General features: G+C 53.3%; 49 protein-coding genes (1 of these 49 cut by a window edge). 24 read left to right on the top strand and 25 right to left on the bottom strand.

Features of this window, described 5'->3' with window-relative positions; translation table 11 throughout:
- The 3 genes from ACIPUG_RS12875 to prlC all read right to left on the bottom strand — a co-directional run.
- Positions 1-679, bottom strand: the 5' portion of a protein-coding gene (locus tag ACIPUG_RS12875; protein WP_039516172.1) for a bifunctional UDP-sugar hydrolase/5'-nucleotidase. It extends 1,217 nt beyond the left edge of the window; only the first 679 of its 1,896 coding nucleotides appear in the window; it begins with the start codon at positions 677-679; the stop codon falls past the left edge of the window.
- Between the two features lie 152 nt (positions 680-831).
- Positions 832-1,578: a 16S rRNA (guanine(1516)-N(2))-methyltransferase RsmJ gene (gene rsmJ / locus ACIPUG_RS12870; protein WP_094370796.1), complete on the bottom strand. Its 747-nt coding sequence runs from the start codon at positions 1,576-1,578 to the stop codon at positions 832-834.
- Positions 1,575-3,617 carry an oligopeptidase A gene (gene prlC, locus ACIPUG_RS12865; protein ID WP_039284904.1) on the bottom strand — a complete coding sequence of 681 codons (2,043 nt, stop codon included), beginning with the start codon at positions 3,615-3,617 and terminating at the stop codon, positions 1,575-1,577. The genes rsmJ and prlC overlap by 4 nt, the downstream gene beginning before the upstream one ends.
- Positions 3,618-3,938: 321 nt before the next feature.
- Between prlC and ACIPUG_RS12860 the strand changes: the two genes are divergently transcribed.
- From ACIPUG_RS12860 to ACIPUG_RS12845, 4 genes are all read left to right on the top strand, one after another.
- Entirely contained in the window at positions 3,939-6,488 is a 2,550-nt protein-coding gene (locus ACIPUG_RS12860; RefSeq protein WP_400338659.1) for a TonB-dependent hemoglobin/transferrin/lactoferrin family receptor, read from the top strand.
- Positions 6,489-6,667: 179 nt separating this feature from the next.
- Entirely contained in the window at positions 6,668-7,180 is a 513-nt protein-coding gene (locus ACIPUG_RS12855; RefSeq protein WP_010296516.1) for a sigma-70 family RNA polymerase sigma factor, read from the top strand.
- Positions 7,177-8,166 carry a FecR domain-containing protein gene (locus ACIPUG_RS12850; RefSeq protein ID WP_400338657.1) on the top strand — a complete coding sequence of 330 codons (990 nt, stop codon included), beginning with the start codon at positions 7,177-7,179 and terminating at the stop codon, positions 8,164-8,166. The genes ACIPUG_RS12855 and ACIPUG_RS12850 overlap by 4 nt, the downstream gene beginning before the upstream one ends.
- Positions 8,167-8,359: 193 nt before the next feature.
- Positions 8,360-9,181 carry a TonB family protein gene (locus tag ACIPUG_RS12845; protein WP_400338655.1) on the top strand — a complete coding sequence of 274 codons (822 nt, stop codon included), beginning with the start codon at positions 8,360-8,362 and terminating at the stop codon, positions 9,179-9,181.
- Between the two features lie 10 nt (positions 9,182-9,191).
- Here ACIPUG_RS12845 and ACIPUG_RS12840 read toward each other — a convergent pair whose 3' ends face one another.
- Complete coding sequence (locus tag ACIPUG_RS12840) at positions 9,192-9,485, bottom strand: DUF2623 family protein (RefSeq protein ID WP_400338653.1); 294 nt, start codon at positions 9,483-9,485, stop codon at positions 9,192-9,194.
- A 220-nt stretch (positions 9,486-9,705) separates the two neighbouring features.
- On the opposite strand from ACIPUG_RS12840, the gene ACIPUG_RS12835 reads away from it, so the two are divergent.
- A complete protein-coding gene (locus tag ACIPUG_RS12835) occupies positions 9,706-11,397 on the top strand; it encodes an Hsp70 family protein (protein ID WP_400338651.1) in 1,692 nt (563 codons plus the stop codon).
- A 44-nt stretch (positions 11,398-11,441) separates the two neighbouring features.
- Here ACIPUG_RS12835 and ACIPUG_RS12830 read toward each other — a convergent pair whose 3' ends face one another.
- A complete protein-coding gene (locus tag ACIPUG_RS12830) occupies positions 11,442-14,159 on the bottom strand; it encodes a J domain-containing protein (RefSeq protein ID WP_400338649.1) in 2,718 nt (905 codons plus the stop codon).
- Entirely contained in the window at positions 14,159-14,887 is a 729-nt protein-coding gene (locus ACIPUG_RS12825; RefSeq protein ID WP_400338647.1) for a DUF1266 domain-containing protein, read from the bottom strand. The genes ACIPUG_RS12830 and ACIPUG_RS12825 overlap by 1 nt, the downstream gene beginning before the upstream one ends.
- Positions 14,888-15,105: 218 nt before the next feature.
- Between ACIPUG_RS12825 and ACIPUG_RS12820 the strand changes: the two genes are divergently transcribed.
- From ACIPUG_RS12820 to qatD, 6 genes are all read left to right on the top strand, one after another.
- Entirely contained in the window at positions 15,106-15,948 is an 843-nt protein-coding gene (locus ACIPUG_RS12820; protein WP_039498363.1) for a 23S rRNA (adenine(2030)-N(6))-methyltransferase RlmJ, read from the top strand.
- Positions 15,949-16,076: 128 nt separating this feature from the next.
- Positions 16,077-17,429: a glutathione-disulfide reductase gene (gene gorA / locus ACIPUG_RS12815; RefSeq protein ID WP_400338645.1), complete on the top strand. Its 1,353-nt coding sequence runs from the start codon at positions 16,077-16,079 to the stop codon at positions 17,427-17,429.
- 243 nt (positions 17,430-17,672) lie between these two features.
- Entirely contained in the window at positions 17,673-19,433 is a 1,761-nt protein-coding gene (locus tag ACIPUG_RS12810; RefSeq protein ID WP_400338643.1) for a P-loop NTPase fold protein, read from the top strand.
- Positions 19,433-20,320: a hypothetical protein gene (locus tag ACIPUG_RS12805; RefSeq protein WP_400338641.1), complete on the top strand. Its 888-nt coding sequence runs from the start codon at positions 19,433-19,435 to the stop codon at positions 20,318-20,320. The genes ACIPUG_RS12810 and ACIPUG_RS12805 overlap by 1 nt, the downstream gene beginning before the upstream one ends.
- On the top strand, positions 20,313-21,647 hold the full coding sequence (qatC, locus tag ACIPUG_RS12800) for a Qat anti-phage system QueC-like protein QatC (RefSeq protein WP_400338639.1): 1,335 nt from the start codon (positions 20,313-20,315) through the stop codon (positions 21,645-21,647). The genes ACIPUG_RS12805 and qatC overlap by 8 nt, the downstream gene beginning before the upstream one ends.
- On the top strand, positions 21,644-22,381 hold the full coding sequence (qatD, locus tag ACIPUG_RS12795) for a Qat anti-phage system TatD family nuclease QatD (protein WP_400338637.1): 738 nt from the start codon (positions 21,644-21,646) through the stop codon (positions 22,379-22,381). Before qatC ends, qatD begins: the two co-directional genes overlap by 4 nt.
- A gap of 652 nt (positions 22,382-23,033) precedes the next feature.
- On the opposite strand, the gene ACIPUG_RS12790 is transcribed toward qatD, so the two are convergent.
- Positions 23,034-23,321, bottom strand: a complete 288-nt coding sequence (locus ACIPUG_RS12790) for a type II toxin-antitoxin system RelE/ParE family toxin (protein WP_015842269.1) — start codon at positions 23,319-23,321, stop codon at positions 23,034-23,036.
- Positions 23,318-23,569 carry a type II toxin-antitoxin system Phd/YefM family antitoxin gene (locus ACIPUG_RS12785; RefSeq protein ID WP_010281712.1) on the bottom strand — a complete coding sequence of 84 codons (252 nt, stop codon included), beginning with the start codon at positions 23,567-23,569 and terminating at the stop codon, positions 23,318-23,320. Before ACIPUG_RS12785 ends, ACIPUG_RS12790 begins: the two co-directional genes overlap by 4 nt.
- A 253-nt stretch (positions 23,570-23,822) precedes the next feature.
- Here ACIPUG_RS12785 and ACIPUG_RS12780 point away from each other — a divergent pair, with 253 nt between their 5' ends.
- Positions 23,823-24,728: a siderophore-interacting protein gene (locus ACIPUG_RS12780; protein WP_400338635.1), complete on the top strand. Its 906-nt coding sequence runs from the start codon at positions 23,823-23,825 to the stop codon at positions 24,726-24,728.
- 33 nt (positions 24,729-24,761) lie between these two features.
- Here the strand turns inward: ACIPUG_RS12780 and dsbG are convergent, their stop codons facing one another.
- Positions 24,762-25,517: a thiol:disulfide interchange protein DsbG gene (dsbG, locus tag ACIPUG_RS12775; RefSeq protein WP_400338633.1), complete on the bottom strand. Its 756-nt coding sequence runs from the start codon at positions 25,515-25,517 to the stop codon at positions 24,762-24,764.
- A gap of 267 nt (positions 25,518-25,784) precedes the next feature.
- Here dsbG and ACIPUG_RS12770 point away from each other — a divergent pair, with 267 nt between their 5' ends.
- Complete coding sequence (locus ACIPUG_RS12770) at positions 25,785-26,408, top strand: LysE family translocator (RefSeq protein WP_094431975.1); 624 nt, start codon at positions 25,785-25,787, stop codon at positions 26,406-26,408.
- Between the two features lie 59 nt (positions 26,409-26,467).
- Here the strand turns inward: ACIPUG_RS12770 and ACIPUG_RS12765 are convergent, their stop codons facing one another.
- The 4 genes from ACIPUG_RS12765 to ACIPUG_RS12750 form a co-directional block, all read right to left on the bottom strand.
- Positions 26,468-27,508, bottom strand: a complete 1,041-nt coding sequence (locus ACIPUG_RS12765; protein WP_400338631.1) for a type II toxin-antitoxin system HipA family toxin — start codon at positions 27,506-27,508, stop codon at positions 26,468-26,470.
- Positions 27,505-27,819: a HipA N-terminal domain-containing protein gene (locus ACIPUG_RS12760; protein WP_180789193.1), complete on the bottom strand. Its 315-nt coding sequence runs from the start codon at positions 27,817-27,819 to the stop codon at positions 27,505-27,507. Before ACIPUG_RS12760 ends, ACIPUG_RS12765 begins: the two co-directional genes overlap by 4 nt.
- On the bottom strand, positions 27,804-28,130 hold the full coding sequence (locus ACIPUG_RS12755; protein ID WP_039510297.1) for a helix-turn-helix domain-containing protein: 327 nt from the start codon (positions 28,128-28,130) through the stop codon (positions 27,804-27,806). The genes ACIPUG_RS12760 and ACIPUG_RS12755 overlap by 16 nt, the downstream gene beginning before the upstream one ends.
- A gap of 162 nt (positions 28,131-28,292) precedes the next feature.
- Positions 28,293-29,165: a LysR family transcriptional regulator gene (locus ACIPUG_RS12750; protein WP_400338629.1), complete on the bottom strand. Its 873-nt coding sequence runs from the start codon at positions 29,163-29,165 to the stop codon at positions 28,293-28,295.
- A 102-nt stretch (positions 29,166-29,267) separates the two neighbouring features.
- On the opposite strand from ACIPUG_RS12750, the gene ACIPUG_RS12745 reads away from it, so the two are divergent.
- The gene (locus ACIPUG_RS12745; protein WP_039284938.1) at positions 29,268-29,777 is read left to right on the top strand and encodes a phenolic acid decarboxylase; all 510 of its coding nucleotides are present in this window, start codon (positions 29,268-29,270) and stop codon (positions 29,775-29,777) included.
- Between the two features lie 56 nt (positions 29,778-29,833).
- Here the strand turns inward: ACIPUG_RS12745 and ACIPUG_RS12740 are convergent, their stop codons facing one another.
- The 7 genes from ACIPUG_RS12740 to ghrB all read right to left on the bottom strand — a co-directional run bounded on the left by ACIPUG_RS12740 (position 29,834) and on the right by ghrB (position 38,422).
- Positions 29,834-30,967: an alkylhydroperoxidase domain protein gene (locus tag ACIPUG_RS12740; protein ID WP_400338627.1), complete on the bottom strand. Its 1,134-nt coding sequence runs from the start codon at positions 30,965-30,967 to the stop codon at positions 29,834-29,836.
- The gene (locus ACIPUG_RS12735) at positions 30,964-31,998 is read right to left on the bottom strand and encodes a putative FMN-dependent luciferase-like monooxygenase (RefSeq protein WP_268197951.1); all 1,035 of its coding nucleotides are present in this window, start codon (positions 31,996-31,998) and stop codon (positions 30,964-30,966) included. The genes ACIPUG_RS12740 and ACIPUG_RS12735 overlap by 4 nt, the downstream gene beginning before the upstream one ends.
- A 15-nt stretch (positions 31,999-32,013) precedes the next feature.
- On the bottom strand, positions 32,014-33,693 hold the full coding sequence (locus tag ACIPUG_RS12730) for an ABC transporter ATP-binding protein (protein ID WP_094370782.1): 1,680 nt from the start codon (positions 33,691-33,693) through the stop codon (positions 32,014-32,016).
- The gene (locus tag ACIPUG_RS12725) at positions 33,690-34,550 is read right to left on the bottom strand and encodes an ABC transporter permease (protein ID WP_400338625.1); all 861 of its coding nucleotides are present in this window, start codon (positions 34,548-34,550) and stop codon (positions 33,690-33,692) included. The genes ACIPUG_RS12730 and ACIPUG_RS12725 overlap by 4 nt, the downstream gene beginning before the upstream one ends.
- A complete protein-coding gene (locus tag ACIPUG_RS12720) occupies positions 34,547-35,491 on the bottom strand; it encodes an ABC transporter permease (RefSeq protein WP_094370780.1) in 945 nt (314 codons plus the stop codon). The genes ACIPUG_RS12725 and ACIPUG_RS12720 overlap by 4 nt, the downstream gene beginning before the upstream one ends.
- 27 nt (positions 35,492-35,518) lie before the next feature.
- On the bottom strand, positions 35,519-37,156 hold the full coding sequence (locus ACIPUG_RS12715; RefSeq protein ID WP_400338623.1) for a TIGR04028 family ABC transporter substrate-binding protein: 1,638 nt from the start codon (positions 37,154-37,156) through the stop codon (positions 35,519-35,521).
- Positions 37,157-37,459: 303 nt separating this feature from the next.
- Complete coding sequence (gene ghrB / locus ACIPUG_RS12710) at positions 37,460-38,422, bottom strand: glyoxylate/hydroxypyruvate reductase GhrB (RefSeq protein WP_040043992.1); 963 nt, start codon at positions 38,420-38,422, stop codon at positions 37,460-37,462.
- A gap of 340 nt (positions 38,423-38,762) precedes the next feature.
- Between ghrB and ACIPUG_RS12705 the strand changes: the two genes are divergently transcribed.
- Positions 38,763-40,724, top strand: coding sequence for a methyl-accepting chemotaxis protein (locus ACIPUG_RS12705; protein WP_400338621.1), 1,962 nt, complete (start codon positions 38,763-38,765; stop codon positions 40,722-40,724).
- Between the two features lie 20 nt (positions 40,725-40,744).
- On the opposite strand, the gene ACIPUG_RS12700 is transcribed toward ACIPUG_RS12705, so the two are convergent.
- Positions 40,745-41,218, bottom strand: a complete 474-nt coding sequence (locus ACIPUG_RS12700; protein ID WP_039284958.1) for an N-acetyltransferase — start codon at positions 41,216-41,218, stop codon at positions 40,745-40,747.
- The gene (locus ACIPUG_RS12695; RefSeq protein ID WP_014913686.1) at positions 41,215-41,778 is read right to left on the bottom strand and encodes a DNA-3-methyladenine glycosylase I; all 564 of its coding nucleotides are present in this window, start codon (positions 41,776-41,778) and stop codon (positions 41,215-41,217) included. Before ACIPUG_RS12695 ends, ACIPUG_RS12700 begins: the two co-directional genes overlap by 4 nt.
- A 268-nt stretch (positions 41,779-42,046) precedes the next feature.
- Between ACIPUG_RS12695 and ACIPUG_RS12690 the strand changes: the two genes are divergently transcribed.
- The 8 genes from ACIPUG_RS12690 to ACIPUG_RS12655 all read left to right on the top strand — a co-directional run bounded on the left by ACIPUG_RS12690 (position 42,047) and on the right by ACIPUG_RS12655 (position 51,754).
- Positions 42,047-42,853, top strand: a complete 807-nt coding sequence (locus tag ACIPUG_RS12690) for a sulfite exporter TauE/SafE family protein (RefSeq protein WP_268197945.1) — start codon at positions 42,047-42,049, stop codon at positions 42,851-42,853.
- A gap of 127 nt (positions 42,854-42,980) precedes the next feature.
- The gene (gene glyQ, locus ACIPUG_RS12685) at positions 42,981-43,895 is read left to right on the top strand and encodes a glycine--tRNA ligase subunit alpha (protein WP_010286428.1); all 915 of its coding nucleotides are present in this window, start codon (positions 42,981-42,983) and stop codon (positions 43,893-43,895) included.
- A 9-nt stretch (positions 43,896-43,904) separates the two neighbouring features.
- Positions 43,905-45,974 carry a glycine--tRNA ligase subunit beta gene (gene glyS / locus ACIPUG_RS12680; protein ID WP_010286430.1) on the top strand — a complete coding sequence of 690 codons (2,070 nt, stop codon included), beginning with the start codon at positions 43,905-43,907 and terminating at the stop codon, positions 45,972-45,974.
- A 350-nt stretch (positions 45,975-46,324) separates the two neighbouring features.
- Positions 46,325-47,029 carry a DUF3053 domain-containing protein gene (locus ACIPUG_RS12675; RefSeq protein ID WP_400338619.1) on the top strand — a complete coding sequence of 235 codons (705 nt, stop codon included), beginning with the start codon at positions 46,325-46,327 and terminating at the stop codon, positions 47,027-47,029.
- A 435-nt stretch (positions 47,030-47,464) separates the two neighbouring features.
- On the top strand, positions 47,465-49,372 hold the full coding sequence (locus ACIPUG_RS12670) for a PTS mannitol transporter subunit IICBA (protein WP_039528032.1): 1,908 nt from the start codon (positions 47,465-47,467) through the stop codon (positions 49,370-49,372).
- Between the two features lie 61 nt (positions 49,373-49,433).
- Entirely contained in the window at positions 49,434-50,582 is a 1,149-nt protein-coding gene (locus tag ACIPUG_RS12665; RefSeq protein WP_400338618.1) for a mannitol-1-phosphate 5-dehydrogenase, read from the top strand.
- A 116-nt stretch (positions 50,583-50,698) separates the two neighbouring features.
- On the top strand, positions 50,699-51,265 hold the full coding sequence (locus ACIPUG_RS12660; protein ID WP_400338685.1) for an MltR family transcriptional regulator: 567 nt from the start codon (positions 50,699-50,701) through the stop codon (positions 51,263-51,265).
- 126 nt (positions 51,266-51,391) lie between these two features.
- Positions 51,392-51,754, top strand: coding sequence for a YibL family ribosome-associated protein (locus ACIPUG_RS12655; RefSeq protein ID WP_039279892.1), 363 nt, complete (start codon positions 51,392-51,394; stop codon positions 51,752-51,754).
- 95 nt (positions 51,755-51,849) lie between these two features.
- Here ACIPUG_RS12655 and ACIPUG_RS12650 read toward each other — a convergent pair whose 3' ends face one another.
- From ACIPUG_RS12650 to fdhD, 3 genes are all read right to left on the bottom strand, one after another.
- A complete protein-coding gene (locus ACIPUG_RS12650; protein WP_400338617.1) occupies positions 51,850-53,742 on the bottom strand; it encodes a methyl-accepting chemotaxis protein in 1,893 nt (630 codons plus the stop codon).
- 299 nt (positions 53,743-54,041) lie between these two features.
- Positions 54,042-54,668 (bottom strand): superoxide dismutase [Mn], encoded by a 627-nt coding sequence (sodA, locus tag ACIPUG_RS12645; protein WP_010284182.1) that lies wholly within the window; start codon positions 54,666-54,668, stop codon positions 54,042-54,044.
- Between the two features lie 235 nt (positions 54,669-54,903).
- A complete protein-coding gene (gene fdhD, locus ACIPUG_RS12640) occupies positions 54,904-55,737 on the bottom strand; it encodes a formate dehydrogenase accessory sulfurtransferase FdhD (RefSeq protein WP_039284971.1) in 834 nt (277 codons plus the stop codon).
- Positions 55,738-56,080: 343 nt separating this feature from the next.
- On the opposite strand from fdhD, the gene ACIPUG_RS12635 reads away from it, so the two are divergent.
- Positions 56,081-57,616, top strand: coding sequence for an aldehyde dehydrogenase family protein (locus ACIPUG_RS12635; RefSeq protein WP_039463456.1), 1,536 nt, complete (start codon positions 56,081-56,083; stop codon positions 57,614-57,616).
- The last annotated feature ends 55 nt before the right edge of the window (positions 57,617-57,671 follow it).

The following is a 57,671-nucleotide window of genomic DNA, read 5'->3' as shown; positions in this document are numbered from 1 at the left end:
TATCACCGACGCCAGTGCCCGGCCGTTGGTTCTCGTTATCGATGCCCATATGGGCGACCAGTACGATGGCATCCACTTTACCGTGGATTTGCTGGATAACGGTTTTTACCGCCCCGACAGGATCGGTAAAGTTCAGCCCTTTCACGCGGTCAGTGCCTTTGGCGAATTCCGCGGTCATCGGCGTATCCATGCCGATGATGCCAATCTTCACGCCCTGCCGTTCGACAATTTTATAGGCGGGTAAGTAAGGCTTACCGCTCTCCCAAAAAATGTTGCCCGCCAGCGCGGTGCCTTTGAACTGGTCAAGCGAGGTGGAAAGCACGTTCAGCCCGAAATCGAACTCATGGTTGCCCAGCACCCAGACGTCATAATTCAGGGCATTAAAACCGAGGATCATCGGGCTGGTTTTGTCATTTTTGAAGGTTTCGACAAAGTTACCCTGAATGGTATCGCCCGCATCAACCAGAATCACATTCGGCTGCTGCGCACGAACCTTATGCACCTGCGTGGCGATCTGGCTCAGGCTGCCAGCCATGTTGGCGGTGTCTGTGGCGTAATCCCAGGGAACAAAGGTGCCATGCAGATCGGATGTCCCCAGAATCGTAATATTGACGGGTTCTTGAGCGGCCATAGCAGAAGTACTCAAACAAAGCAGAAGTGACAGAAGCGTTTTTTTCATTATGTCATCTTAGTGTCATAAAAGGGGATAGCGCGGAATTATGCGATTTGCTTCTCATTAGTGCCACAGACTTTGCAAAAGCAGCGTAGGAAATGCGAAGCAGGCTAAGTTTTTAGTCGCCGATACGCTTAGCGTCGCGGCGATGAGATTGTTCAGACGGGAAGATAGAAATCGAAGCGGTGGCTTTTGGTTTCCAGCATAGACTGTGCCGGTACGCCAGCCAGCGGCGGTGCATAGTCTGGCCGCTTCACCACGACGCGTTTTTTCGCCAGCGCGCGGGCGGGTTCCAGCAGCGCATCGGCATCGTCATCCGCACCCACCAGCGACTGAAACACCCGCATTTCTTTCTTCACCAGCGCGCTCTTTTGTTTATGCGGGAACATCGGATCGAGATAAACCACATCCGGCGGCGGTGTGATATCGCGCAGCGCGGTCATGCTCGACGCGTGCAGCAACGTCAGCCGCTCCCGTAGCCATGGGCCAATTTCTGCGTCCCGATAGCCACGCTGCAATCCGTCGTCCAGCAGCGCTGCAACTACTGGATTACGCTCCACCATGCGTACGTGGCAGCCTAATGCGGCCAACACGAAGGCATCGCGCCCCAGCCCGGCCGTCGCATCCACGACATCCGGCAGGTAATCTTTTTTGATACCCACGGCTTTGGCTACAGCCTCACCGCGTCCACCGCCAAAGCGGCGACGGTGCGCCATCGCCCCACCAACGAAATCCACGAAAATAGCGCCAAGCTTTGGTTCGTCCTGCTTACGCAGCTCCAAACGTTCGGCAGTCAGCACCAGCGCCATAACCGCATCGGGATCGGAAACCAGCCCCCAGCGTGCGGCCAGAGAAGATAAGGCGCCACTATCGGCGCCTTCCTCTGCGATTAAGCAGATACTCATCCTTTGATGCCGTAATGCGCGAGCATGGCGTCCAACTGCGGTTCACGGCCACGGAAGCGTTTGAACAGCTCCATCGGCTCTTCGGAACCGCCGCGGGTCAGGATGTTGTCCAGGAATGACTGACCGGTTTCACGATTGAAGATGCCTTCTTCCTCGAAGCGGGAATAGGCATCCGCTGCCAGCACGTCGGCCCACAGATAGCTGTAATAGCCAGCGGCATAGCCGCCCGCGAAGATGTGGCTGAACGCGTGCGGGAAGCGGCCCCAGCTTGGGCTCGGCACCACGGCCACCTGCGCTTTGATTTCGGCCAGCGTCGGCAGAATCTGTGCGCCTTTCGCAGGATCAAACTCGGCATGCAGGCGGAAATCGAACAGGCCGAATTCCAGCTGACGCAGAATGAACAGCGCGGCCTGATAGTTCTTCGCCGCCAGCATTTTATCCAGCAGTTCCTGCGGCAGCGGTTCACCTGTTTCGTGGTGGCCGGAGATAAAGGCCAGCGCTTCCGGTTCCCAGCACCAGTTTTCCATGAACTGACTCGGCAGTTCGACCGCATCCCATGGTACGCCGTTGATGCCCGCGACACCGGCGGTATCGATCTGGGTCAGCATGTGGTGCAGGCCGTGACCAAATTCGTGGAACAGCGTGGTGACTTCGTCGTGAGTAAACAGCGCGGGTTTGCCGTTGACCGGACGGTTGAAGTTACAGACCAGATAGGCGACCGGTTTTTGCAGTTCGCCGTTGCCTTTACGCAGTTTACCCGCGCAGTCATCCATCCAGGCTCCGCCGCGCTTGTGTTCACGGGCGTACAAATCGAGATAGAAGCTGCCGCGCAGTTCACCGCTTTCATCGAACAGATCGAAGAAGCGAACGTCTGGGTGCCAGACATCGACGTCTTTACGCTCTTTGGCGGTGATGCCGTAGATGCGTTTAACCACTTCGAACAGGCCGTTCACCGCGCGTTCTTCCGGGAAGTACGGACGAAGCTGCTCGTCGCTGATGGAATATCGGTGTTGCTTCTGCTGTTCGCTGTAGTAGGTGATATCCCAGGCCTGCAATTCTTCTACGCCGTAGTGTTCTTTGGCGAAGGCACGCAGCTGCGCGAGTTCTTCTTCCGCCTGTGGACGGGCGCGTTTCGCTAGGTCGGTCAGGAAATCGAGTACCTGCTGCGGGTTTTCCGCCATTTTGGTCGCCAGCGACTTGTGCGCATAGCTGTCGAAGCCCAGCAGCTGTGCCAGCTCGTGACGCAGTGCCAGCTCTTCTGCCATCACCTCACTGTTGTCCCACTTGCCCGCGTTCGGCCCCTGATCGGAGGCGCGCGTGCCGTAGGCACGATACATCTCTTCGCGCAGCGCCTGATTGGTGCAGTAGGTCATCACCGGCAGATAGCTTGGGATATCCAACGTCAGCAGCCAGCCGTCTTGTTCTTTGGCTTCAGCCTGCGCTTTGGCCGCTGCCAGCGCGCTTTCCGGCATGCCATCCAGCTCGGCGACGTCGGTAATCAGCTTGCTCCAGCCCATCGTGGCATCCAGCACGTTGTTGCTGTACTGCGAGCCAAGTTCGGACAGGCGAGCGGAAATTTCACCATAGCGTTTCTGTTTTTCTGGCGACAGACCGATACCAGACAGCTCAAAATCGCGCAGCGCGTTATCAACGGATTTCTTCTGCGCCAGGCTCAGTGCGGTGTAGTGCTCGCCGTCGCGCAGGCTGCGATAGGCCTGATAGAGTCCGGCATGTTGGCCGACCCAGGTGCTGTGTTCGGACAGCAGCGGCAGACATTCTTCATAAACCGCACGCAGCTCCGGGCTGTTCTTCACTGCGTTCAGGTGGCTGATAGGGGAGAAGATGCGACCAAGACGATCGTCGCTGTCTGCCAGCGGCTGGCACAGATTATCCCATGTAAACGGCCCCGCTTGCGCTACCACACGCTCTACCGTCTCGCGGCATTCATCCAGTGCGGACTTCACCGCTGGGACAATATCTTCCGTTTTGATACTGGAGAACGGGGGCAGGGTAAATGAGGTCAGTAATGGATTCGTCATGGTGCCGTCCTGATAATTGTGGGTGATCTCGTTGCCGGTAAGTGGAATCTGTTGAATAAAGGCCGGCAAGGCGGATATCTACTGCGGATTAATCACTAAGATGAGGTCAAGCGCCGTGAAAATCAATGGCAGAGGGATTATCGCTCGTGACCAAAGGTGCGTTTTGTGGCCTTGGATAAGCCCTGGTTGTCACCTGAACACGGCGGCGAATGACGTGTTGAATACATTTTCCTGAAATTTTTTGCACTTTCCCTGCCCGATTTTGTTTTTCGCGTGACCTACCTGATGTGTCTTTTTTTTCAATACTTCAGGGGAATGACAATGGCGATAAACAATCATAAGGGCGGGCGCATCGCGCACAAACCCGCCTTGACGGTGGCGCGGGCAGTGCATCTGGCGCTGTCCGGCGTGTTGATCTTGAGTGCCGGAACGGTCAGTTCGACGCTGGCGGCGGAAACGATGACTGCTGCCGCAGCACCGACAGTGGCGTTTTCCATTCCGGCAGGGCCGCTCGGATCTACGCTGCAGGCTATTGCCAGCCGCGCCAATGTCATTCTCACGTTTTCTCCCGATCAAACACAGAATAAAACCAGCGGGAGCGTTCAGGGAAGCTACACCGTTCAGGAAGCTTTTGCCGCTGCGCTGGCGGGAACGGGACTGAGTGCGGTACAGACGGCCACGGGCTATCGGCTGGAATCCGCGCTTGCCGCTGAAGGAAGCGACGGCAGCCTGATGATCCCGACGCTTTCGGTTGTTGGTGGCACATCGGACAGCGCCGCCGCCGGACGTTCCGTGCTACGTCAGGCCGATGTTGACCGCGTGCAGGCCGATAATATTGCCAGCCTGCTCGATAAGCTCCCCGGCGTGTCGATGGCAGGGTCACCCCGTCCGGGTGGGCAAAGCCTGAATATCTGGGGCATGGGCGATATGGAAGACGTCAAAGTCGTGCTGGACGGCGCGCCAAAAGGCTTTGAGAAATACCGTCAGGGCTCGGTGTTTATTGAGCCTGAGCTGATTAAACGGATCGACGTCGATAAAGGGCCACATGATATTCGCAGCGGCAACGGCGGCTTCGGCGGTACCATTCACGTTGATACCAAAGACGCTGGCGATCTGTTGCTGCCGGGAGAAAATTTCGGCGGGATGGCCAAATACAGCTATCACACCAACGATCGGCAAAATATCTACAGCGGTGCGCTGTATGGCCGCACGGAAGACGGAATGGCTGACGGCCTGCTCTACATGAGCAAGCGCGATGGCGACAACATCGAACGCCCTGACGGCACGCGCTTTGTCTATTCGACCAGCGATATGGCGTCCTATTTACTGAAGACTAACATCTATCTGACGGATGCCCAGACGCTGACGCTTTCCGCCATGCGTTCCGAATCTGACGGCTGGCAGCCGTTTGCCGCGAAGCGTGACGATATGGCGTCACCCACACAAAGGGAAGTTGATCTCTACGGTTGGGAAGAGGCGTGGCGGCGTAAACTGGTTTACCGCGATCAGGTCGATAAAAACTACTCGCTGAAATGGAATATCGCGCCAGCGGATCAACCGTGGCTGAATCTGACGGCGTCATTTGCCACCTCAAAAACCGAACAGCATGACCGACGCCCTGACTCAGCTTCACAGAGTAGCTATCTGGGTACGCTTGGGAATGAAAGCTGGGTGAGCTATAAAGATCAGCTGGCGGAGGTTAGTAACGAAAGTCAGTTCACCACTGGCCCGCTCGACCATAAGCTGCTGGTGGGTATGCGCTGGCATCAGCATAAGCGCGACACGCTGATCTACTATCCATCCGGTAAGAATAACGCCGAGTATAACTACGGCTATTTCCAGCCTTACTACATGCCGGCTGGGGAACAGGAAACCCGCAGCCTGTATGTACAGGATGCGGTGACGCTGGGGAGCGTGACGATCACGCCGGGCGTGCGTTATGACCATGTGACGAATACAGGGAAACCTAACCTCGCGCCACGTTATAACAGCAGTATTCCGGCCGCAGGACATGACTACAGTAGCGTGACCTATACCGGCTGGTCGCCGCGCATTGGTGCGTTGTGGAAGGCGACGGACAATCTGTCGCTGTTTGCCGATGCCAGCCGTACCTGGCGCGCACCTGTCGTCGATGAACAGTATGAGGTGCAGTCTGCCGCGTCCAGCGTGCCGGGAACCAGCCGTAATCTGCAAGTAGAAAGCATCAAAGCATTTCGTCTGGGCGCGATTCTGGACTTCAACAACCTGATGCTGGAAGAAGACAGTCTGCAAATTCGCACCACGCTGTTCCGTAACCGCGGTAAAAACGAAATTTTCTACCGCCGCGGTATCTTGTGTGAAGCACAGACGCAGAGTGGGACGTCATCATCTTGTGGGCAGCCGCTCTCTAACTACCGTAATTTGCCGGGCTATACGATTGAAGGGGTAGAGATTGAATCCTTCTACGACAGCCGCTGGCTGTTTGGCAGCCTGTCCTTCTCCTCAATTCGCGGTGAGCGCGATGCGTCACCGCGTAATCCGTGGGGCAATAAAACCTGGATCGCCGAAATACCACCGACGACAGCACACGCCACGCTGGGCACCAAAATCCCAAGCCTGGATATGGCGGTAGGCTGGACGGGCGATTTTGTGCGTAAGCAGGATCGTTCACCTGCTGATGGCGATCCACAGGCCGATATTTGGGCGTTACCGAAGAGTAAGGGATACGTGCTGCATGGTCTGTTTGCTAGCTGGCAACCGCAGGCAATAAAAGGATTTGAAGCGCGTGTGACGGTTGATAACCTGCTGAATACCGATTATTACCCGTATCTGGGCGAATCCGTATCCGGCGTAGGACGTAACGTAAAAATCAGTGTGTTACAGCGTTTCTGATTGCGGTGCTTGGGGCGGCTAGGAACGCCGCCCCGTTAGCGGATGATGTTGCATGGGCGTAATGCAAATTCAGCAAATTTGAATAATTTTCGTTTCGGAACTTGACAGTCAGAGGGAAAAAACATAAATAAGAACGATTATCATTCTTATGTTTAAATAGTGCTCTGGGGTAAAGTTCGATGGTGAGGAAAGCGACGGCCAGCGTTAATGACTTTGCCCAGCAGCTCTATTTCGATCACCACCGCTGGTTGTGTAACTGGCTGCGCCATAAACTGGACTGCGCTCAGCATGCGGAAGATCTGGCACAGGACACGTTCCTGAGCGTGCTGATGAACCCAGAACTGCTCACGATTCGCCAGCCGCGCCCGTTTCTGGCTACCGTGGCTCGCCGTTTGGTCGCCAACCATTACCGCCGTAAAAAGATTGAAGATGCCTATCTGGATGTGTTGAGCACGCAGCCGGATGCCTGTATGCCCTCCCCAGAAACGCGTCTGCTTACCCTCGAAATTCTTGAACAGCTTGATGCCGCATTGGACGGCCTGCCAGCACCGGTCAGAGAGGCGTTTCTGCTGGCGCACCTCCACGGTATGCGCTATAGCGACATCGCCGAGCGCTTGCGGGTTTCCAGCAGTTCGGTGAAACAGTATCTGCAACGCGCCAACCTCCAGTGTTTCTTTGCGCTGCCGCTATGAACGATCGCACTTTTTATCGCGACAGACAGGGTCAGCCAATTCAGCCGGACAGCGCGCGTGAAGCGGTGACGTGGCTGACGCAGCTGATGTCCGACAGCGTCACGGAACAGGATCGCCGCGAGTGGCAGCGTTGGCGGGAAGCCTCGCCGGATAACGAACAGGCGTGGCAGCATATCGAATCCGTGTGTGCCAATCTCGGTCAGCTTAACGCTCGGGCAGCACACCAGAGCCTGTCGACGCTTAACGGTATGCAGCGTCGCAGCGTACTCAAAGCGCTGGCGATTCTCTGTCTGACCGGCGGCGCTGGCGTGGCGGGATCGCGCACCGACCTCTGGCAGTCGTTGACGGCGGATTACCAGACGCAGGTCGGTGAACAGCGCCATGCGGCATTGGATGATGGCACGACGCTGCTGCTGAATACGCAGACGGCGCTGAATGTGGCCTACGGTGACGACCTACGCCAGCTTACGCTGATTCGCGGTGAAGTCATGATCGAAACCGGTCAGGCGGAGAAGGCCGCGTTGTATCCGCGTCCTTTCATTGTGAGGACGGCACAGGGAAAAGTGCAGGCGCTGGGGACGCGTTTCAGCCTTCGGGTGCAGGGTGAACACACGCAGGTGGCGGTGTATGACGGCGCGGTAAGGCTTCATCCGCAGCAGAACGGTCAGGATATACAGGTGGTGAAAAGCGGACAGACGGCGACGTTCACCACGCAGCGCTGTGGCCAGATAGCGGCGGCGAAGGCAGAGCCTGCCTGGGTGAAAGGACAACTGCTGGCGGATAATCAGCGTCTGGTGGATTTTGTTGATGAACTGAGTCGCTATCGCAGCGGTATCATTCGTTGCCAGCCGGAGGTGGAGAGCCTGCGGTTTTCCGGCGTCTTCCCGCTGTCAGACACCGATAATATTTTAGCGGCGCTGGTGGAGGCGCTTCCTGTACAGGTGCGTTATTTCTCACGCTACTGGGTTCAGATTGCTGCGCGATAAAATATCCTGCTAAAACGTAATAACATTACTTTTTATGCTGTTTTCACTTTTTTTCTGCCCGATCCCCGTAGCTGAACGACCTACTATTATCTGCTGTCCGTTTTATACCTAACGATTTGATAAAGAACGCATGATGACCTCCTCAGAGCCACATTCATTGACCCCTGTCTCCACGGCGAGGGGCAGTAGGCTAATGGCTGCACAGACGCTGCAATACAATACGGTGCGGCCCGCCACGACGGTTCGTTGGGGGAGCGGCTGGCTGCTGGCATTGGCGCTACACGCAGGGCTGATTGTCTGGATTAGCTACCATGCGCTTGATTCCTCCATTGAAGCGCCGCCGCCCGCCATGATGTTGATGGTGGCGGATAGCGTGCAATCAACTCCCAGCCCTCAGGATGCGCCAGTCGGCCCGCAGCAGACGCTGTCCACGCCGCAAGAAGCGGCGACTCAGCCGGAAAAAATGACGCAGGATGTGCCGCTGCTTGCGCCAGCACCGAAGCCGGTGATAGCGGCGGCACAAAAGGAAAAGCCGCAGCCGCAGAAAAAAGTGCAGAAAAAAATGGAAAAGCCGGTGCAGGAGACCACGCCACAGGAAGAGATTGCGCCATCGGAAAAACCGCCCGCACCCGTCACCAGCGCGCCGCTGCCGGGCAGCAGCCAGCAAGTTGCTGCGCCATATAACAGCGATGCCGCGCAGATGCGCAAAGGGGTAGCGGACTGGAGCAGCCAGCTGTTGGCACACCTGAGCCGCTATAAGCGTTATCCGGCGCAGGCGGTGCGGCAGCGATTGCAGGGCGTCGCCCAGATTCGCGTGACGTTGGATCGGGCGGGGAACGTGCTGGCCGTTTCGTTAGCCAGCAGCAGCGGCATCACGCCGCTCGATAAGGAATCTGTCACTTTGCCGCAGCGTGCTCAGCCGCTTCCGGCTCCGCCAGCAGAGGTGATAGGGGATAATGCGCAGCTCACCATCACCATCCCCATTAGCTTTGATTTACGGGAAGCGCGCCGCTAACTGGCATCCACTAGCGCGGCGTGTGCGCATCGTAGCCTGCATAAAAAAACCGAATCGCGTACGGGTTGCCTTGTTCGGTAAAGAACTCTGCGACTCTCTCCCGTTCCAGCCCGTAGCGGCGTGACAACAACCCTGCCTCGAAGGCGGCCTGCTGGCGGTCGCCTTTGGTTTCAGCCAGATTGTGAGCATAGCCACAGATATAGCCGCGCCGATAGTCGTAGCAGCAGGGATTAATGTCGTTGGTGGATTTTGGGTTGGCCGATCTCAGCCCCGCGAGGACGCCCCGCTCAAAATGGTTTCCCATGATAATGCTCCGTGAATGATCGTTATATAGTAAATGATATAACGCTTATTTATCACTCACCAGATCTGTTGAAAAATATTCCTGAATCCCTCGTGCGCGGTCTTTTCCCGATCAAGATGTATATACTGTTGCCCTGCTCGCCGAACGGGCTACTGATCTGCGCCTGATGGGCACTCTGGGAATAGGTAGTGTACGGAATGGTTAAATAAGGAATAACAGCATGACACACCCGCAAGACGCTTCTCTGGCGATTGGTATCGATCTGGGCACGACGAACAGCCTGATTAGCGTTTGGCAAAATGGCGAGGCCCGCCTGATACCGAATGCGCTGAATGATAACTTCACGCCCTCGGCTGTCAGTATTGATGAAGACGGTAGCATTCTGGTCGGTAAACCCGCGATTTCCCGTTTGACTACGCACCCGCAGGTGTCGGCGTCGCTGTTTAAACGCTACATGGGGAGCAAGAAAGCCTTCCGGCTCGGGGATAAAACGTTCTCTCCCGCCGAACTGTCGGCCATGGTGTTGAAATCGCTCAAAGCCGATGCGGAAAGTTACCTCGGGCACCCCATCAAGGATGTGGTGATCTCCGTGCCAGCCTACTTCAGCGATGAACAGCGTAAGCAGACGCGTTTTGCGGCAGAACTGGCCGATCTGAATGCGGTTCGCTTAATCAATGAACCCACCGCTGCTTCTATGGCCTATGGCTTACACACGCAGGAGCTAGGGCGTACGCTGGTCTTCGATTTAGGCGGCGGCACTTTTGACGTCAGCGTGTTGGAATACGCGTTTCCGCTAATCGAAGTACACAGCTCGGCGGGCGACAACTATCTGGGTGGAGAAGACTTCACGCAGGCGATGGTGAAAACCTGTCTGAAAGCGTGGGAGCTTGAGGACGCGGAGATTCCTGCGACGGATTTGGCCCGTCTTTACAGCCATGCGGAAGCGCTGAAATGTCAGCCTGGCTTTCCTTCTCAATCGAATGAACTGGTATGGCACTGGCGCGAGGAAGAATGGCGCATCGTACTGGATGATGAAGAAATCGAAGCCGCCTGGCTGCCGTTGATGAACCGCATTCGTGCGCCGATAGAACAGGCGCTGCACGATGCCCGCCTGAAACCTGAGCAGCTAGACCATGTGGTGCTGGTCGGTGGAGCATCAAAGATGTCGGTTATCCAGAAGCTGGTGGTCAGGCTGTTTGGCAAATTACCTTATCAGCATCTGGATGCAGATACCGTGGTCGCCAAAGGCGCGGCGGTGCAGGCCGCCTGTCGGTTGCGTGAGCAGGATATCGAAGAAGTGATCCTGACGGACGTTTGTCCGTACACTCTCGGAATCCGAGTCTCTAATGATAAGCAAAGCGGTCTGTTTTCCCCGATACTGGAGCGCAATACGGTGGTGCCGACCTCGCGGGTCGAGACGTTTTCCACGGGCTCCGCCGGACAAGACAATATCTGCATCGCGATCTATCAGGGGGAAAGCCCTTACGTCGATAACAACGTGTTTATCGATGAATTCACCATGCCGATAAAAGCGAAATCGTATAAGCAATCCATTGAAGTACGTTTCAGTTATGACATCAATGGGCTGCTGGAAGTGGATGTTAATCTGCCGGACAGCGGCGATAACCTCACGAAAGTGATCGATCGCAGTCCGACCGGCCTGAGTGCCGAGCAGCAGCAGAAAAGCCATCAGAAGCTGCAAGCGCTGAAGATCCACCCCAGAGATAATCTGATGAACCGCAACCTGCTGGCGCGGCTGGAAAAAGCCTGGGCGCAGACGCGTCTGGAAGAGCGGGAACAGATCGGCTTCTGGCTGCGGGATTTTGAACAGGTGCTGGCGGGGCAATACGCTCCGGCGATTGACGAAACGCGGCAGCGTATTGAGCAGTTTCTGGATGAGGTATCTCGGTGATATTTGGGCGGCGTATCATTGCTACGCCGCCCGATTCGCTGCCGTCAGCTAGGCAGGGTGTCCGTTTCGGTTTTCTTGCCAGCCGGCGGCGGCCCGAATTGGTTCCAGCGGTTAAGGCTCGGTGTCAGCAAGGGGAGCAGGAGAAACAGCGGTATGAGTAGAGTGAGAAAACTCATCACCCACGGCATATTGGAACCGATATCGTTATAGCGTCGACGCGTCGCACTCAGCAGATTGAGTACGATGAGCACCATCAGCAGCCCTTCAATAAACGCCGGTGGCGACCCGATCCAGTCACTCGCGCGATAGAGAAAATAGCTTCCCAACCCAGCCTGCATTAGAAAACCGAGACGGCCGATGCGAGCGTTCGTGCGCCACAGTTGCCACCAGTAGCTCTTTTTAGCCTGTGATGTCTGGAACTGACGTTCGCGCCGATCGGCACATTGCAGCAGCACTTTCGACACCAATCTCAGCGTAACGTCTTCGTGCGGATAGGACAGATGCTCGGTTAGAAATTCCTGATCGCTGTTATCGAATAAGGACGTGTCATCCTTCGCACAGTTCTGAATCAGCTTGCCGATGAGCGTGACCCGTTTGTCGTCGGAGAGCTGTTTTAGCTGTTTCTCCAGTTCATCCGACCCTTCGGTAAAGGCGGTGCGGATCGCATCTTCCTGTTCCCTTTCTACGGGAATAGCGGCCAGCCGCTCAAGGTGTTGCCCGGCCTGTTCTTCCTCTCCCATAAGGGCATAAAACGCGTGGAAAAAGATCTGGTAGATGATGGGCGATTTTGCCAGTTCCGTCTGCCAATGCTCATCGGTAAGATAAAAATGGCTTGCAGCGGACTCGCTGTAAGTCTCCCTGCTGCTGAGATATTCCTCAATAGACGCGGGGAAGTTCATCCAGCAGTGATAGTGCAGCGGATCGGTGAGTTCCAGCTGTTTTTTCAACGGCGTTACCGCATCACCATCGTGGCATTCCGCCTTGCGGAAGAGTCGAGAGAGCGAATGTGCAGGGTGGGTTAAGGCCAGTTCGGGCAGCACCGATTGACGCGGTAAACCCAGACAAGAGGTTGGATCGGTCATCATTAATGCGATCAGAATAGCCTGTCTCAGTTCCTCTTTAGCGCTGAGATCCTGCGGTGTCTCCGCCCCTTGCGGCACCAGAGACACATCGCACTGGTAGCGTGCGGACAGCTCGACCAGACAATCGTTGATCGGGTCGATTTCTTCCGTATGGATGCCGCTGCTGTACAGCTTATTCAACTGATTCAGCGACAGCGGACGCCATTGCCGCAGCCAGGTTTGCGCTTGTAGCCAGGCGGACGATTTCTGGTTAGTGAACACGCTGGGCAACGTGTCTTCTGACGGCGAATACAGCCATTCCGTGAAGGCATGAATCGCGCCGGAGGTGTCCAGCCAGGATAGACGCTGTGCCGCCTGAAACTGTAATCCCTGTAAAATCAACGCATACAGCGGTTCCTCGGGCAACGGCTGCGCCAGAATGTCCTGCAACAGGCGTTCATTACCCACGGTTAACATGCTGGCGTGCCAATACAGGCGATCCTGAATCGCCTCCCCGCTGTGTAGCAACAGATGTCGGTAGATGCCCTGCAAATCCTGTTTGCCCAGCTTCCAACGGGCATAGCTTTCTGCCATAGGCGACAGCGACAGTTTCAGCGCTTCTCCCCAACGTATCAGCATCTGGGTATTGTGCTGAGAAATGAAGAAACGCTGGCGCGGATCGTCCAGCGCTAACCCTGTCAGGTCTGGCGCTGGCGTATAGTTGAACGACTGAATCAGTAAGGGAAGCGCATCCGGCTGATGCTGTTTACACCAGTTAATCAGCCATTGTTCCGCCTGTGCATGGCGGGTTTGCTGATAAAGCGTCAGCCACAGCGTAAATGCCTGCTCGTTTTCTTCGGTAAGCGAACAGAGGCTGGCGCTGAGTTCGAGCCATTCCGCGTCGTTCGGGGTCGCATCCAACTGTTGCAGGCAGTAATCGCGCAGGATGGCGTTGGGTACACCGGCGTGGCTGTGCCAGCGCACGAGCTTTTGCATCAGCGACGGGCTGTCGGGCCAATAAATTGCGGTCGGGGTGCGCAGCAGCGTGGCCAACATAAATGCCGGCCGATTCCAGTACATGCCGTTGGCCTGCTGGAAATAGAAGATAGTTTCCAACTGTGCGGGCAGGTTCAGGTGCGATAGCAGGGAAAAATCGAACAGATCCTCATAGCCGAGCGAGTCGAGGAAGTGGCGGACATCTTCCACCCCGTCGCCGGACAGCTCCCCTTGCCGCTGCTGCCAGCGCAGGCGTTCGGCCAGCACGCGGACACAGAGGATTGAGATGCAAGACTCACTCATCAGGCGCTGAAGCAGCGGCCAGCGAATGCGATCGATCACCTCGAAATCCTGTTGATTCAACAGCTGAATGTAGCGCTCCCAGTGCAGCGGAACAAAACGTTCGGCTGGGTTGCTTAACAACAGCTCAAACGCGTTAACCAGCGCTTCGGCCTGCCCGGAGGAGGCCCTCTCGGTTGCTGAGGAGGCGTTTTGTGATTCGGCGGAGGTCTGCTCTTCTTCATCCGACTGTACGGGATTCTTCGCCAGCTTACAGGCGGTGTCGTACGCATCGCGCAGCTGTTTAAAGCCCTCGGGGTCGGTTTCCGGGTGAAACTGCGGTACTTTCTGACGATAAGCCTGACGGATAACATCCAGATCCTGAGTCGGCTCAATGCCTAATCGCTGCCAGCATTGTGTGTCCATTATATTTCCGCTTCTGGTAAGGACTCGGGCTTATCCATTTCTATCGGATCAACATCCCAGTCGAGGTCATGAATCGGGCAGTCCGGGTGAGTATAGAGCGTGCCGATCTGGTCAATGTAGTCAGGATTCTGGCTAGCGTTGCTGAAAATGTAGCGCTGGCACTCAGGGTCTTCTTCATCCAGAGTGAGCCAGTAAGTGCGGCCGATTAAGAACGCCGCGTAATAATTTTCCCAACTGCGGTAATAGTAACGCGCCCTGTCGGCTAGCCGGGTGTGAATCCACAGGTTCTCTTTTTCGCTAATCCAGCCGTTGAGTAATCCGATACGGCTCAGGAAACTCATGCGCCCCAGATCCCAGGCGCGGATCCCGCCTTCACCGCATAGCGCGGTCGTTTCGCTCACCAGCACGAGTGCGCCCTGTACGTCTTCAGATTGATTGGTGCAGTAGTGCTGCCATTCGGATGCCGTCAGGTGGTGCCGAAGGTGATAGTAATACGCCAGACGCTCGGCGTGGCCGCCGTCTGTCATATCGTTAATCATTGAGATCAGGCCTTCGCGGGAGGTGATGCCCCAGCTGTTGCTCAGACTGACGGGTTCACCGGGCTCATAGAAGGTCGGCTCGCAGAAGCGGGCACCGTACTTGATGTTGAGTGCGACCATCGGGGCGGAAAGCGCCATCAGCCAGCGCTGATATTCAGGTTCCATCAGAATAACGTCCAATTCCATCATGGTTAGCGTGCGATCGTACTTTATCTGCCTGAATATCGGTAGTTTTCAATCGAATGAAAAACGGCCATGTTTCTCAATTTACTGATTTAAGACGATAAAAATGGCTGGTTTGCGGGGCGGCTCGCAGAGGGGAGCGTTTGACGGGATATTTTCCGTCGCAGGCGGTTATACTGTCGGTTAATCGACGTTATTTATAAAAACTTCACCGGAAAGCAAGCATGCTAAGTTACCGCCACAGTTTCCATGCCGGCAATCACGCCGACGTGCTGAAACACACCGTTCAGAGCCTGATCATCACTGCCCTGAAAGAGAAAGAGAAACCTTTCCTGTATCTGGATACCCACGCGGGTGCCGGTCGCTATCAGCTCAGCGGCGAACACGCCGAGCGCACAGGCGAGTATCTGGATGGCATCGCGAAAATCTGGCAGCGTGACGACATTCCGGCTGAACTTGAACCTTACATGCAGGCCGTACGCACCTATAACCACAACGGCCAGCTGCGCTATTACCCGGGCTCCCCGCTGATTGCCCGCCAGCTGCTGCGCGAACAGGACAAGCTCCACCTGACCGAACTGCACCCCAGCGATTTCCCATTGCTGCGCAATGAATTCCAGAAGGATTCGCGTACCAAAGTGCTGCGTGACGATGGCTATCAGCAGCTGAAATCCCAGTTGCCGCCGCTTTCTCGTCGCGGTTTCGTACTGATCGACCCACCGTATGAGCTGAAAACGGACTATCAGGCCGTGGTGAAAGGCATTCAGGAAGGGCATAAACGTTTTGCGACCGGCGTCTTTGCGCTGTGGTATCCAGTGGTGCTGCGCCAGCACATCAAACGTATGCTGAAAGAGCTGGAAGCTACGGGCATTCGCAACATTTTGCAAATTGAGCTGGCGGTGCGGCCGGACAGCGATCGCTATGGCATGACGGCGTCTGGCATGATTGTAATTAACCCGCCGTGGAAGCTGGCATCTCAGATGAAGAGCGTGCTGCCGTGGCTGCATAGCGTATTGGTACCAGAAGGCACCGGACATACGCTGGTGGAGCAAATCGTACCGGAGTAATGCGCACCGTTGCGATGGGTGACGCGGTTGGTTTTTCCTATCGCAACCATAGGCATAACCTTTATTCGGCGTATGGCTCTGGCGTTACACTCTAGGCAAATTTTATTCACTTAAGCATGGATACACTGATGACCAAACACTATGACTACCTTGCTATTGGCGGCGGCAGCGGCGGTATCGCGTCTATCAACCGCGCGGCGATGTATGGACAAAAATGTGCGTTGATCGAAGCAAAATATCTGGGCGGCACCTGCGTCAACGTCGGCTGCGTGCCGAAGAAAGTGATGTGGCATGCGGCGCAGATTGCCGAAGCGATCCATCAGTACGGCCCGGATTACGGATTCGATACCACGGTAAACCAGTTTAACTGGGGCACGCTGGTTAAGAACCGTAGTGCCTATATCGATCGTATCCACCAGTCGTACGATAACGTGCTGGGCAAGAATAAGGTCGATGTCATCCACGGTTTTGCCCGCTTTGTCGATGCGCACACGGTGGAAGTGAACGGCGAAAAAATTACGGCTGACCATATCCTGATCGCGACCGGCGGTCGTCCGGTTCACCCTGCTATTCCCGGTGCGGAATACGGTATCGATTCTGACGGCTTCTTTGAACTGGATGCGTTGCCGAAGCGTACTGCTATCGTTGGTGCTGGCTATATCGCGGTAGAGATTGCCGGGGTGCTGAACGGATTGGGCTCTGAAACCCACCTGTTTGTACGCAAACACGCGCCGCTGCGTAGCTTCGATCCGCTGATTGTCGATACGCTGGTGGAAGTGATGAAGACCGAAGGGCCGACGCTGCATACCGAATCGATCCCGAAAGCGATTGTGAAGAATGCCGATGGCAGCCTGACGCTGGAGCTGGAAAACGGTCAGTCACAAACTGTCGATTGCCTGATTTGGGCGATTGGTCGCGAACCCGCGACGGATAACCTGAATCTGAGCGTCACCGGTGTAGAGCTGAACGACAAAGGTTACATCAACGTCGATAAATTCCAGAACACCAACGTTCCTGGCATTTATGCCGTAGGTGATAACACTGGTGCCGTTGAGCTAACGCCGGTTGCTGTCGCCGCAGGGCGTCGTTTGTCCGAACGTCTGTTTAATAACAAGCCGGACGAGCATCTGGATTACAGCAACATCCCGACCGTCGTCTTCAGCCACCCGCCGATTGGCACTGTCGGGTTGACCGAACCGCAGGCGCGTGAGCAGTACGGCGACGATCAGGTGAAAGTCTATAAGTCTGCCTTCACCGCGATGTACACCGCCGTCACGCAGCACCGCCAGCCGTGCCGTATGAAGCTGGTCTGCGTGGGCAAAGAAGAAAAAATCGTCGGCATCCACGGCATCGGTTTTGGTATGGACGAAATGCTGCAAGGCTTTGCGGTTGCGGTCAAAATGGGCGCAACCAAGAAAGACTTCGACAACACCGTTGCTATCCACCCGACTGCGTCAGAAGAGTTTGTGACGATGCGATAATGGAGTAGGAATCCCATCTAGACGCGTTCGTGTTGTAGAAAAACTGAGAGGCCAGAGCATCGTTCCCTGGCCTTTATTGACTCATCGATACTAAAACGTTTATTGCACTCAAGCTCGCTAGTTCAAAACTCCTTGCAAAATGTGTGGCCGACTTAGTTGACCAAATTTTAGTAATGCCACAAAGTGACTACATAAATAGTGGCGATTGATAGTCGCTAAGGGACGCTAAATAGGGATATAAAGATGTGGTCTGATAAAGAATCAAATATTGATTTTCTGAATTTCAATGAAACTGCCGAATCTATCAAAGATCTAATTACTGAAAAAAATCTTATGCCAATAAGTGTTGGTGTGTTTGGGGATTGGGGAGCTGGGAAATCCACAATTTTAGAACTAACAAAGTCTGCACTTGCAAGCGGCAAGGACGATTATATCCAAGTAAGTTTCGATGCTTGGATGTTCCAAGGTTACGACGATGCCAAAGCCGCATTATTAGAGACAATCGCGGAAACGCTCGTCAAACAAGCCAAAGCTGATGAAAGCTTGATCGAAAAGGCCAAAGATTTTGCTGGGCGTGTAAACAAGATCAGACTTATGGGGCTTCTGATGGATGCAGGTAGTCTCGCAGCAGGTGTCCCCACATTTGGTGGGTTCCAAAAGCTGTTCGGAATGTTCAGTGGCGGAGAAGACGGTGAATATGATTTCGGTGATGTTAAGGATGGAGTCGAAGGTGCTAAAGAGATTGCTAACAGAAACAAAGACCTTCTGAGCAAGAAAAAGGATTTCTCTCCACCCAAAGAAATCAAAGAGTTCAGACAAGCATACTCAGATCTTCTTGCCGAGTTTGGTAAGCCATTAATTGTCTACGTTGATAATTTAGACCGTTGCTCGCCTTACAACGCGATTTCAACGCTAGAAGCCATTCGCCTTTTCTTGTTTCTGCCCAACACAGCATTTGTAATAGCAGCCGATGAAGACATGATCCGTCTTGCAGTCAGTGAATACCACAAGGGTTCATCTCAACGGCATCAAACTGACTATTTGGACAAACTGATTCAAATACCTATACATGTCCCACGCCCCGGCGTTTTAGAAATTAGAGCCTATCTGTTAATGCTGGTTGCACTTGATCATGGTGTTAAAGGTGATGAATTAGAGGCACTACGACATGCCCTTGAAATAAATTTGAAAATGTCTTGGAAAGAGGAAGCAATAACCATAGATGATTTGCTTGATGGGAAAAATATTCTGGAGACTCCTGAGTTGAGGAATAAGTTCGTCGTCGCAGAACAACTCGCACCTCTATTAGCTGAATCATCCAACATAAATGGTAATCCGCGAATAGTTAAACGCCTTCTTAATCAAGTGAGAATCAGAAGGAAGACGGCGCTCCGGCGCGGTATGCAATTAGATGAGAAAACGATAACCAAACTGGTTATATTTGAACGTTGTCTTGGAACAAGAGCCACTAACAAGCTTTACCAAATGATTGATAGCGAAAACGGAAAACCAAAGGTTTTAGCTGAACTTGAAGCTGCCGGAGCCAACATCGAGGACATAAAACTGCCTGAAGAGTGGCAGTCAGAGAAAAAGTTTCTGGCTAAATGGGCAAAACTGCCGCCTAAATTTTCTGATATTGATCTGACCCCAGCTCTTTACCTGAGTAAAGAAAATGTTCCTATGGGAGCTTTTGGAACAGTTATGTCGGGAGCAGCTCAAAAGCTTGTGACGGCACTATTGAAACAGACCCAGCGAATAAGCCCAGCAAGTACTAAATCAATCGAAGAAACTCCACCAGATGACTATATGTCTGTAATGGATGCTTTACTTGAAAAACTAAGACAAATTGGAGATTGGAGTACGCTCCCAGCCGGAATTTTTGGAGCGAGATTGCTCGCAGAAAGAAACACGATGTGTAAGGCGTCGCTCTTGGATTTTTTGAAACAATTGCCACGTGAGCGCTGGATGAAACCAATAATAGAAGAATTAGAAGGAGCTAAATAATGGGAACATCAGCCTCTTCAAGGGGACCTAAAGATAAAAATCCGCTCGTACCTCCATGGGCAGAAGGCGGAAATGGATTAACAATTGGTCCAGCTACTGACACTGATGGAGACGTGAGCATCGGTGATGGCGGCGACCAAGATAAAGATGGTGCTGACAATAGCCAAGAAGTTGATAACAATAAGGTACAGCAAGAAATTGGTCCATCGGGTCAAGCGCAACCGCCTGCGAGCAGATACAAAAGTGCGAGACAAGCATTCGGTAAATATGCTGGTACAGGTGGCACGACTTCAGATCTTAGGCGCTCCCTAAAACATTACTCTAAAAACTCATCCGGTGGCGGGAAAGGGACAAGTCGAAGACTTGCCAGTGGTATAACCGCAGGCGCTGGGCTCGTAGGAATGATGCGTGGGGACAGCGTTACTGTCGGTGACCAGTCCTTATCTCTTAATGACCTTCGAGGCCTTACTACTGATCAAGCGATTGATCGCATTGCCTCTCATTTAGCACCAGATAACTCAGATTCTGACGCTGTGCGCATTGCTCTCAATTATGCTTTGGAAGAAGCACTTCCTGATACCCAAGACTTCGATCCTGCAAGTTTCACTGACGAGGTAATCCAAGAAGCAATCTCCTGTTATTTAACCGACTTAATTTTTCAAGATGTAGTCACAGGAATGGGAGAAGCTTGGTTCAAAGCAGAGGTAGCAACTAAGCATCACAAAATGGAAAGCGAGTTAAGGGAGCTGATTAAAGTGATAACACAACAAGAAATGGACAAAGCGACAAACGGCAATCCAAGTAATATCACTAAGAACAACATCAAGAAAATTCAAATCGAGGCAATATCAAAAACTGTAGACCATTGGGAGAAATTCAATGACTGATTTTTACTTCCATCACGACCCCGATAAGCTTCCTGAGTACTCTAGCGAATGCCACCCAGTGCAAATTTTTGATAGCCATCCGCTAAATAAGTATAAATGCAGTCACGCATCGAAAGAGTTGCTCACCAAGATTAGAAAGCTTGGGGTTGCGATTAATCCCGATGCACTTGATTTGGTAACTATCGCAACAGCAGTAACTTCGGCAGAGACATTTGAGCCAAGAGAGAATGCGCCAAATTCTTGGTCACGAATCTTAAATCTCTACATACCTGTATTTTCTCCAGCTAAGTGGGAAGCCGTAGCCAAAAGACTTGAATCACTTCTAGGTTTTTTAACTGGTGATCAATGGAAATTATCTTTTATCAAGTCTGAGTTAGAGCTACCTAAGCCAATAAATAGCAGGCAGTCCAAGCTTGCGGCGGAATCATTAAAAGGATTGAATGCGGTCTGTCTTTTTTCTGGTGGGTTGGACAGCGCAATTGGATCGATTGATATTCTCAATGGTAACTCTGGTATTCGCCCGATGCTTGTAAGCCACGCATATCGAGCGGATGGAGCGAAACAGCAAGATATAAAAAAACTACTCAAAAAGCCATTTGGGGAATTTTCATACTCGATAGCCCCTCAACTATCCGGTCAGGCTAACTATGCGAACGATACCAGCATGAGGGGAAGGAGCTTTAATTTCTTAGCGATGGCTGTATTGGGGATTACGGCACTTAGGAAAGCAAATAACGATGATACTATCTCTCAGATTATTGTGCCTGAAAATGGATATATATCGATTAATCCGCCGTTAACTCGCAGGCGCATTGGTAGCCATAGCACTCGGACAACTCACCCAAACTTTCTATCTCAGCTAGAGCTGTTGCTCAACGATGTTGGATTTAATATTCACTTTATAAACCCGTACCAGTTTAAAACCAAAGGCGAAATGCTAGCTGAGTGCGTTGATCAAGACGCTGTTAAAAAAGCGATACCATTAAGTGTATCTTGCAGCCACTGGCATCGAGAACATATACAATGTGGTTATTGCCTTCCATGTTTAATCAGGCGAGCTTCCGTATTTCATGCAGGTTTTACAAAAGATGCTGACTATGCGGTTCCAAGACTTAAAAGCATATTGAACGAATCGGAGAAAAGAGACGACGTTCATGCAGTGCAAACTGCAATAATTAGATTAAAGAAGAGCCCTGACTACATGGCTTGGTTACGCCAGTCTGGCCCCTTACCACAAAATAAAGAGACACGTGAAAAACTGGAGTCTACGGTGAAAAGAGGTTTGGCAGAAGTTGAAGCTTTTTTGAAATCGGTCAACCTAGCATGATGGATCTGCATTGCCATATCGATTTGTACCCAGATCACCGCGAGGTACTTAAAGACTTGAGGGAATGCAATTACTATGTGCTGTCAGTTACAACTGTGCCATCCGCTTGGAGAGGCACAGTTAAACTTACAGAAGGTATTGCCCGTTGTAAGACTGCTTTAGGGTTGCACCCACAGCTTGCCCACTTGAGAAAGCATGAGCTAACCATCTTTGATGAGTTAATAGGTGAAACTAGATACATAGGAGAGATTGGTCTAGATGGTTCAAAGGGTTACATACCGTACATTGAGGATCAACTCCACGTATTCAACCATATTCTTGAAAAGTGCTCTCAGTTCAATGACAAAATTCTATCTATTCACAGCCTAAACGCTACAGAACAAGTCATCGATTGTTTGAAAAAACACCCTCTAGCAGGAACCCCAATACTTCATTGGTTTTTAGGAACCAAAAAGCAAGTACAGGAAGCAACCGAACACGGCTGTTTTTTCTCTATCGGCCCGGCAATGTTGAATTCAAATCGGGGAATGAAAGTTGCGTCGTGGTTACCGCCAGATCGTGTGTTACTCGAAACTGATGGTCCATTTGCAAAAGTGGACAATTCCCCGCTGTTACCATCACAAGCCAGACTTGCTGTTAATGAGTTATCTTTGCTGTGGAAAGTTACCGCCGAGGATGTTGTTGCTCAACTTAAACGGAACATGATTTTGTTGTTGAGTGGTGGCATAGCATAGTGTTGTAAAATTTATGACTACTAGTCAGCGTGTTAGATACTGGCATAGCGTATCAGCTTTAAGTGAAAATTGATGGTGAGCATGCTGTTGGGAACCCATACAAATTTTAATCCGAAACTGGCGAGTTATAGTTAAAAATCTAACTCGAAAATGTACCGAAACGTGTTTCATCGGATGGTCAAGACAACCAGCATGATACTTTGTTCCTCTCCCACAGATTAATCCAGTTTTACTTGACCACTACAGGGGCTACTCCATCAGCCCTAGGACAGAACCTTACAAATATCCCCAAAAACTTTCACATGTGAAAGTACCAACAGCGTTCACTAATCACAGCAAGTGTAAGTATCCCGTTAAATTAGAAGCATTTGCTCATGTCAGATTCTGGAAAAATGTATTATGGGGCCTACATTTTTAGAAAAAGGAGTGAAAAATCTCCATTTCCTTGGAAAAGTCTATTAAATCTTACCCCACAAGTCTTTCAAGATTTATTTCAGAATCCACTTGTGAGAGTAAGCCAGGACGATGCGATAATGGAGTAGGGAAGCAGGTCTGACGGCTTTTCTGAAAAACGAAAACATGCTGGCTGAATAGTGAACTATTCGGCCAGCATTTTTTTATTCTCAGTTTTTTTATTCCTAGGTTAATGCGGTTATCTCATTCGCTCACTCGCCAGATGATAAACACCGCTGCGCTCACGTTTACCTACCGCCACTACGGCTATAATCAATACGTCGTCAATAACCTCATAAACCAAACGAAAGCCTGACGCTCGGAGCTTTATTTTGTAGCAGTCCTTCATCCCCCGTAACTTTGCCGAAGGAATATGGGGATTTTCGCAGCATTTTTTTAGTTTTTTGGCAAATTGCTGCTGGATGGTTTTATCGAGCTTGAGCCATTCTTTCAGCGCATCTTCCCTGAATTTGACGCTATAGCTCATAGGAAACTATCCAAATCCACGTCAACCAGCGGTTGGTTTTTGCGTTCACCGATTAGCTTAACCAGTTCTTGATCGTCCAGCGCATCCAGCATTTTTTCGTAGAGATCCGCAGGAATGCAATAAAACGCAGGCTGGTTGCGGTTCAAGATAGCAACAGGCAGGCCATCGCCAGCATTGACCGTCGCCATTGGGTTCTTTTTCAGCTCACTGACGCTAGCACTGGTATCACTCAATATAATATTCGGCATGATAGACCTTTAATGACCGGTTAATAGGTCTTTAAAATAAGCAATTGAAGACCTGTTAACAAGTCTTTTGATGATTTTTTATGCCCGATCAGAACGGCCTCTGGCCTGCGAGATGAAGAAAATGCTGCTTTTATCACGACATTCATCTGAATGGTGATAATGATTATCGTTAGTGTTTTGTTTATGGTAAGTTGCGGTGATGGGTTTGATCCCACTGACTGATTTTCCTTACAAAACATACGGTTTTCTCACTATGTCTTTAGCTACCCGTACAACGTCTTCCGCCTATCGGCTGTTCAACTTACGCTTAGAGAGTAAGACGTTACTCTCACCTTCATTAGCTCGCTGCGTGTTCACCGGCCCGGAAGTGCGCCAGATGAAATTGGACGCGCCGGATCAGCGCATCAAGCTGCTGTTCGCCAGTGAAAACGGGGAGCTGACGCCGATGGCCGTAAGCGATACCTGGTATCAGGACTATCTGGCGCTGCCGCGTGAGCGTCGTCCGATTTTGCGCACCTATACGCTGCGTTCAGTCTCACAGGAATCACAGCAGGCGGCGATCGATTTTGTGCTACACGGCGATACTGGGCCTGCCTCAAGCTGGGCGAATCACGCTAAGCCGGGTGAGACGCTACAGATTGTCGCGCCTAATGCGGAGGCTGATGGCGACAGCGGCGGCTATGAATGGGCACCGCACGAGGGCGTTGAGCAGGTGCTGCTGATTGCAGATGAAACGGCGCTGCCAGCGGCGATGGGGATTCTTGAACAGTTGGCTACCCAGCCTTCTCCACCGTTGGTGCAGGCTTTTTTTGAAGTGCCGAAAGCGGCTGACTGCGTGACATCAGGCGAATTCCCTTTTGCTCAGATTCACTGGCTGCCGCGTGAGGAAACCGGCAGCACAGTATGGGGCGAACGCCTGCTGGCTGCGGTGCAGCAGGACGTTAAGATTCCTGCCAGCGCCTGTACCAACCGTGATGAGATTGCACAGGAAACGCCGGAAGACGAGCTACTGTGGGAACGGGCAACGGCACATCGCCCATTTTACGCCTGGGCGGCGGGAGAGTCTTCCGCCATCAAACGGCTGCGCCGCTATCTGCTCGACGAACGGCACCTCGATAAAGAAACGATCAACTTTATGGCGTACTGGTCGCATCGCTAAGAGAAACGTCAGGAGGGAAATTCCCTCCTGTGTCTATTTCCCCATCATCTCCGCCAGCTGCTGTGCATCCGGCAGCCCGACCACTTGCTGTAGCTCATTCTTATCATTCAGGTAATAGATGGCGGGCGTGACGTTTGCACCCAGTTCATCCATTAGTCGCTGATTATGCTGAATGTTATTCCAGATATCGCGTGATGAGGCCTTGGGGAACGGGGGCACCGTTTTGCCGTTCGAGAGCTCATATTCATGCCAGGCTTTAGCCGGATCGCTGGCGGCAAGAATCGCGGCGGCATAACGCCCGCTTTCCGGTTTGATGACGCCGACCAGTAGCGTTTGCAGTTGGACTTTTCCTGCTTTTACCCACGGCTGTGCCTGCTGCCAGAACTGTTTGCAGTACGGGCAGAACGGATCGGCAAAGACGATGATTTTACGCGGTGCATCCTTCGCCCCTTCGGTGATAAACGGCGCCTGCTGTAATTTCTGCCACATCTCCCGACCGGCAGGCACATACACTTCCTGCTGAATCAGTGCTTCACTCAGGTTGTTGCCGTGTTCGTCATACATATAGCCCGAAATGGCATGCTTACCGTCCGGCGTTAAATAGATGGTCACCCCTACGCCCTGATAACTACCCAGCCAGCCTTGCACGCCGCCGGGGGCAGTGAACGGTTTGATGATCGTAATACCTTGTTTTTCGATGCTCTTCACCGCATCTGGCAGAGCATCTTGCGCCAGGGAAGGCGCGGAAAGCGTCAATAAAGCGAGCGTGAGGAAGACGCGTTTTATCATGGTGTTGCACCTGTATTGTGAGTCATTGCCTGCCGGATAGCGTAGCGGAAGGCAACCGGCTGGGGGAGTTTATTTACGCTTTTTGAATCTGGGCCTGATGTGAGCTATCGCTATGCGATCTTGGCTGAAGAGATGTGTTGGGTAGGGTCAGGCTCTGTCGTATATTACGTGGAGCTTAATTAGGATTGTTTGCCGGTTGTCTTGCTCCATTCTTCTCGAGGAGGATGGCGCGTTTTGTGGTTTTCCCTGCTGGAGTGATGAATTACCGTGACGTTGACCGAATCGCTGATTGCTTTTACGTTTGCCGCGACGATATTAACCCTGACGCCGGGTTTGGACACGGCATTGATTTTACGCACCGCGACCGTTGAAGGCAGTAAGAAAGCCTTCCATGCGGCGTTTGGTATTCAAGTCGGCTGCCTGATTTGGGGCGCGATGGTGGCGTTTGGTCTGGGAACGCTGATTGCGGCGTCGGAACTGGCCTATAACATCCTGAAATGGTGTGGTGCGGCGTACCTCTGCTGGCTGGGTTTGCAAATGATCCTGAAACCCAGAACCGAGCTGGTGATGGCGGCGTCACAAGACACACCGAAGCCGCAGAACTGGTTTCTCCGTGGCATGTTTGGCAACGTGTTAAATCCAAAAATCGGCGTGTTTTACGTTTCATTCCTGCCGCAGTTTATCCCTGCTGGCCATTCGGTCGTGCTGTGGACTTACCTGCTTGTTCTTATTCACGTCTTTATCGGCACGCTGTGGTCGTCCACGCTGATTGCCGCTACGCGCCCGCTGTCGCGTTTTTTGCGTCGTGGTTCTGTAGTGAAGTGGATGGACCGAACGACAGGCATTATCTTTTTGGCATTCGCCGCGCGTCTGGCTTTTTCCCGGCGGTAAGTTCTGCGCCACTGCACCGATACCCGCAGTGACGCAGCAAGACGTTTGATTCTGAAGCACTAAATCCGTTCTGCATCGAGAATGCTCATAAGATTCAGGCGGTGTCGATAGCACCGCAGCGTTGTCTCAATAGCATCCGCAGGCATAAAGGAATCCCGATAGGTTGTTTCAACGCATTCAGCTTCTTTGGTGAGGTCTGCAAGTAGCTTTTTGGTCAGGTTTTCACTCAGCCCGATACGCTGTCCGAACAGAATGAAATCCATACCAAGATATTCTCCGTATGCAGTTTCAAATCCTGGCGCGAGTGCCTCATCCCCCTCTTCTTGAATCAGCAGCGGCAATGCCATGAAACAGGAAGAAAAATAGGTGGGATAGGGGGCGACGGAAACAAAGTCATAAATAGGGGCCAGCATTAATTGGCCTGAGCGCGAATGCATCAACCCAAAATTACGCAGGTGCATGTCGTTGTTACCCAACATGTAGGCGTAAGCGATGCGGCGAAACAGATCTATTTTGAAGACGATATTGTCATTAACGTGTTTGCTAAGGAATAAAGCCAACCGCTCATAACTGACGTATTGTCTGCCATCTGTGTGTATTTTACCGAATTTTTCACCGATCCCCATTGCACCGTCCAACTGTTCCTGATGGATAGGGTGACCCATTTTTTCATCGCGGTCGAAGCGCTTAATAACGAAAGCGAACTCAGGTTCGTCATCCGCCTGTTCCGGTTTAAAACGGAGTAACCCGTGTGGTGGAACGGCAAATCCCAGACGTGCCATTAGCGTCATCGTGGCATGTTCATTTTCTGCCAAATGGGGAAATTCAATCGGAGAGGGTTTGAGGATGTATAGCCCTTGATGATCAACGACGGTAAACGCCTGTTCTTCTAATACCAACTGAATTTTGGGCTGATAGCCAGAGATACTCATGCCTTTCTGTGCTTGTGGCAGGTCGTGCATAAATTGCTGGCGGGTGAAACGTAAGGCTGGGGAAGTGTGCATTTTCCCCGCCAGATGCTTCAACCCTTTACGGCTATAGCCTGTGGCAATTTCTTCTTCGTGTGTCAGCGGTGTTAGCAAAATTCGACATCTTGTCATGCCTTATCCTCCGCGATCAGCTGTACTGCGCCGATCAGGTTCTTACCGTTTTGAATGAGGATGCCGAATAAATCCTTCTCATCCAGATGCTGAAGCTGGCTGTACTGCCGCCGGAGCCAGCCTTCGGGAGCTAACGAGGCAAAATAAGGCGGTAATGTCTTGCTGCGAAATGTTCCGGTCTGTATCGGTAGGCTCAGTGATAATGGCGGGCCGATGTAGGACTTTTTATATTCAAACAAATAGCCTTTATCGTCCTGACTTAGCTGGCCGATGTGGACACCGTAAAGATAGACCTTTACTTGACGGCGCATAGTTTTATCCCTAACGCGGAACAGACGCTATAAACCGTGGAAAATTTCACCTGAGCGGGATCGTTGAATAAGCGCTTTAAGGTGGAGATCGATACACCAGTCTGTAATTCCAGCGTAGCGAGTTCTATGCCCAATGCCTTACGCCGCGTATTTAGCTGAACGCCAAATACATCCAGCGAATGAATGTGGTCTTCCAGCACAACCTCTTTGCTGGCTGCATCACTACGCGCGAACTCGTGCCGGAGTTCGTCGATAGCTTCGCTAATGGCGTCGAGTTTTAGTAGTGTTGGTGCAGTGGCAGGAGTGTTCATAAATGGACTCTACCTTCTAAATATAACCGATTATCGGTTAAGTATAGCCCTTAAGTTTTCTTAATATCCATATGTAAGACTTCTTGTTAGTTTTTACTTAATTTAGCTCATTTATGAGCTAAAAGATGTTTGCTCGCTTAATCACTTAATAATCTTCATACCTCAGAGCCTGCCGAACAGTAGCGCGATGAGCGTGAGGATCGCTTTACTGAGCGGCTGTCCTTTCTCTTCAGCTAACAGATAGAGTGGGGTGGTGCGCCTTTCCCCCTGTTGCAACGGTAATATTTGCAATTCGCCTCGCGTAATGTGTTCTGCAATTCGTGCTTCCGGCAGCCAGCCGTAGCCCACCTGATGCAAAACGGCCTGCGTAGCGGCTTCAAACGTGGTGAATGTCCAACTCTCGGCGGAGGAAGGCTGCGTATGTGGTGTTGTGCGCGTCACGATCTCTACGCAAGGGTAGTGAGACAGTGCCTCGTGGCTTAACGGCATGGGGAGTGCGAAAAGCGGATGGTGGCAGTGTGCAACGGCGACAAAATCAACGTTCATCAGCCATTGCCCAGCGAGGTCGTCGAGCTCACGTTGTGTGATGACGTAAATGTCCGCATCGCGTGCCTTCAACTGTTCCGGCGTTTCATTGCGCAGTACTTCGGTCAGGTGGATACGTGTGGCCGGATGCTGTTTTTGAAAGGTGCTGAGCAGGTGAAATAGGCGATCTTTGGGGAAGGTGCTGTCAACAACCAGGTTGATGCTGGACTGTTCACCCATTTTCAGGGAATGAGCGCGGGCCTCCAACGCATGAAACGAACGTATTACGGGTCGCACCTGCGCGAGTAGATTTTCGCCTTCTGGCGTGAGCTCGGCTTTGCGTCCGTGGATCGTGAGTAGCGCGATGCCCAATCGCTCTTGCAGCAGAGCGAGCTGGTAGCTGACCGAAGACTGACTGCGATGAAGCGCATTTGCCGCCTGTGTATAGCCGCCCAAATCAATAACTGCCTGAAGGATTTCCCACTGTTCCAGCGTCGTTTTTGCCAGCATCTTTGATACATCTAAATATTGAATGATTTTCCCTGAAAAATAGCGTTATTCATCGAATTAATAAAGCTCTAAAGTGAATTCACACACTTCAGGAGAACGATCATGCCTTCATTCAATCAACACGATCTGAGCCATTTTGTAGGGAAACACCTGGTATATACCTATGATAATGGCTGGAATTACGAGCTGTATGTCAAAAATGCCAACACCATAGACTACCGCATTCATAGCGGTATCGTGGGTAACCGTTGGGTTAAGGATCAGCAGGTGTATATCGTGCAGGTCGCCCGCGAGGCGTATAAGATTTCATGGACAGAACCGACGGGAACAGATGTCAGCCTGATCGTGAATATTGCTGATAAGATTTTCCACGGCACCATCTTCTTCCCGCGTTGGATCATCAATAATCCTGAAAAAACAGTATGCTTCCAGAACGAACACATTGCTGAAATGGAAGCCTATCGCGATGCGGGCCCTGCGTACCCTACCGAAGTCATCGATGAATTCGCCACTATTACGTTCATCCGCGACTGTGGTGAGAACAACAACGAGGTCATCAACTGTCCTGCCAGCGAATTGCCTGCGGATTTCCCTGCCTACCTGAAAAAATAAAGACCGAAAGGCGACACGCAGCCGTGCCGCCTGATTAGCTATCGCACAACGCTGATTTAATGCTCCGGCCAGAACGGTTCGCCCAGCGTGAGCATCAGTCGGTTGGCCCATGAGAAGAAGGCGGCTGACTGCACCACATCGATAATCTCTAGCGTATCCAATCCCTGTTCTTGCAGCTGTTTCAGGTCGTTTGCGTTGACCTGCGCGGGCGTGGCGGAAAGGCGTGCCGAGAAATCGATAATCGCCTGCCAGCGCGGGCTTTGGCCGATGCTTAAATCCCCGCCGGGGACGACGTCCAGCAGCCGCTGCACATCGCCGTCCTGCTTGGAGAGCTGGCTGGCTTTACGCGCGTGTACCGAGGCGCAGTAGATGCAGCCGTTGACCTTGCTGGTGACGGCGGCGATCAGTTCGCGCTCCTTGCGCGGCAGGCCGCCAGTGGTATAGAAAATCCCTTTATCCGTCAGCGTGCGCTGTTCCAGCACCGGAAGATTGCGCCCTAGCAGACGGAAATAGTCGGAATCGGTGTGGCCGAAGCGCGCCAGAATCGCCTGCTCATCGGCATTGAACTCGGCCAGCGGTTTGGGGGAGATCCACGGTTCCCAGCCCAGTTCTGCCTGAGTAAACGCCTGCGGCGCAGACTTACCGCTGTGCGTCTGCGGTTGGGTATGCCACTGACCTGCGACAGCGGCCTGAGAATGCGGTTGGCTGACGCGATGACCGGCAATCAGGCGATAGCCACGCAGCAATCGGCTTTGAAAATTCACAAACGCGATGAGCTGCGACAGCGTCACGATGTCGTCTACCGACCAGCCCGCCTGCTCCAGCGCGCTGACGTGGGATGCCGAGGCTTGCACAGGCGTTTTCGTCAGACGCTCGGCATGGTCTAGCGCCAGCTGTAGCGCGGGTGTCAGTGCGGGCTCCGGGAAATCTGCCAGCCGCTCGGCATAAAAATGCTGTAGCTGATCGTCCTGCTGCCAGCCGCTGATTTTGGTCGCAAACCAGAAGCGCAGCGATAGCGGCAATGCCGCATTGTCTGCGGCGTCGGCGTTAAACAGCGCATCGTAGCTGCCCTGAGTGTGACGGGTTGCCGCATCACGGGTTTTTCTGGCGGCGGCGAGGGCGGAATCCGCGCTGATTTCAGCCAGCGCATCCAGTACGTCCTGAGTGTGTAACGTGTTAGCGTGCGTCATGCAATCTCCTGCCCGAGCGGGCTTTTCTGTTTGACGGCGGGTCTCCAGCCCAATGCCGGGGCCACCTGAGTGGCAATCAGCTCAAGCGAGCGCAGAATCAGCGCATGCGGCGGATCGATGGAATGCACCTGGAATGTCACATCGGTCGCACGCTCCAGCGAACTGTCTGCCCGCAGTGACGCGATGACATCCTGCGCGGTGCCGACATGGCTATCGAAGGAGGCGATCAGCGCTTCAATCGAGTCGTGAGGAATCGGGCGGAACGTGCCCGAACGGGCGGCGGAACGATTAAGCCCTTTTTCTGCCAGACTCAGCGCTAATTGACGATCGTCAGCCACGAAAACGCTGCGCGAGCTGAGGATGCGCGGGGCGATGCCTGCGGGCAGCGCGGCCAGATAGGCGTCGATCATCGGGTTTTGCAGATCGGCGAGTGTGGCATCTGGGAAGTGTTCCGGGCGTGGCTGGGTGCGAGAGAGCATCAGGCCATCGCCTGCTTTACCGGCTCGCTCCGCGCCTTCAATAGAAAACGTGGCCTGCCAGACGCGCTTATCCAAATGCGGCGCGGCAGGGTAGAGCTGATTACCGTCTTCGCTTAAGGGTTCTCCCCTCCACGCGGCGCGCAGTTTTTCCAGATAGCGCCCGAGGATCTGCCCGCGCTGTGCGCTGTCGTGACCGAATGCGGCAAATGAGGACGGCGTGCCGCCGGAACCTACACCGACTTCCAGCCTGCCGTTACTGAGTAAATCGAGCACGGCGGTATCTTCCGCCACGCGCAGCGGCTCCTCCATCGGCAGCGTAATCACGCCGGTGCCGAGTTGGATGCGCTGAGTGCGGGCGGCGACCAGCGCCAGAAACACCAGCGGTGAAGGTAGTCCGCCTTCATCAGCGTGAAAGTGGTGCTGTGCGACCCAGGCGCTGTCGAATCCTAATTGTTCGGCTTTGACGATCTGTTCCGTCGCCAGCCGATAGCGCTGCTGGGCGGAGACGTCATCCAGCAATCGCGTGAAAAATCCCAGCCGTTTCGTTGTCATTCTACTGTCCTTGGTTTAGTGCGAATGGTGAATTTGAGCGTGGTGCGAGCGGGCAAAAACCGGGTGTTGCTGCCCGGGGATGGCCTCGATGAGTTCACGGGTGTAGCGATGTTCGGGTTGGGCGAAGATCTGCTCCACCGGGCCGGATTCAAGTTGTTTGCCGTGGTACAGCACGGACACGGTGTCGGCGATTTGGCGTACCACTGCTAAATCGTGCGAAATGAACAGGTACGTCAGCCCGAGTGATTCCTGTAGCTCGGCCAGCAAACGCAGAATCTGCGCCTGCACGGTGACATCCAGCGCTGAGACGGCCTCGTCCAGTACCAGCACCTGCGGTTCCAGCACCAGCGCCCGGGCGATGGCGACACGCTGGCGTTGGCCGCCGGACAGCTCACGCGGTTTGCGTGACAGCAGCGCGACCGGCAGGGCAACGCGTTCGAACATCTCATGAATTTTTCGCTCCCGCTGCGCGGCGGTATGGCGATTAAAATTACGCAGCGGTTCCTCGACGATGTCGTAGAGACGCTGCGACGGATCGAGCGAGCTAAAAGGGTTTTGATAGACCAACTGGATTTTCTGCCGGAACTGCCGCAGCGCTTCACCTTTCAGATGCGTGATGTCGGTACCGTCGATCAGAATGCGCCCCGCGCTAGGGTGATGGAACCCGAGCAGGCTGCGCGCCGTGGTGGTTTTGCCGGAACCGGACTCGCCAACAATGGCGTGCGTTGTGCCGCGCGCTACGCTGAAAGAAACGTCATCCACGGCACGAAAATGTTCCCCTTTGCGGCCCGACAGGGGAAAGGTCTGCACCAGATTTTCAACCGAGACAATAATGTCAGGATCAGATGCATTGTCGCGTGGTGGACGCGGAGTGGGGTTAAGCGACGGCACGTTCGCCAGCAGCGTGCGGGCATAGTGGCTTGTGGGCGCGCTGAGCACCTCAAGCGTAGGGCCCTGTTCCTGAATGTAGCCGTTCTGGAAGACCAGTAGCCGATCGGCGCGCTCGGCCGCCACCCCCAGATCGTGCGTGACGAATAGCACCGCCGTCCCATTTTCGCGCCGTAGCTCATCGAGCAGATCGAGAATACGTTTCTGCACCGTGACGTCCAGCGCGCTGGTGGGCTCATCGGCAATAATCAGCGCGGGTTTTAGCGCAATCGCAATGGCGATCAGGACGCGCTGTTTCATGCCGCCAGACAGCTCGTGCGGATACTGCTTTGCCCGCAGTTCCGGCTGGTTTAGCCCCACGCGCTCCAACAGCGCCAGCGTTTTCTTGCGGGTCGTCTGGCGATCTTCCCGCTGATGAATGCGCAGAATCTCGTCCACCTGCTCGCCGATGGTTTGCACCGGGTTCAGGGAACTGGTGGGATCCTGTGGGATCAGGCTGATCTGCGCACCGCGCACGCTATCCAATCGCTTCTGCGACCAGCCGCTGATATCCACGCCGTTGAGCCGAATAGCGCCGCGTGTTAACCGTCCGTTCTCGGCCAGCAAACCGATAACCGCCTGCGCAGTGGTCGTCTTCCCTGAACCGGATTCGCCCACCAGCGCCACCACTTCACCGGGCTGAATATGGAAAGAGACGCCTTCCACCACGGTCTGCTCACGATCGTCACTGCGATAGGCAATCGTGACGTTTTCCAGAGCCAGTACGGGCACGGCCGCACTGGTTTGTAAGCTGGCTGACAGGCTCATCGTTCCGTCCTCCCGATCGACTGGCTGATACGGTTAGCGGACAGCACAACGAGTACGACAATCAGGCCGGGGAAGGTGGTTAGCCACCAGGCGGTTGCGATGTAGTTGCGGCCTTCGGCGATCAGCAGGCCCCATTCCGGCGTGGGCGGCGGTGCGCCGTAGCCAAGGAAGCTCAGCGTGGAGATAGCCAGAATCGCGCTGCCGAATTGCAATGCAGCAAAGGCGAAAACGGTAGTCAGTGAGTTCGGCAGGATGTGCCGCCATAACACGCTGAAAAAGGTGCCGCCGCTGCCATAGGCGGCTTCGACGTAGTCGCTGTGGCGCACGCGCAGCACTTCTGAACGCACCAGTCGGGTGAAACTGGCGACGGAGGTGACGCCCACGGCAATCGCGGCGTTGACCGTGCCGAAACCCAACAGGATGATGACGCTCAGCGCCAGCAGCAGGCCGGGGATAGCCAGTAATACATCAATGCTGCGCATCACGACGCTATCCAGCCAGCCGCCAACCGCGCCCGCCAACAGGCCGAACAGGCTGCCGAGCACCAGACCCAGCCCGACGGCGATAACCGCGCCCGAAAGCGAGTGGACCGCGCCATAAACGATGCGTGCATAGAGATCGCGCCCCAACTGGTCGGTACCGAGCCAGTAGTCGGCGTCAGGTGCCAGCCGCTGTGCGCCCGCAATGCCTTCCGTCGGGCTATAGCCGGTAAACCAGCCGGGGAACAGTGCCCAAAGTGCGACGGTCAGCATGACCAGCCAGGCTAGCACCAGCCCCGGTTGAAAGGCGTAGCGACGCAGCAGAGGCCGCTTGCGCAGAAGAGGAAACGTAATTTTTTCCAGCTGTACGGTAGTCATAACGTGGCTCCTGGCGTGCTTTTCAGGCGCGGATCGAGAAGGGGATAGAGCAGGTCGACGGCCAGATTGACGACAACAAAGGCGGCGGCGGAAATCAGCACGATGGCCTGCAATACGCTGCTGTCCTGATAGTTCACGGCTTCCTGCGTCAACTGGCCGAGCCCGTTACGGCCAAATACGGTTTCGGTAATCAGCGCCCCCGCAATTAGCTCGCCCAACAGCAGGCCAGCGATGGTCAGAGTGGGCAGCATCGCGTTGCGGGCGATGTGTCGCCAGAGTACGCCGCTGCGGCTGGCGCCTTTGGCGCGGGCAACGGCAACAAACGGCTGGGTTTGCACCTGATCGATGCTGCGCATCAGCACCTGAGCAAGCGGGGCGGAAATCGGCAGCGCCAGCGTGAGAACGGGCAAAATCAGCCCTTCCCATTCGCCGGGGTTAATCACTGGAATCAGCCCCAGGCGGAAAGAGAAAATCTGAATCAGTACGATGCCGAGCCAGAAGGTCGGCACGGAAATAAACAGCGACGGCAGCGATTGCAGCGCGGTTCGCAGCCATTGGAACGGCGTTAACGTCGATAAGAACGCGAGGGTAAACGCCAGCAGCCCAGCGGCGATGAAACCCAGCACCGCGAGCAGCAGCGTAGGCGGCAGATTCGCGGCAATCAACTCGGTGACCGGCACGCCCGCCTGAAGAGAGAGGCCGAGATCGCCACGCAGGATCTGGGCTATCGCATGAAAATATTGCGTGAGTACCGGTGTATCGGCACCGTAGGACAACCGCAGCTGCGCGATCTGCTTGGCGCTCAGGCCAAGCTCCGGATTTTGGAACTTGATCAGTATCGCATCACCCGGCATCGCCTGAAGCAGGATAAAAGACAGAGTAAATGCCGCCCACAGGACGAGCAGTGCCTGACCGATGCGCAATGCCAGATATCGGTTCATGATGACCTCCTCCTTCTTTCTTCTGTGTTACTTATCCAGCCAGGTGTTGTAGAAGCTGGGGCGACCGACGGCTTCAAACGCGATGCCTTTTGTGGTGGGTGCGCCCGCAAACACCTGCGGTTCTTCAAAAATAGGAATGACGTAGGCTTGATCGATCAGGTAACTCTGCACCTCTCCAACCAGCGCCAGCCGCTTGCTGCGGTCGGTTTCCGCCGCGATGCCATCCAATAGCGTATTCAGATGTGAATCTACAAAGGTGTTCACCTTGTCGCTGGAGCCACCTTTTTGCAGCAGGACGTTACGTACCGTCGGGTAATACTGGCTTTTCAGCACATCCGGGTCGGCACGGCCTACCATCGCGGGAGCCACGCCGGTTTTCAGAGGATCCAGGCTATCGACGGTTTTGCTGCCTGCATCGCCCGCCAGCACATTCAGCTTCACGCCGACTTTTGCCCACTGTTGAGAAACCAGCTGTAAGGTTTCTTTGTTCTGTGGTTGCGGCAGGGATTCATAGGCGGTCAGTTCCAGCGTTTTGCCATCCTTTTGCCGTAATCCCTGCGAGCCGTTTTTCCAGCCCGCATCATCTAGCAGTTTGTTGGCCTGTGCGGGATCGAACGTGAGCTTGCTGGAGAGATCGGCATAGCCAGCGGCGGTTTTAGCCAGCGGTGACGTGGCCTGTGGGTAGTTGTCTGAGAACAGCGTATCGATGATCTCTTTGGTGTTGGTGGCGTGCAGCAGTGCTTGGCGCACGCGGATATCGGCGACCAGCGGATTATCCGGGCGGAAAACCACGCTGTTATTGACGCCGCGCGTCGGAGGAGCATAAAGATTGAAGCCCTGACTCTGCACCCGCTTCTCATCATAGGCCTGAATCTGACGAATGAAGTCAGCCTGACCAGAGACCAACGCGCCAATACGCACGCTGTCTTCCGGGGTGACCAGATAGGTAATACCGTCCAGATAGGCGCGTCCCTGATGCTTCGATTTAACCGGTGCCCAGTTGTAATCCTTACGGGCAGTCAGCTTCAGTTCGCGTCCCAGTTTCTCGCTGCTCACCACGAACGGACCGGAACCAATAATGTTTTTAGCATTGCCTAACTGATTGAAATTGCGCTCCAGCGTACTGAGAGAAACCAGACCGGAACCGATGGTTGCAGTCCCTTGCAGAAAGCCCGGAGACGGCTTCTTAAAGTAAAACTTCACCGTGAGCGGATCGATAACTTCACTGCGCAGGTAGTTATTGATGACCTCGGAAACCGGTTGGTTGAGTGCCGTATTCCCTAGACCGTAGGTATCGAAGTTTTTCGCTACTGCGTTGGCATCCAGCGGCGTGCCGTCAGAGAAGCTAACACCGGGACGAATCTTGAACGTGTATTCGGTGTTATCCGCATTAGTGGTCCAGGATTCTGCAATCCACGGCTCGACCTCCAGCGTTTCGGGGTTCTGATACGTCAGCTTATCGGTAATCTGGTTGAGAATGCCGCCGTTCGGGTAAAACCCACCCGCAGGCGTATAGAGGTTGGTGTGTGCCTGCTGCTCCAGATAAATCAGCGTGCCGCCGATTTTCGGTGCGTCGTTCGCTGCCTGTGCACTTAACGCACCACCCAGAAGGAGTAATGAGGCAAAAATAGTGAGTTTCTGATGAGGATGCAAAAAAGTCGCCACGATGGTTTTCCCTACAGGTGATGGTTTTTATTAAATTTGTTTTTTATCAGGTAAATACGCGTATCGATTACGTCCTGAAACGGGGAATACAGCAGAAGACGTTAACCGCTCGTTACAGCCGATACTTCCATAGGAGGTAAGAAACCGCAAAGAACAATACCGGTATTGGTTATCCAGTTTTTAGTTAGGAAAAAGCATGGTTTTTGCGAGAAATCGCCGCGTTTCGCGTGTGATGATGGGGTGGGTTCGTGGGGAAAAGCAGCGCTGCGAAAGCCTCGTCGCAGCGCTAAGGTCGACTTAGGGTTATTTCAAAACCTGCGGATTCACGCAGTTTTCTTTTACCTGACCGCTCAGGGCGGCAATCAGGTTGTCAACGGCGCAGGCAGCCATGCCGTAACGGGTTTCGTGCGTGGCAGAACCGATGTGCGGCAGTGCAACGACATTAGGTAAATCCAGAAGTGGAGAATCGACGGGCAGCGGTTCTTTGACAAACACATCCAGACCTGCGCCCTGAATTGTCCCTTTCACCAGGGCTTCCGTCAGCGCCTCTTCATCCACAACGGCACCACGACCGATATTAATCAAAATGGTGCTGGGCTTCATTTTTGCCAACTGCTCGCGCCCAATCAGATGATGCGTTTCCGCCGTAAGTGGCAGCGTAATACAGAGGAAATCGGATTCAGCCAAGAGTGTATCGAGATCGCAGTGGCGGGCATTAAAACGCTGCTCGGCTTCGGCGTGATGGCGGCGTGCGTTGTACAGAACCGGCATGCTGAAACCGAAGTGGGCGCGTTGCGCGACGGCCAGGCCAATGCGGCCCATCCCCAGAATACCGATGGTTTTATGGTGAACGTCGGTGCCAAACCAGTCGCTGCCGACTCCCTCTTTCCATTCGCCCGCCTTGACCCGCTCGGCCACTTCCACGACCCGGCGCGCGCTGGCGAGCATCAGTGCCAGAACCGTATCCGCCACCGTTTCCGTCAGCACGGTCGGGGTGTGCATGAGAATCACCCCTTTTTCATTCAGCGCGTCGACGTTAAAGGTGTCATAACCGACTGAAATGGTGGAAGCCGCGCGTAAACGCGGTGCGTGTTGCAGGAAATCTTTATCGACTTTACCGCCGGAACCAATGATGCCTTCGGCCGTTGCCAGAGCGGGGTGGTCGAGGGAGGGAAAGGCGTCAAGTTCGGTGACGGTGAAGTGTTGGTCTAAACGAGCGCGCAGGTCGTCAGCAATTTTTTTATACAGGATAACGCTAGGTTTCATCACAAACTCCAGCAGATTAAGGAAGTTAACGTAGAAATAGCTCATCGAATAATCGCGTAGCTGGCGAGAGACTGCAAGCGATACCGCCCCCGCATCTGCCCAAGGTTAACCGTGATTAATGGGGGATTTGCACGATTGGGATGATGAAGGATCGCATACAGACGCGCCACCGCCGCATGTGGAATGCCTCATGAACGGCGCGAGGCCTCCTTACTGCTATTTGATTAATATATTTCCTTTGTGATTGTTATCACTCATTTTCGGGTAAAGCATTACCGTGAAAAACCGATAACCCTATCTACGGGGATGTTTTAGACAGGGTTTTTTAATGGGGGCGGAAATGCATTTTTTTACCAGGATTATGAGTAACCTCAAGGTTTCTCATAAGCTGTATGGCGGTTTCGGGATTGTCCTGTTGTTGGTCATGATTGCGTCTGGCATTGGCGCTGTACGATTTTTTATCATCCACGATCTGTATGTTAAAACGACAATTTTGAATGAAATGAATCACTATCTCGATCAGTCAAAAATGGCGAGAGTAAAATATTCATTCACTTTTGCGGATGACAATATCAAGAATCTCAATACCTACATTAGTCAGGCAAGCCAGCAAAAAGAAAAAGCGAAAGCACTCACGTGGGAAACAGAGTATCTGTCTGATTTTAATAAACTTGACCAAGATTTCGCAGATTATGATACCGATCTGAATACCATGAAAACTGCCGCCAATGCGGTGGTCGAGACGGCAAAGAAAATCAGCCAGATGAATGCCTCCGATGCGTTAACGGCATTTATGACCAACCTTTCCGTCGGCGTGGATGAAAATGCGTTGTCTATGCAGAAGGAAGCCCTCTCACTGCTGTTCCTGAAACTGGTCAACAGCACCTACACCTTACAAAGAGAGAATAGTGAAGCGGCGTTTAACGCGCAGAAGCAGGTTTATGCCGAATCTAAGGCATCCTACGATGCGTTGGCATCGTCGGTCAGCGGCGATCGCCGTCGCGTAGTGGATTCATTTTGGCAAGCATTTGAAAATTATCATCAAACGGCAGAGCAGTACTACGCGCGACTGGGGCAGTTAAAAACCACAGATGTTAAATTTCGGGCAACCGGAGACAGAATGACGAGCGATATCGGCAGTATTCTGCAAAAGCTCGGCGCGAAGAATGATGACATTATCAATAGCTCCGTGCTGCAAACGCTGATTTTAGGGGCGATTGCCATCGTATTCGGTTTATTGATCGCCTGGTCTGTTACTCGACAAATTACCCGACCTATTATCACCAACCTGAAGCTGGCGGAACGGATTGCGGGTGGCGATCTTTCAGCGAATGTCACGGTGGTACGGCATGATGAGCTGGGACAATTAACGACAGCCATGATGGTGATGACGGAGAAATTACGTCATTTAATGACCGATATTCGTCAGAGCGTGTACAGCGTTGAGAGCGCTTCTTCTGACATCGCATCGGGCAATAATGATTTGTCATCGCGTACCGAGCAGCAATCGGCAGCGATTGTAGAAACCGCAGCCAGCATGGAAGAGTTAACGGCTACCGTGAAGAACAACGCCGATAATGCCCGACATGCCAGCCAGATTGCCGGAGAAGCCTCAACTAACGCCAACCGTGGCGGGGATATTATTAACCGCGTGATTAATACCATGAGCGATATTTCAGGGAGCTCGAAGAAGATCTCTGATATCACGACGGTGATTAATAGCATCGCATTCCAAACGAATATTCTGGCATTGAACGCTGCGGTGGAAGCAGCCCGAGCCGGTGAACAAGGGCGAGGCTTCGCGGTAGTCGCCAGTGAAGTTCGTAGCCTTGCTCAGCGCAGTTCACAGGCGGCAAAAGAGATTGAAAGCCTGATCTCAGAATCGGTTGCTCGCGTGGATACCGGAACTGAGCTGGTTTCTCAGGCAGGAACGACGATGGATGACATTGTGGCTTCTGTGAGCCGCGTGAATGACATCATGGGGGAAATTTCCTCCGCATCGGATGAACAAAGTCGCGGTATTGCGCAAATCGGCAGCGCGGTGGCCGAAATGGATACCACTATCCAGCAGAATGCCTCTATGGTGAGCGAATCCTCAGCCGCGGCGAATTCGTTGCAGGAGCAGGCCTCGAAGCTGGCAAAACTGATGTCAGTTTTCCGCATATCTGATTCGGATGTTGCCAGTCTGCCAAGACTGCAAGGGGCGAACATCGGCAACGGGAATTCGGGCACCAAGGCAGCGCCTCGCCTGCCGACGCTCGCGCCGCGGGACAACGGGAACGATAACTGGACAACGTTCTGATATCCCGTTGAGTCGATGACTCAGAAATGATCGATTGAACCGGAGGGAGTGGCATTGGCTGCTCCCTCGTTCGCCCATTGCATGATGAGTGCGGTGGCCTGTGTATCCTGATTGACGTTTTCCTCCACGATGACAAATCCCTGCTTATGGTAGAACCGGCAGGCGCGCGTATTCTGCTGATACACTTCCAGGCTGAGTAAGGGGTACTGTGCCTGAACATGCTGGATCAGCGCTGTACCAATCTGCTTGCCATAATAGGCTTGTTCCACAAACAGCGCGCCGATGAACCGTGCCTCCAGCACGCTGATAAAGCCGATGAGGCTCCCTTGTTCCTCATAAACCCAGGTTTGCGACTGGGGAATATAGATCTCACGTACCGCGCTGGCACTTTCTCGCCAGTAACCTTCACGAATAAACGGATGCGCCAGAGTGGTGCTCTTCAGCCAAAGCTGCATCAGCGGTTCGAGATCGGGGTCGCGGTAAGGTCGAATCATGAGGTGCTTTCCTGATGACAAAAGCAGTCGGTGACATGGTCATTGACCAATCCACCTGCCTGCATGAAGGCATAACAGATGGTTGAACCGATAAATTTGAAGCCACGTTTTTTCAGGGCCTTGGACATGGCATCCGAGACGTCCGTTTTGGCTGGCACCTCGGCGAGCGAAGCGGGGTGATTGAGACGCGGTTGGTGTTCGACGAAAGACCAAATGAAGTGCGAGAAACTCTCTCCCTGACTTTCCATCGCCACCCACGCTTTTGCATTGGTGATAATCGCCTCGATTTTTCCGCGATGGCGAATAATGCTGCTGTCCTGCACCAGTCGCTCGACGTCATCCTGCGTCATCTGTGCCACTTGCTCAGGATCGAACTGGTGGAAGCAACGGCGATAGTGCTCGCGTTTTTTCAGGACGGTAATCCAGGAAAGACCTGCCTGCTGGCCCTCCAGACACAGTAACTCAAACAGCTTCTGGCTGTCGGTGCAGGGTTTCCCCCACTCGTTATCGTGGTAATCCTGATATAAGGTGTCTTGTGTAACCCAGCCGCAGCGTTGCATACCTTTCTCCTGATTATGGCGAGCCGTTCATTGTAAGGCGTCTGTCGCAAGTAGGATTCGATCATGGCACTTATGTTGCTGTATATGCAACCAGTGTTTTGCGGGCGTGCTCGCAGATATGAAAGGTCGTTTGCGGATGGGGCAGAAAGTCGTCGCGGAATCATGAATAATGTTTCGCCAACAGCTTAGGGCTATTTATTCGCTTTATTCGCTCAAGGCTGTTCAATCGATCATAAGAAAAGCATAGACAGAGACAGGGGTACAGGGAATGGCAGTAGAGTGGGTAGCAGCCTATCTGGCATTAGGCGCGGTAGTTGGTTTTATGGCGGGGTTATTGGGTATTGGCGGTGGCGGTATTATGGTGCCAGTGCTAACGGCGCTGTTTGCTGCACAGGGCGTGGAGAATACGCATTTGGTGCATCTGGCGTTGGGTACGTCAATGGCGGCCATCGTCGTCACGGCAATTTCCAGCCTGCGTACCCATCATCAACATCAGGCGGTGCTTTGGCCTGTGGTGATGCGGATCACGCCTGCCATCCTGATTGGGACATTCGCGGCCACCTGGCTGGCGACGCAGTTACCGACGCGGGCGCTGGCGATCTTTTTCTCCTGCTTTATGGCCTACGTTTCTCTGCAAATGGTGCTGAATATCAAGCCAAAGCCGCAGCGCCAGTTGCCCGGTACGGCAGGCGTTTCGCTGGCGGGACTGGTGATTGGCAGCATTTCGGCGCTGGTGGCTATCGGCGGCGGGTCGCTCACCGTGCCGTTCCTGACGTGGTGTAACGTCCGCATTCAGCAGGCGATTGGCACATCGGCGGCTGTGGGGTTACCCATTGCCCTGTCCGGCGCGCTGGGATACATGATTAACGGCTGGTCGACGACTGGGTTACCTGATTACAGCGTCGGCTATGTCTCTCTGCCTGCCGTTCTCCTGATTTCTGCCGTCAGCTTCTTCACCGCGCCCGTTGGGGCTCGTCTGGCGCACCGTCTGCCCGTGGCGACGCTGAAAAAGGCCTTTGCCGCGCTGCTGCTGCTGCTGAGCCTGAAGATGTTGCAGACCGTTTTTTCAGGCTGATCCTGAAATTTGAAAGATGATGACGGGGGATTTGCACTTGTTGCCGCATTCTGGCTGTATATCTTGCGGTCAGAGGGTATACTGGCGCATTCCTTATAAATCCACTTGTATCGCGCGCGAATCCAACATGCAAAAGTTTGATACCAAGACCTTCCAGGGCCTGATCCTGACGTTACAGGATTATTGGGCTCGCCAGGGCTGCACCATTGTTCAACCATTGGACATGGAAGTCGGCGCAGGCACTTCACACCCTATGACCTGCCTGCGGGCACTGGGACCGGAGCCGATGGCTGCCGCCTATGTGCAGCCTTCTCGTCGTCCGACCGATGGACGCTACGGTGAAAACCCGAACCGCTTACAGCACTATTACCAGTTTCAGGTCGTTATTAAGCCATCACCGGACAATATTCAGGAGCTGTACCTCGGTTCTCTGAAAGAGCTGGGTATGGATCCGACCATTCACGATATCCGCTTCGTGGAAGACAACTGGGAAAACCCAACGCTGGGCGCATGGGGCCTGGGCTGGGAAGTCTGGTTGAACGGTATGGAAGTCACGCAGTTTACCTACTTCCAGCAGGTTGGCGGTTTGGAATGTAAACCGGTGACGGGCGAGATCACCTACGGTCTGGAACGTCTGGCGATGTACATTCAGGGCGTTGATAGCGTTTACGATCTGGTCTGGAGCGATGGCCCGTTAGGGAAAACCACCTACGGCGACGTATTCCATCAAAACGAAGTCGAGCAGTCGACCTACAACTTTGAACACGCTGATGTCGATTTCCTGTTCAGCTGCTTCGAGCAATATGAGAAAGAAGCGCAGCACCTGCTGGCGCTGGAAAAACCGCTGCCTTTACCGGCTTACGAACGCATTCTGAAAGCGGCGCACAGCTTTAACCTGCTGGATGCGCGTAAAGCGATCTCGGTTACCGAACGCCAGCGCTACATTCTGCGTATTCGTACCCTGACCAAAGCGGTTGCGGAAGCCTACTATGCTTCGCGTGAGGCGTTGGGTTTCCCGATGTGTAATAAGAAAGAGAGCTAAGAGGCAGCGATGACTGACAAGACTTTTCTGGTGGAAATTGGCACGGAAGAGCTGCCGCCGAAGGCTCTCCGTAATCTGGCAGAATCTTTTGCCGCGAATTTCACGGCGGAGCTGGATGCCGCCAATCTGGCACACGGTGACGTAAGCTGGTTTGCCGCGCCGCGCCGTCTGGCGCTGAAAGTGGCACGCTTAAGCGCTTCTCAGCCCGATCGCGAAGTAGAAAAACGTGGTCCGGCGATCTCACAAGCGTTTGATGCGGAAGGCAAACCGACCAAAGCGGCAGAAGGCTGGGCGCGTGGCTGTGGTATTACCGTTGAGCAAGCTGAACGTTTGACGACCGACAAAGGCGAGTGGCTGCTGTATCGCGCCCACGCGAAAGGCGAACAGGCGCAGACACTGCTGGCTGGCATGGTAAGCACCGCATTATCGAAGCTGCCGATTCCAAAATTGATGCGCTGGAGCGACAAAGAAACGCAGTTTGTGCGTCCGGTGCACACGGTAACCATGCTGCTGGGTGAAGAACTGATCCCTGGTCAGGTATTGGGTATCGATTCCGCTCGTACTCTTCGCGGCCACCGCTTTATGGGTGAAGCTGAATTTACGATCGATAACGCCGAACAGTATCCGCAGATTCTGCTGGAGCGCGGTAAAGTCGTCGCCGACTACGATGCACGTAAAGCGAAAATCAAAGCCGATGCCGAAGAAGCCGCACGCAAGATTGGCGGTAATGCCGATCTGAGCGACAGCCTGCTGGAAGAAGTCACCTCGCTGGTGGAATGGCCAGTGGTGCTGACCGCGAAATTTGAAGAAAAATTCCTCGCTGTGCCGTCCGAAGCGCTGGTTTACACCATGAAAGGTGACCAGAAGTATTTCCCGGTTTACGACAACAGCGGCAATCTGCTGCCAAACTTCATCTTTGTTGCCAATATCGAATCCAAAGATCCACAGCAGATTATTTCCGGTAACGAAAAAGTGGTGCGCCCGCGTCTGGCTGACGCCGAATTCTTCTTCAATACCGACCGTAAGAAGCGTTTGGAAGATCACCTGCCGCGTCTGGAAACCGTCTTGTTCCAGCAGCAGTTAGGTTCATTGCGCGACAAAACTGACCGTATTCAGGCGCTGGCTGGCTGGGTTGCTGGTCAGATTGGTGCTGATGTGAATCACGCGACGCGCGCGGGTCTGCTGTCCAAGTGTGACCTGATGACCAACATGGTGTTCGAATTCACCGACACGCAGGGCGTGATGGGGATGCACTATGCGCGTCATGATGGCGAAGCGGAAGATGTTGCCGTGGCGTTGAATGAGCAGTATCAGCCGCGCTTTGCGGGTGACGAACTGCCGTCTTCTGCGGTGGCCTGTGCGCTGGCGATTGCCGACAAAATGGATTCGCTGGCAGGGATTTTTGGCATCGGCCAACACCCGAAAGGCGACAAAGACCCGTTTGCGCTGCGTCGTGCCGCCCTCGGTGTGCTGCGCATCATCGTCGAAAAACGTTTGCCGCTGGATTTGCAGACGCTGACCGAAGAAGCGGTGCGTTTGTATGGCGATAAGCTGTCTAATGCCAAGGTTGTGGATGACGTGATTGAGTTTATGCTCGGTCGCTTCCGTGCCTGGTATCAGGAAGAAGGCCATAGCGTGGATACCATTCAGGCGGTATTAGCGCGTCGTCCGACCCGTCCGGCTGATTTCGATGCCCGCGTGAAAGCCGTCAGCCACTTCCGTTCGCTGGATGCTGCCGCGGCGCTGGCAGCGGCTAACAAGCGCGTTTCCAACATTCTGGCGAAGTCTACCGATACGCTGAACGAGAGCGTCAACGCTGCCGTATTGAAAGACGCGGCGGAAATTACGCTGGCAACGCATCTTGTCGTGCTGCGCGACAAACTGACGCCGCTGTTTGCTGAAGGCCGCTATCAGGAAGCGTTGGTTGAGCTGGCCTCACTGCGTGAGCCTGTCGATGCGTTCTTCGATCAGGTGATGGTCATGGCGGAAGATGAGCAGGTTCGAGTGAACCGCCTGACGCTGCTGAGCCAACTGCGCGAACTGTTCTTGCAGGTTGCGGATATTTCCGTCCTGCAATAACGACAATAGCGTTACGTCATCCCAACCCCCGAGCCGGTTCGCCCGTTCGGGGGTTATTTTTTTCCGCGCCGCAAAGCGTCCCGCCTCACCCCGCGGTATCGATTCGTATCGATCCGTATCGACTGACGGCTCCGTTGGTAAAACCCTATCGTCGCTCCGTGTATCCCGATGCTTAAACAATCGGTATTCGTTGTCAGACCTGGCCTTTTTCTGCACAGCCAGCCCGATTCGACTATGCTTATGTCGTAGAAAATCTTGTCATGGAAAATCCGTCGTCAGCGTGTTTTTGTTTGAATAAAGCACGGCTGGCGGGGCAGTAAGCGTAACAGGAGTAGGGAATGAGAAGGCTGATGACGTACCGTTCACGCTGGCTGCTGCCAGTTCTGGTTATTCTGGCGGCATTGCAGCTGGCTGCCTGTGGTGACAGCGAAGCCGATCAGCGGAAGGCATTCGTTGCGTTCCTGCAAAGCGTGCAGTCGCAGCAGGATGGGAAATTGCCGACGTTGACGGAAGAGCAGAAGAAGAATTTTGGCAATTTCACTAACGATTACGAGATCTTAACCACCTTTTCTCAGCAGTTTAATCAGGCGGTGTCTGGCAGCTTGACGCCGATGTTGGGGCAAATTTCCCGTATTCGTGTTCCTAAAGACTATCTGACGCAGCGTGATGATCTTCGCCAATCCATCGGGGCAATGAACCTGTTGAGCCAGCATGTGCAGGCGGCGAAAGTGCAGGCGGACAACGCCCATCGGCTGCTAAAACAGCCCGAAGAAGTGCAAATACCCTATGAGCGGTTGTATGCACGCACGGTAATACAGCCTACCAATGCGCTGTTACCTGCCATTCCGAATGCGATTGCCTTCGCACAGAGCCTGATCCAGATCGGCGATTTCCTTCAGGCTCAGGGCGATCAGGCGGTGTTTAATGGCGCGTCTGTGCAATTCCGTACGCCGCAACAGGTGGCGCAATATAACAGCATGGTGGCAGCGTTACCGCTACAGCAGCAGAATTTAATGAATGCGCTTAGAGGAATAACTGGCGTGAACTATCCCTAACTGCGTCGTGCCCTGACGCTTTAACGATGCGATATGGCAGAGAGGCATTCTGGATAAGATGCGTGTGGCTGGTGAGAGGGTGAAAATAAATTGTGATTAACATCACATAAATAAAACAAATACAGACCTGTAAAATGTGATTCAAATCACATATAAGGCGCGGTGTTTGTCTAAAAATCTGTTTAGTTTTTCATTTTTAACGGTTTTTTGTGAAGTAAATCACCTATTTGTATCGTTGATGTAGGGGGGTTGTGTGATTTTTGTCACGTTACCGCCATGGAGTTGCGGTATGAAAACAGCGTGTTAGAGTCCGCGCTGCATACAGTAATAATGACGGAAGTCTTCTTGTGGTAATCGGTGTTTTATTGCCACGACGTCTCACGATAATTACCACGCGCTCTTATTGTCAGCGCGTTTCAATAGGGGTGTGTTTTTATGCTTTCACCAGATATTAAGATCAAGGTGCAAAACTTTGGTCGCTTCCTCAGTAATATGGTGATGCCCAACATTGGCGCATTTATCGCCTGGGGTATTATTACCGCGCTGTTTATCCCTACTGGCTGGTTCCCCAATGCAACATTGGCGAAACTCGTCGGTCCGATGATTACCTATTTGCTGCCATTGCTGATTGGTTATACCGGCGGACGTCTGGTATTCGGTGAGCGTGGCGGTGTGGTGGGTGCGATTACGACGATGGGTGTGATCGTCGGGACCGATATCCCGATGTTCCTCGGCGCTATGATTGTGGGCCCGTTGGGCGGCTGGGCGATCAAACGTTTTGACCGCATGGTCGACGGTAAAATCAAGAGCGGCTTTGAAATGCTGGTCAACAACTTCTCTGCCGGTATCATCGGTATGTTGTTGGCAATCCTGTCGTTTTTGGCGATTGGTCCGCTGGTTGAAGTCTTCTCTCAGGTGCTGGCTTCCGGCGTTAACCTGATGGTACAGAACAACCTGCTGCCGTTTACGTCTATCTTCGTTGAACCGGCGAAAATTCTGTTCCTGAACAACGCCATTAACCACGGTATCTTCTCACCGCTGGGCATTCAGCAGGCGACGGAAACGGGCAAATCTATTTTCTTCCTGATCGAAGCGAACCCAGGCCCGGGTATGGGCGTGCTGATGGCGTACATGTTCTTCGGTCGTGGTAACGCGAAAGAATCAGCACCGGGTGCGGCGATTATCCACTTCCTAGGCGGGATTCACGAAATCTACTTCCCTTATGTGCTGATGAATCCGCGTCTGATTATTGCGGTGATTCTGGGCGGGATGACTGGCGTGTTTACGCTGAGCGTGCTGGGCGGCGGTTTGGTTTCTCCTGCGTCTCCGGGTTCCATTCTGGCGGTGCTGGCGATGACGCCAAAAGGCGCTTACTTCGCTAACCTTGCAGCTATTGCAGCGGCTTTCGCGGTGTCCTTTATCGTGTCGGCGATTCTGCTGAAAAGCACCAAGCAAAAAGAAGAAGACCTGAGCGACGCAACGCGCCGCATGCAGGAAATGAAAGCGTCTTCTAAAGGTACGGCGACTAACGCGGGTATCAGCGGTGATATGAGCACCGTGCGTAAAATCATCGTAGCGTGTGACGCCGGTATGGGTTCCAGCGCGATGGGTGCTGGTGTGCTGCGCAAGAAAGTTCAGGATGCCGGGCTAACCAACATTTCGGTGACGAACAGCGCGATCAATAGTCTGCCGGACGATGTCGATCTGGTGATTACGCACCGCGACCTGACCGAACGTGCGATGCGTCATGCGCCGCAGGCACAGCACATTTCGCTGACCAACTTCCTTGATAGCGGTCTGTATAGCGATCTGGTGGCGCGTCTTACCGCAGCACAGGGTGCCGTGAAGTCTGAAGCCGCCGCGACGCCAGCACCTGCTGTCGCCGACGCACAGACTAACCTGTTCCAGCTGGGTGCAGGCAATGTGTTCCTGAATCAGCATGCGACAGACAAAGAGCAGGCAATCCGTTTCGCCGGTGAGCAACTGGTGAAAGGCGGCTATGTCGAGCCTGCGTATGTTGAAGCGATGCTGGAACGTGAAAAGCTGACCTCCACCTATCTGGGCGAATCGATTGCCGTGCCGCACGGTACGATTGAAGCGAAAGATCGCGTGCTGAAAACGGGCGTTGTCTTCTGCCAATATCCCGAAGGCGTTCGCTTTGGCGATGAAGAAGATGAGGTTGCGCGTCTGGTTATCGGTATTGCTGCGCGCAACAACGAACATATTCAGGTCATCACCAGTCTGACCAACGCGCTGGATGATGATGCCGTCATTGAACGTCTGGCACAGACCCAAGATGTTCAGGAAGTACTCGACTTACTCTCCGGTAAAAAGAGTGCCTAATTAATGTGGCTAGGGCCGCCTACGGGCGGCCTCTTTTTATGTTTTTTTAAGGTTATGTCTCATGAAAGCATTACACTTTGGCGCGGGTAATATTGGCCGTGGGTTTATTGGGAAATTGTTGGCCGATGCCAACGTCGAACTGACATTCGCTGACGTCAATCAGCCGCTGTTGGATGCCCTGAACAGCCGTACAAGCTATACGGTGCGGATAGTCGGCGATAACACGCAGGTTGATACCGTGAGCAACGTTAGCGCCGTTCACAGCGGCAGCCAGGATGCCGTCGCACTGATTGCCGTGGCCGATCTGGTGACAACTGCTGTGGGGCCGCAGATTCTGGAAAAAATCGCCGGAACTATCGCTCAGGGGCTGGTTAAGCGTCATAACGACGGCAATACCCGGCCGTTGAACATTATTGCCTGTGAAAATATGGTGCGTGGCACCAGCCAGTTAAAACAGCATGTGTTGAAACTGCTGCCGGAAGGCCATCAGGAATGGGTGGTTGAGCACGTGGGATTCGTGGATTCCGCCGTGGATCGCATCGTTCCTCCTTCCGAAGCCGGCAGCGACGATGTGCTGGCGGTGACGGTAGAAACCTTCAGCGAATGGATTGTCGATAAAACCCAGTTCTGCGGTGAGCCGCCAGCGATTCCCGGCATGGAACTGACCGACAACCTGATGGCGTTTGTCGAGCGTAAGCTCTTTACGCTGAATACTGGCCATGCGATTACGGCCTACCTCGGCCAGCAGGCGCGTCACCAGACGATCCGCGATGCGATTCTCGACCCGAAAGTCAGAGCCGTGGTCAAAGGCGCAATGGAAGAGAGCGGCGCGGTACTCATCAAACGCTACGGTTTTGATGCGGAGAAGCACGCGGCCTATATCAACAAGATTCTCAGCCGCTTTGAAAACCCGTATCTGCACGATGACGTAGAGCGCGTTGGTCGTCAGCCGCTGCGCAAGCTGAGCGCAGGCGACCGTTTGATCAAGCCGCTGCTCGGCACGCTGGAATACCATTTGCCACATGACAACCTGATTACCGGCATTGCTGCCGCGATGCATTATCGCAGTGAACAGGATCCGCAGGCGCTGGAACTGGCTGAGTTAATCCGTACTCAGGGGCCGCAGGCGGCGCTGGTGCAGATTTCTGGTCTGGATGCTGACAGCGAGGTTGTCGCGCAAGCAGTGAATGTGTATAACGCCATGCAGTAATCGGCGTATCTCGTCATCAGGCAGGTGTGGTCTTTTCGACACGGTGTAAGGTATACGGGCGACGTCGGGGATAGGATGTCGCCACACCTGCCGGTAAGCATGCTGCCGAGATGGGGATGCTGCGGGCGGGGTTAAAGGGTCGAGAAGTGACGATGGAAGAAACACAGGCGTTTGAAAACCGGGTTCTGGAAGCGCTGAACTCAGGGAAGACCGTGCGCGACTTTATGCTCTGCGCTGTTGAGCTGTTAGCTGAAGCGGTCAGTATCCTGATGTTGCAGGTGTTCCGTAAAGATGACTATGCGGTGAAATATGCCGTTGAACCCCTGATGACGGGAACGGGCCCGCTGGGTGACCTTTCCGTGCGCCTGAAACTGATTTATGGCCTGGGAATGATCAGCCGTAAAGAGTACGAAGATGCGGAACTGTTAATGGCGCTGGGCGAAGAGCTGGCACACGACGATCGGCATTACCGTTTTACCGATGATGAGATTCTGGGGCCTATCGGCGAGCTGCACTGCGTTGCGGCGTTGCCTACAGAACCCGCTTTGCCGCCGGGGGCAGACGACGCCGATCCGCTTTTGGTGAGTATGCAGCGGCAACGTTATCAGCAGATGGTGCGATCCACGCTGGTACTATCCCTGACCACATTGATTGCGCAAATCAGTCTGAAAAAGGCGTTTTAATCCCACTCCGCTATATTACGTCACTGCGTCATGTCAGGCGGTTCCCGCCTTCACGCAACTCGAATTATTTAGCGTATAGTGTATGCTGTGCCCCGCATTATTCTCCCGTTATATAGGTTATCTTTTATGAAAGAGCAGGAAAAAGCAGAGATCAAGCGCCTTAGCGACCAACTGGATAAGCTGACGCGTAAGCAGACCACACTGCTGGAACAAGGCGATGCTGAAGCAATCGCCCTCAATCTGGAGGCCTGCGAGAAGCTAACGGCTGAAATCGAGCGCCTGCGTAACGTGAGAGAACAGAAGCTCAGCAAAGAAGCACAGAAACTGGCGAACCTGCCTTTCAAACGTGCGATTACTAAAAAAGAGCAAGCTGATATGGGGACGTTGAAGAAAAGCGTTCGCGGTTTGGTGGTGGTGCACCCGATGACGGCACTGGGGCGCGAGATGGGTTTAAAAGAGATGACAGGCTTCGCGCCGAAACCGTTCTGAGGTTTCTTCTCTGCGCAGACCGATGCTGGTGATGGATTCGTTGATGAAGCCCCTGTTTAACAGGGGCTTTGTCGTTTTTGGTACGGTTGTTGATATTAGCGCGGCGCGTGCAGACGATGCGTTTGGTCGGCAAACGCGATACCCGCTGGGGTGTCATCATGCTGCGTGTTTGCCAAACGGAAGACGGAAACCGCCTGCTTCAGCAGTCTTGCCTGCTCTTCCAGCGAGTCGGCAGCGGCAGAGGATTGTTCAACCAGTGCGGCGTTCTGCTGTGTGGTGCTGTCCATCTCAACAATCGCCTGGCTAACCTGGCTGATTCCGCGGCTTTGCTCATCCGATGCGGTAGCAATTTCACCCATGATGTCATGCACCTGCGTGATAGAGGTGACGATATCATTCATCGTTTTACCGGCATTGCCAACCAGCGTCGCTCCGCGTGATACCTGAGTAACCGATTCAGAGATCAGGCCTTCGATTTCCTTCGCGGCCTGAGAACTGCGCTGGGCAAGACTACGGACTTCGCTGGCAACCACGGCAAAGCCACGGCCTTGTTCACCGGCGCGGGCGGCTTCCACCGCGGCGTTCAATGCCAGAATGTTGGTCTGGAAGGCGATGCTGTTGATGACAGACGTGATTTCCGCGATACGCTTAGAACTGCTCTCAATCGCTGTCATAGTTTGCACCACGTTATTCACCTGCTCACCGCCTTGTTTTGCGGTTTGAGATGCGCTGATTGCCAGCTTGTTCGCGTGGTGTGCGTTATCTGCGTTTTGCTTAACCGTCGCAGTGAGTTGCTCCATGCTGGCGGCGGTTTGCTCAACGGCAGCGGCCTGCTGCTCGGTACGCGATGACAGGTCCGTGTTACCCGCGACGATCTCGCTGGACGCGTTAGAAATCTGGCTGACGCCGACGCGAATGTCATCGATCATATTGTGCAGGTTGTCATTCATTTTCGACATCGCACTCATCAACTGACCCAGCTCATCTTTACGCGTCGTGTTGATGGACATGGTGAGATCGCCTGTCGCGATTTTCTCAGCCATATTCAATGTGTTGCCAAGCGGTGTGGTGATCTGACGTGAAATGAACCAGGAAATCAGCAGACCAAGTAGTAGTGTAATCAGCGCAGCGATACTCATTTGCAATGTGGCACTGCGAATGTCTTCCTGCGATGCCGCCAACTGATCGCTGAGCAATCCTTTAACAACGCTGTTCAGCTGTTCGGCAACCCCCCGCATTTGCCCCGCCTGCGCCATTTCCTCCTCATAGGCCGGCATATAGGCCAGGACCTGCTCTTCATAATTGTTCATTATTGCCAGAACGGGAGACAGTGTTTCACGCTGTTCGGCAGACAGGCTTTGATACAGGAAGGTCAATGACGTTTGTGCTGCGTTGATGGCATCCGTCAGCTTTTCTTCAGATTCTTTATTGGTAGACAGTAATAACCCACGAACGTGGTAGCGGACGGCAATCAGTTTTTGGTTCAGATCAGAAAGTAATAATTGAAGAGTAGTGCTGTTGTTGTCCGCCTTTAATTGATCGTTGAGCTGTTCTAGCGGTTTTTCTGTTGTTGAGATATTCCAGCTTTTTCTGACGGCATCCTTTTTTCCCACTGCATTAATATAATTACTTTGTTTTTCCTGATAGCTGGTAATTAATGCTGGGATGCTGGCTATTTTCTTGGCATCGCTTTCTGGCCAGTGAAATTCTTTCGCTTTTTCAGCGAGTTTACTCACATTGGCAATGTGCTCAACGTTCTTTTTTATATCATCAGGATTATAGGTGGTGCCGTATAATGCGCGGTAATATTTAGCCTGGTTAATTTCATCATTAATATCGTTGCTTAAATTAACCTTATTAATACTGTCTTTCAGCGAGCCAATATGCATAATGCCCGCACCGGCAATCACCATGGTCATCAGCAGAATCAGGAAAAAGCCTAAGCCTAATTTTTTACCGACTTTTAGATTGTCAAAATTCATAGCCATCACATCCCACCACTATATCGTATTGAGTCGAATTCACTATCCTGATGCACACTTGCTTAGCGGTGTTAGCATCTCGGATTACCGCTTACCAAGCTTATCCCTGCAAAACAACCTGATAAAAACCCGCAGTAGATATCGGCACTTTACTCTGAAACTTTATGCGCCAACGAGCGAGGGTAGCCAGCGTACATGCGGCTCGACGTCCAGGGAGGGATAATAAAAAACTGGAATAACAGACTGTTATTCCAGTTTATATTCAAACGCAGAAGAGGCCTGATGGTATCCGGCACTCAGCGGTTTTATTTTTTCGCGCTAGCGAAACGGGCAGCGGCTTCGTCCCAGTTCAATACGTTCCAGAATGCTTTAGCATAAGCTGGACGAAGGTTCTGATATTTCAGGTAGTAAGCGTGTTCCCATACGTCCAGACCGACGATTGGGTAGCCAGACGCACCAGAAACGGCTTCACCCATCAGCGGGCTGTCTTGGTTTGCAGTAGACACAACGGCCAGTTTACCGTCGTCTTTCAGTACCAGCCACGCCCAGCCAGAACCGAAGCGGGTTGCTGCTGCTTGCTCAAATTTCTCTTTAAACGCGTCAACGCTACCGAAATCACGCTCGATGGCGGCTTTCAGATCGCCAGTCAGCGTCGTGCCGACTTTCAGGCCTTTCCAGAACAGGCTGTGGTTAACGTGGCCACCCGCGTTGTTACGCAGTGCCGTTCTTTTTTCCGCAGGAACTTTATCCAGTTGAGCGATCAGCTCTTCAGCAGACAATTTAGCCAGTTCAGGCAGAGATTCCAGCGCGGCGTTAGCATTATTGACGTAAGCCTGATGGTGTTTGGAATGGTGAATTTCCATCGTTTCTTTGTCGAAATGCGGTTCCAGTGCGTCATAAGCATAAGGCAGCGATGGCAGTGAATAACTCATGTTTAGCATCTCCATGGTAAAAAAAATGTTACGGCACTGTGTTGTTAGTACCGCGTAAGCAATACCTTCATTATAGTTAATTAAATGATATTGAAAATGATTATTCTCGAATGGGTGGCATGAATCAGATTGCTTTACTTCATGATAACAAACGCTTATGTCGTTATTGCACTATGTAAAAACAAATTAATCTATGCCCATCGCCTGCAAAACGCCGCTGCTCTAGCGGTGTCTCTTACGCGCTCAGACGCTGCGGATGTGTGTAGATAGTCGCATGTCCCGGCCGACAAAAACCGACCAGCGTCAGGTTGCAGCGCTGCGCGACCTCCACAGCCAGCGAGGTCGCCGCTGAGACAGCAAACAGGATTTCCACTCCGCACATGGCGGATTTTTGGACCATCTCATAGCTGGCCCGGCTGGAAACCAGTGCAGCGCCTTGCTGCCACCCCTGTTTCGCTCGGGTACCCAGCAGTTTATCCAGCGCGACATGGCGGCCGACGTCTTCGCTTCCCCCGGACAGCGTGCCGTCTGGCGCGACCCAGCTTGCGGCGTGAGTACAGCCTGTCACTTGACCGATCTTCTGCACATCGCGCAGCCGCACCAGCGCGTTTTCAAGTTTGCTAAGGGAAAATGTCTGCGTGAAGGGCAGAGGGGCGAGCGGTTTGCCGATTTCCGCGAGTTGCTCTACGCCACATACGCCGCAGCCTGTGCGGCCATCCATCGCCCGGCGGCGTTCTTTTAGCCCTGCGAAGCGTCGGCTCGAAAGCTCAATCTGTACTTCGATACCATTACAGGCGGCTTGTACATCAATGCCGTAGATATCAGCCGGTGATTGAATAATGCCTTCAGATAAGGAAAATCCGAGAGCAAACTGTTCCAGTTCCTTCGGTGAGGCCATCATGACGACATGCGATATGCCGTTATAAACCAACGCAACAGGCACCTCTTCCGCCAGCCAGTCAGACTGTGGCTGCTGCAGCGAATCGGGATGATAGACTGAATGTTGCGTTGCGCCTTCAAGGGCGGCATCCGCTGGTAAATGAACCCCTTCCACCTGAAATACCTGCATGTTAGTAACCCTGGAAATTAAAAGTATTATACCCGTCATACTTCAAGTTGCATGTGCGTTGGCTGAGCTAAGTCACCCGAATCACTTACCTGAGTAAGCTCATCGGGATGCCTTCTTTTGCCGCCTGCCTGAAACTCGAATTATTTAGGGTATACCTCACTGTGCCTGAAGGGATGCGACTTTTTCTCGCAAGAAACTGTGCGTCAACTCGAAGAGTTGCCTTCTTCTCTGGCCGAATCCTGTCGCTAACTCCATACCCCGTATAGGCTTAATTTAACTGCTTACTGTTTGCCTCTTTTTCACTGCGGCATGGCCGCTCATCCGGAAATGAAAGGAGACTGAAATGGCGCACGATAATCTCGAAGGCCGATCCGCATCTGGCGAATATGGCTCTCTCAATCTGAAAAAACGCTATGACAATTTTATCGGCGGAGCCTGGGTTCCACCTGATGCTGGTCAGTATTTTGTCAATTTGACGCCAGTAACTGGCCAACCGCTGTGTGAAGTGGCGAGTTCGTCAACGCGAGATATTGACCACGCGCTGGATGCCGCTCACAAGGCAAAAGCGGAATGGGGTGGCCTGTCGGTGCAGGAACGCGCGTTGGTGCTTAACCGAATCGCCGACCGGATGGATCAAAATCTTGAGCTGCTGGCGCAGGTGGAAACCTGGGATAACGGTAAACCGATACGCGAAACCAGCGGGGCGGATGTGCCGCTGGCGATTGACCACTTCCGCTATTTCGCAGCCTGTATCCGCGCGCAAGAAGGGGGGATTAGCGAAATTGACGGCGATACCGTGGCCTATCATTTTCATGAGCCTCTCGGCGTTGTCGGGCAAATTATTCCCTGGAATTTCCCGCTGCTAATGGCCTGTTGGAAGATGGCACCCGCGCTGGCCGCCGGCAACTGTATTGTGCTGAAACCCGCTAAACTGACGCCGATGTCGGTGTTAATTTTGATGGAACTGATTCAGGATCTGCTGCCGCCAGGCGTCATTAATGTCGTTAATGGGTCGGGCAGCGAAATTGGTGAATATCTGGCGACGTCGAAACGCGTTGCGAAAGTGGCATTCACCGGATCGACCGAGGTAGGCCAGCAGATCATGAGCTATGCGGCGCAGAACGTGACGCCGGTAACGCTGGAGCTGGGCGGTAAATCGCCGAACATCTTCTTTGCCGATGTGATGGACAAGGAAGACAGCTTCTTTGACAAAGTGCTCGAGGGCTTCACGCTGTTTGCCTTCAATCAGGGCGAGGTCTGCACCTGTCCGAGCCGCGCGCTGGTGCAGGAATCTATCTACGATCGCTTTATGGAACGGGCAATCAAGCGCGTTGAGGCTATCCGCATCGGTAACCCGCTGGATAGCAAAACCATGATGGGCGCGCAGGTATCTGCAGGTCAGCTTGACACCATCCTTAACTATATTGATATCGGTAAGAAAGAGGGCGCACGCGTGCTCACGGGCGGTCAGCGCAAGGCGATGCCGAGCGGGCTGGCGGAAGGATACTATCTGGAGCCGACGATCTTGTTCGGTAAAAATAGTATGCGCGTCTTCCAGGAGGAAATTTTTGGACCGGTGCTGGCGGTCACGACCTTCAAAACGATGGATGACGCACTGGAGATCGCCAACGATACGGAATACGGTCTGGGGGCTGGCGTGTGGAGCCGTAACGGCAATATTGCTTACCGGATGGGGCGCGGTATTCAGGCCGGACGTGTCTGGACCAACTGTTATCACGCCTATCCGGCGCATGCGGCATTTGGGGGGTATAAGCAGTCCGGTATCGGGCGTGAAAACCATAAAATGATGCTGGAACACTATCAGCAAACCAAGTGCCTGTTGGTGAGCTACTCTGATAAGCCGATGGGACTGTTCTGATTCACGAACGCCGTGCTGTTCTTGCCTTTTCTGGTGAGTACGCATGGCGTTAATC

The sequence above is a fragment of the Pectobacterium sp. CHL-2024 genome (assembly GCF_044751765.1).
Taxonomy (GTDB): Bacteria; Pseudomonadota; Gammaproteobacteria; order Enterobacterales; family Enterobacteriaceae; genus Pectobacterium; species Pectobacterium brasiliense.
Note: the sequence above shows the minus strand (reverse complement) of the source record. Positions and strands in the feature narration are given on the sequence as shown.

Coding starts and splice junctions, on each gene's coding strand:
- ACIPUG_RS12635 (WP_039463456.1), top strand. CDS start 56,081: ATGGCGCACGATAATCTCGAAGGCCGATCCGCATCTGGCGAATATGGC.
- ACIPUG_RS12700 (WP_039284958.1), bottom strand. CDS start 41,218: ATGATTCGACCTTACCGCGACCCCGATCTCGAACCGCTGATGCAGCTT.
- ACIPUG_RS12745 (WP_039284938.1), top strand. CDS start 29,268: ATGCCTTCATTCAATCAACACGATCTGAGCCATTTTGTAGGGAAACAC.
- ACIPUG_RS12850 (WP_400338657.1), top strand. CDS start 7,177: ATGAACGATCGCACTTTTTATCGCGACAGACAGGGTCAGCCAATTCAG.
- ACIPUG_RS12805 (WP_400338641.1), top strand. CDS start 19,433: ATGGGAACATCAGCCTCTTCAAGGGGACCTAAAGATAAAAATCCGCTC.
- gorA (WP_400338645.1), top strand. CDS start 16,077: ATGACCAAACACTATGACTACCTTGCTATTGGCGGCGGCAGCGGCGGT.
- ACIPUG_RS12725 (WP_400338625.1), bottom strand. CDS start 34,550: ATGACTACCGTACAGCTGGAAAAAATTACGTTTCCTCTTCTGCGCAAG.
- ACIPUG_RS12790 (WP_015842269.1), bottom strand. CDS start 23,321: ATGAGCTATAGCGTCAAATTCAGGGAAGATGCGCTGAAAGAATGGCTC.
- ACIPUG_RS12695 (WP_014913686.1), bottom strand. CDS start 41,778: ATGCAACGCTGCGGCTGGGTTACACAAGACACCTTATATCAGGATTAC.
- ACIPUG_RS12860 (WP_400338659.1), top strand. CDS start 3,939: ATGGCGATAAACAATCATAAGGGCGGGCGCATCGCGCACAAACCCGCC.
- glyQ (WP_010286428.1), top strand. CDS start 42,981: ATGCAAAAGTTTGATACCAAGACCTTCCAGGGCCTGATCCTGACGTTA.
- ACIPUG_RS12840 (WP_400338653.1), bottom strand. CDS start 9,485: ATGGGAAACCATTTTGAGCGGGGCGTCCTCGCGGGGCTGAGATCGGCC.
- ACIPUG_RS12760 (WP_180789193.1), bottom strand. CDS start 27,819: ATGCGCCGTCAAGTAAAGGTCTATCTTTACGGTGTCCACATCGGCCAG.
- ACIPUG_RS12820 (WP_039498363.1), top strand. CDS start 15,106: ATGCTAAGTTACCGCCACAGTTTCCATGCCGGCAATCACGCCGACGTG.
- ACIPUG_RS12670 (WP_039528032.1), top strand. CDS start 47,465: ATGCTTTCACCAGATATTAAGATCAAGGTGCAAAACTTTGGTCGCTTC.
- ACIPUG_RS12660 (WP_400338685.1), top strand. CDS start 50,699: ATGCTGCGGGCGGGGTTAAAGGGTCGAGAAGTGACGATGGAAGAAACA.
- ACIPUG_RS12650 (WP_400338617.1), bottom strand. CDS start 53,742: ATGGCTATGAATTTTGACAATCTAAAAGTCGGTAAAAAATTAGGCTTA.
- ACIPUG_RS12830 (WP_400338649.1), bottom strand. CDS start 14,159: ATGGACACACAATGCTGGCAGCGATTAGGCATTGAGCCGACTCAGGAT.
- ACIPUG_RS12810 (WP_400338643.1), top strand. CDS start 17,673: ATGTGGTCTGATAAAGAATCAAATATTGATTTTCTGAATTTCAATGAA.
- ACIPUG_RS12765 (WP_400338631.1), bottom strand. CDS start 27,508: ATGACAAGATGTCGAATTTTGCTAACACCGCTGACACACGAAGAAGAA.
- ACIPUG_RS12730 (WP_094370782.1), bottom strand. CDS start 33,693: ATGAGCCTGTCAGCCAGCTTACAAACCAGTGCGGCCGTGCCCGTACTG.
- qatC (WP_400338639.1), top strand. CDS start 20,313: ATGACTGATTTTTACTTCCATCACGACCCCGATAAGCTTCCTGAGTAC.
- ACIPUG_RS12835 (WP_400338651.1), top strand. CDS start 9,706: ATGACACACCCGCAAGACGCTTCTCTGGCGATTGGTATCGATCTGGGC.
- dsbG (WP_400338633.1), bottom strand. CDS start 25,517: ATGATAAAACGCGTCTTCCTCACGCTCGCTTTATTGACGCTTTCCGCG.
- qatD (WP_400338637.1), top strand. CDS start 21,644: ATGATGGATCTGCATTGCCATATCGATTTGTACCCAGATCACCGCGAG.
- ACIPUG_RS12665 (WP_400338618.1), top strand. CDS start 49,434: ATGAAAGCATTACACTTTGGCGCGGGTAATATTGGCCGTGGGTTTATT.
- ACIPUG_RS12785 (WP_010281712.1), bottom strand. CDS start 23,569: ATGCCGAATATTATATTGAGTGATACCAGTGCTAGCGTCAGTGAGCTG.
- ACIPUG_RS12690 (WP_268197945.1), top strand. CDS start 42,047: ATGGCAGTAGAGTGGGTAGCAGCCTATCTGGCATTAGGCGCGGTAGTT.
- ACIPUG_RS12675 (WP_400338619.1), top strand. CDS start 46,325: ATGACGTACCGTTCACGCTGGCTGCTGCCAGTTCTGGTTATTCTGGCG.
- fdhD (WP_039284971.1), bottom strand. CDS start 55,737: ATGCAGGTATTTCAGGTGGAAGGGGTTCATTTACCAGCGGATGCCGCC.
- ACIPUG_RS12655 (WP_039279892.1), top strand. CDS start 51,392: ATGAAAGAGCAGGAAAAAGCAGAGATCAAGCGCCTTAGCGACCAACTG.
- ACIPUG_RS12750 (WP_400338629.1), bottom strand. CDS start 29,165: ATGCTGGCAAAAACGACGCTGGAACAGTGGGAAATCCTTCAGGCAGTT.
- ACIPUG_RS12780 (WP_400338635.1), top strand. CDS start 23,823: ATGTCTTTAGCTACCCGTACAACGTCTTCCGCCTATCGGCTGTTCAAC.
- ACIPUG_RS12740 (WP_400338627.1), bottom strand. CDS start 30,967: ATGACGCACGCTAACACGTTACACACTCAGGACGTACTGGATGCGCTG.
- sodA (WP_010284182.1), bottom strand. CDS start 54,668: ATGAGTTATTCACTGCCATCGCTGCCTTATGCTTATGACGCACTGGAA.
- ACIPUG_RS12755 (WP_039510297.1), bottom strand. CDS start 28,130: ATGAACACTCCTGCCACTGCACCAACACTACTAAAACTCGACGCCATT.
- ACIPUG_RS12855 (WP_010296516.1), top strand. CDS start 6,668: ATGGTGAGGAAAGCGACGGCCAGCGTTAATGACTTTGCCCAGCAGCTC.
- prlC (WP_039284904.1), bottom strand. CDS start 3,617: ATGACGAATCCATTACTGACCTCATTTACCCTGCCCCCGTTCTCCAGT.
- ACIPUG_RS12735 (WP_268197951.1), bottom strand. CDS start 31,998: ATGACAACGAAACGGCTGGGATTTTTCACGCGATTGCTGGATGACGTC.
- ACIPUG_RS12705 (WP_400338621.1), top strand. CDS start 38,763: ATGCATTTTTTTACCAGGATTATGAGTAACCTCAAGGTTTCTCATAAG.
- glyS (WP_010286430.1), top strand. CDS start 43,905: ATGACTGACAAGACTTTTCTGGTGGAAATTGGCACGGAAGAGCTGCCG.
- ghrB (WP_040043992.1), bottom strand. CDS start 38,422: ATGAAACCTAGCGTTATCCTGTATAAAAAAATTGCTGACGACCTGCGC.
- ACIPUG_RS12825 (WP_400338647.1), bottom strand. CDS start 14,887: ATGATGGAATTGGACGTTATTCTGATGGAACCTGAATATCAGCGCTGG.
- ACIPUG_RS12845 (WP_400338655.1), top strand. CDS start 8,360: ATGGCTGCACAGACGCTGCAATACAATACGGTGCGGCCCGCCACGACG.
- rsmJ (WP_094370796.1), bottom strand. CDS start 1,578: ATGAGTATCTGCTTAATCGCAGAGGAAGGCGCCGATAGTGGCGCCTTA.
- ACIPUG_RS12720 (WP_094370780.1), bottom strand. CDS start 35,491: ATGAACCGATATCTGGCATTGCGCATCGGTCAGGCACTGCTCGTCCTG.